Origin of the sequence: Rhodoplanes azumiensis (assembly GCF_042682915.1) — a bacterium.
GTDB lineage: Bacteria > Pseudomonadota > Alphaproteobacteria > Rhizobiales > Xanthobacteraceae > Rhodoplanes > Rhodoplanes azumiensis.
Map to the genome: position 1 here is coordinate 1 of NZ_JBHUIW010000007.1, position 55687 is coordinate 55687.

The window sequence follows — 55687 nt, forward strand, 5'->3', positions numbered from 1 at the left end:
CGCCACCAACCGAGGCTCGCCGCATAAAGCACAATCCGTGCCGGACAGCCGTGGCGCGGACCCGGAAGTCCGGGGGGAGGCCCCGCGCCGGCTCTGGAGCAGCGCCTCTGGCGGGCGCGTGGGACGGCTCAGTGCCCGGCCGGCTTCAGTACCGTGAAGCCGCCCGCCTCGAACACGGCGCGGGCCTTGGGCTGCGACAGATAGGCGAAGAACTTCGCCGGGGCGTCGCCCTTGGCGGTCGCGGTCAGGGCGAACGGAAAGACGATCGGGGCATGCGAGTCGGCGGGAAACACGGCGACCACCTTCACGCGTGGCTCGACCTTGGCGTCGGTCTCGTAGACGATGCCGAGCGCCGCCTCGCCGCGCGCCACCAGCACCAGCGCGGCCCGCACGCTCTCCGCCTGCGCGAGCTTCGGCGCGACCTCGCCCCACAGGCCGAGCTTCGCCAGCGCCGCCTTGGCATACTTTCCGACCGGCACCGAGGCAACCGCGCCGGTGGCGAGCCGGCCGTCGCCGAGCGCCGCCTTCAGGCCGTCCCTGGTGAGATCGACGGTGGCGAGCTTGCCGTCGGTCGGCGCCACCACGACGAGGCGGTTGCCGAGCAGGCTGACGCGCGACTTCGGATCGATCAGCTTCTTCTGCTCGGCCCAATCCATCCAGTCGAGATCGGCGGAGGCGAACAGGTCGGCCGGCGCGCCCTGCTCCATCTGGCGGGCGAGCGTCGAGGAGGCCGCATAGGAGAACCGCACCGGCTGCCGGGTCTCCGCGGTGAAGTGCTTGGCGATGTCGTCGAGCGCATTCTGCAGCGAGGCGGCGGCGAACACCGTGACGGGCGCACCCGCCCCGGACGCGCTGTCCTGAGCCGCCGCGGGCAAGCCGGTCGGCACGGCGAGCAGCGCCGCGACGAGAGCGTGGACGAGCGGACGGATCATGGCAGGCTCTCCCGATGGGCGACCGCCGGACCGGCCGGTCGGCGCGAGCGATCCGCTCGCGAGGCCGAACGCGGCGGCAGGCACGATGCTGTATTTGACTTGATATAGCTAGCCCGACCAGGACGGGTCAAGCCGGCGACGTTCGCGGCGCGGCGCCGTCGAGGCGCGGGAGTCTCAGCGTCAGCCCGGGTCGAGCTGCAGCCACCAGTGCGGATCGATGCGCCGCTCGAGGATCATGCCGCGGCGACGCCGCTCGACCGCGCGCGCCGCCGCATCGAGATCGCCTGCCGTCTGCTCGGCCCAGGACACGGCCGGACCTCGCACATGACTCTTGCCCGAACCGCCGATGCCGAGACCCGCGGCGTAACGAACGAGCGTGATCCGGTCGCCGAGATTCACGACCGACACGATGCCGAGCTGCGTGGACAGGCGCCGATAGCGCGCGAGGCGATCCGCCGTGATGCCGGCGGCCTCGGGCGTCGGCGACTCGCTCCAGTCGGCACCGAAGCGCCGCAGCCCGCGATCCTCGGCCGGCATGTCGGCGAGCTCCTCGAAGCCGGCCCGATGCGTCTCGAAATGCGCCAGCATGGCCGCGTCGCTCGGCGGCCCCTCGTCCCCGTGCCCGCGCAGGAGCGCGCTCGCGGCGGCGACAGCGGCGAGGAGCACGCGTGCGAACCGACGACGTGACAGGCGGCGCATGGCGAGGATGATCACGGTTCCTCGCTTGGTCGCCGCCGACACCGTGCCGGTTCACGCTGCCGCGGGAACCATCCGGCACACCAGCGTACAGCGAGGCGCGACAGGTCACGAGCAGATCGTCTGTTCAATATCGCACGGATCAGCTCGACACGGGCGCATCGAGCCGGCGGCAGCGCATTTTTTGAGCGGAACAGCGTTTCTTTGCTCAGGACGAGCGTCCGGAGCCGCGTTATCATCGCGAGTGATCGCTCATAAGAAACGTCGCTCACGCGAAATGTCGAGGAACGCTCGGAGCAACGCCGTCGCGCAGGTCACCGCCCCCGAGGAGCCGAGCAGACATGAGTGGAACCGCTCATCTTCCCCAAATCGCCAAGGTCGCGTCGTCGTCGAAGGCCACGCTCTACAGCGCCATCACGGCCGTGCCCGTCAGCCCGCACATCGGCGCGGAGATTTCCGGCGTCGATCTCACCCGGCCGCTCGGTAACGAGCAGGTGAGCGCGCTGCACGACGCCTTCGCGCGTTATCAGGTTCTGTTCTTCCGCAATCAGAAGATCTCCTTCGAGGATCAGATTCGCCTGGCGAGCTATTTCGGATCCCTCGGTCGCCATGTCGGCGCCTCGACGATCAGCAAGAGCACCGAGAACGAGCTGGTGCGGAAATTCCATTACGACGAGACGTCCAAGCAGATCTCCGGCGAGAACTTCCACTCCGACCAGTCCTGCGCCGCGATGCCGCCGCTCGGCAGCATTCTCTACAATCACACGGTGCCGCCCGACGGTGGCGGCGACACGATGTTCGCGAGCATGTACGCCGCCTACGAGGCGTTGTCGCCGAACATGAAAGTCTATCTGAAGGGGCTGACGGCGACGCACGACGGTCGCCGCGTCTTCGGGCCGGGAACGCCCGTCTCGGTCCATCCGGTGATCACGCGCCACCCGGTCACGGGCCGGGAGGTGATCTTCGTCAACACCGACTTCACCTCGCATATCAACGAGCTGCCCCGCCTCGAGGGCGACCGGATCCTGCAGTTCCTGTTCGACCACTGCAACAAGCCGGAATGGACCTGCCGCTTCCGCTGGCAGCCGCACTCGATCGCGTTCTGGGACAATCGGTGCACGCATCACAAGGCGATCTGGGACTACTGGCCGAACGTCCGCTCCGGCTTCCGGGTCCAGATCGAAGGCACCGAAGCGCCGATGGCGGCCTGAGACGGCGGACACGCACCATGATCGTGAAGCTTCTCGCCGCGATGCTGGTCGCGACCGCACCGACGCTCGCCATCGCCCAGCCCCCGTCCGAGACGTCCGCCCTGGCAACGGAGGCTTATCCGTCGCGACCGTTGCGGTTCGTCGTTCCGTTCCCGCCGGGCGGCACGCTCGACGTGCTCGCCCGCACGATCAGCCACGAGCTGTCGGCCTCGCTCGGGCAGACGGTCGTCGTCGAGAACCGTCCCGGCGCCTCCGGGATGCTGGGCGCCGAGCTCGTCGCCCGTGCGGCGCCGGACGGGCACACGCTGATGATCGGATCGAACACGTTGGCGACCCTGCCGGCGCTGCGTGCCAATATGCCGATCGACATCTGGCGCGATCTCGCGCCCGTCGTCGCGCTGGGCAGCACGCCGACCCTGATCACGGTCCATCCGTCGTTTCCGGCACGCGACTTCGCCCAGTTCGTCGACGCCGTGAAGAAGAGCAGCGGCGGCGCGAGCTACAATTCGCCCGGCATCGCCTCGCCGCCGCATCTCGCCGGCGAGCTTCTGGCTCGGGCGGTCGACATCCCGCTGGTGCATGTTCCCTATCGCGGCACGCAGCCCGCCGTCACGGATCTGGCCGCCGGCCATATCCCGATCATGATGGCGCCGCTCAACGCCGTGATCGGCTTCGTGAACGACAAGAAGCTCGTGCCGATCGCCGTCACCGATGCGCGGCGGACCCGCTACCTGCCGGAGGTGCCCACCTTGCGCGAGCTCGGCGTCGCCGCGATGCCGCCCGTCACGTCCTGGTTCGGCATCTACACCACAGGCGGAACGCCACCGGCTGTGATCGCCCGGCTGAACGCCGAGATCGCGCGGATCATGCGGCTCGATCACGTCGCCGGGGCGCTCGAGGCGCAGACCTTCGAGATCGCCACCGGGACGCCCGACGAGATGGCCGCGGCGCTGCGGACGGAGGCGCTCCACAACGCCAGGATCGTCGCCGAGGCGAACATCCGCGTTTCTAACTGACGTCGACACGATCGCGCGCGCTCCGGGCCTCGGGCGCGCGCCCTCCGGCAACGTCCCTGATGCGGCGTTCGTCTGCTTCAAGGCGGGAGCGAGCTCGCGCAGGCCGACGCCGACCACGTGCTCGTTGAGCCGTTCGCCGGCGCCGAGCCCGAGCGTGAAGCGGCCGTCGCTCAGCAGCGCCACGGTGGCGGCGCCCTGCGCCACGATGGCCGGGTGATACCGGAAGGTCGGGCAGGTCACGGCCGTCATCGGCCCGGGCCTCTCCGTCGCCTGCGCGACGGCGCCGAGCACCGACCAGGCGCGCGGCGCGTGCCCGTGCTCGTCGCGCCACGGGAAGAAATGGTCGAAGATCGCCGCGAAGTCGAAACCGGCCGCCTCGGCGGCCCGGGCGTCACGGGCCCGGGCCTTGGGTCCGTGCTCCTCGGACATCCGCTCGTCGCCGAGCGTGATCATGTCGGTCGCGCCGGTCGTGTGAGCTGCATGCGGCGCGGTCGGCCGCACCGCTCCGGCAACGGTCTCGACAGGCCCGGGTTCGCGTAGCGCGTCGGCGGCGGCGATCGCTCCACCGGAAGACCGACGCGAGGGCCTCGAAGGAGACCTCGTGTCGCGGCGGGCGCGGCGCGACGCGCCGCGAACCGGAAACCAGCGCGGTCGAACAAGGTCGTCACCGTTCGGCCCCTGGTCCGAGGCTCTGTGGCGTGTCAGGCCCGCGGGTCGACGCGCTTCGTCCGCGGCACGCGACCCGAAACCACGCCCAAAAACAGAAATCCCCGGCCGGGCCGGGGATTTCGCCGTTTCTGCAGACGCCTCGAACGAAACGCGTCAGGCGGCCTTCTTCTTGGCGCCCGGGGTCGCCGCGTTGGTGATGGCCGTGAGGTAGAGGTCGAGCAGCGTCTCGCGCTCGTCCCGCTCCTTCTGGTCCTGCTTGCGGATGCGGATGACCTCGCGAAGGATCTTCACGTCGAAGCCGTTGCCCTTGGCCTCCAGGAAGATCTCCTTCTTGGCCTCGTTCAGCGCCTTGATCTCCTCGTCGATGGTCTCGATGCGCTCGATGATGGTGCGCAGCTGATCGCCGGCGATACCCGTGACGTCCGAACCGCTCATGGTTTACTCCTGGTCAACGCGACCTCTAAAACCTGCGCGATCCGGGGCCGTCCGGCAAGCCGCGCGCCGCTCTGTGGTTGACGTTTTACTAACGCTCGACGACCCTGATCTCCGGCGACGCCGCACCGGCATCGCCGGCGACGCACCGTGCATGGCGTCGCCGCGGCGCCCTCCCCGTCGGACCTTCGGCGAGCCCCCATGACCGAGCCCATGACCGATCTGATCACGAGAGACGAGTTCGACCAGCTCACGGCCCGCATCGGCATCCTCGAGCGCGAGGTCGACGGCGAGAAGCTGGTGACGCGGCACGTGCTCGCCGAGGCGCGCCGCACCAGCGACCGGGTCGCGGCGCTCGAGGCGCGGCTCGAGCGGATGGAGCGCAAGGTCGACGACATCGGCCGCCGCCTCGCCGAGCTCGACGGCAAGGTGACGGTGCTCACCACCACGCTGCCCGGCATCGTCGCCGACGCGCTGCGCGCCGCGCTGCGCGATCGCGACGGACGATGAGGCGCGTCGTCACTCGCCGAAAGGACCGGACCGACCGCCTACGGCACGGCCCGGCCCGTCGTGGCGGCGGGCCGTGGCGCCGTGCGGGTGGTGCTGCTCGGGACCGGTGTCGCGGCGGCTGCGGCCGCCGCGGCCGGGGTCTTCGGCTCGGCCGGCGTGCCGGAGACGACGGCCGGCGCCTCCGGCATCTCCGGCTCGTAGGTGAGCGCCTTCACCGGATCGACGAGGCCGGCGCCGGTCTCGGTCTCGCTCGTGCCGGTGATCGGCGCGGCGCTGCCGACCAGGATCGCACGCACCTCGTCCGGCGTCAGGTCCGGCCGCTTCTCGAGCACCAACGCGACGACGCCGCTGACATGGGCCGCGGCGATCGAGGTGCCGGTGGTGAGCTGGTAGGCGCCGCCGGGCGCCGGCGCGAGGATGTCGACGCCCGGCGCCGCCAGGGCGAGGTGCTTGCCGCGGTTCGCCTGGGGCAGCGGGGCGTCGGACCGGTCGGTGGCCGTCACGGCGATCACGTTCGGGTCGGCGGCCGGATAGAGCGGCGGCGAGGTCGGCCCGGCATTGCCGGCGGCGGCGACCAGCACGATGCCCTTGTCGTAGGCCTCCTGCAGCTTGCGCTCGATCATCACGTCGTGCGGACCGGCGAAGCTCATGTTGATGACGCGCACGCCGCGCCGCATGGCGTGGTCGATCCCTTTGAGGATCTGGAACGTGGTCGCCTCCGGGGCGGTGCTGCGCTCGTCGAACGCCTTCACGGCGACGATCGAGGCGTCGGGCGCGATGCCGCGCAGCCGGTACTTCGCCACGATGGCGCCCGCCATGCCGGTGCCGTGCAGATGCGGCTTCGCCGGCGTGCCGCTCGGATCGAAGCGCTCGGTGACGGCGCCGTGCATGTCGGGATGGCGGGCGTCGACGTCGGAGTCGATCACGGCGATGGCGACGTTGCGGCCGCGCGCCTGCGCGTGCGCCTCGGCGAGCTTCAGCTTCTCGATCACGTATTGGCCGGGATCGCCTGCCGGCAGCGGCTGCTCAAGCGCCGCCGCCGCGGCCGGCTGCGGCCCGGCGGATGCGGCAGCCGGCGGGGTCGTGACGGCCGGCGCGATCGGCACGGCGGGCTGAACAGCCGGCACGGCCGGTGACACAACCGGCACGGCCGGTGAAGCAACCGGCACGGCGTCCGCCTGATCGAGCCGGTACACATAGTTCGGCTGCGCGGCGGCGACGACCTGCTCGCGCTCGAGATTGCGGATCACGTCGCGGATGTCGCGGCCGTCGGCGGTGCGGAAGTGGTAGAGCGTGCGGCCCGCCCCGTCGAAGCCGTGCGACGCCACCATGGTGATGCCGTGCTTGCGGGCGGCCGCCTCGATCTGGGCGCGCGGCACCGTATCGGCGACCTGGACGACGATCTCGCGCGGGACGAAGCGGGTCTCGTCGCGCGGCGGCAGGCCCGAATAGAGGCGCTCGTGCGCGGTGCGGCCGATGCCGAGCCCCGGCGGCGGCCCGACCGGGCGCGGCGGCGGCACGTAGAAGCGATGCCGCATGGTCGCCCAGGCGGCGGCCGCCGGCGAGCGGAAGCCGCCATAGGGACCGGCACCCGGACCGCCGGGGCGGCCCGGTCCGGCGACACCCGGTCCGCCGAAGCCCGGTCCGCCGAAGCCGGGGCGGCCTGCCACGCCGAGTCCCGGGCGGCCGGGTGCGACCGGACGAATCGTCGCGAGCCCCGAGCCGCCGGGCGGCCGGATGTCCGGCCGACCGGGGCCGGGCGGGGCGAAGCCCGGGCGGCCTCCGGGTCCGGTCCGCGGGCCGAGAGCGGCGCGGCCGGGGGCACCCGGAGCACCGGCACCCGGAGCGGCGGCCCCCGGACCCGTGCCACCCGGCCCGGCGGCATTGCGCGGCAGCGGAGCGCCTGTCGCGGGGGCGAGCGCGGGCCGGTCGGCGCCGGGGGGCGCGACGGCCGGGCGACCGGCGAAGGGTCGCGCGACGACGGGGCGTCCGCCGAAAGCCCGTCCGCCGAAGCGGCCCGGCGCGTAGCCGGCCGGCGGCCCGTAGGGACGGCCGATCACGGCCGGCGCGCCGGGCGGCCGCTGGACGGCCGGCGACCCCTGCACGGGCGGGGCGGGAAGGACACGCTGCGGCTGCCCCGGATAGACGCGCGGCGGCGTCGGCACGGCCCGGAGCGGCCGGGTCGCGCCGGGGCGATCGCGTGGATCGGAACGTGACTCGAATCGCGGGTCGGCCGGCTGTGCCGCCGCGCCGAGCCCGCCGATCCCGGCCAGCACCGCCGCAAACGCCAAAAGCCGGAGCGCCTTGCCGCCCCCGGCCCCGAAAATTCCTCGCACCGGACCCGTCGTCACGACCCCTGCCCCGCCGTCTCGCCCGCGGCCGTGCGGCCGCCCTGGCGTCGATCGGCCGACCATGCGCCGAGATTGTGACGCCGGCGGGCCGCCATCGTGTCGGCCGGCAGGCGGGCGGTCGGCACAGCAGGACGCGGACGTCGGGGTGCGGCGATCCGGGCGCAGAGACCCGGGTGCAGAGATCAGGGCGTGGACGTCACGGCTCCGGCCGCAGCACGTCGCGGCCGGCGAGCAGCGCCTGGACGAGGCCGCCCTCGCCATGCGTGCAGGCGACCGTGCCGTCGCCCCGAAAGAACGCGGCGCGCAGCTCGGGCTTCACCTCGTCGACCCACCGGCTCTTGCGCAACGCCACCCGAGCCTGCGCCGATCCGTTCCAGCCGCGCCGCGCCAGAACCTCGCCCACGACCGTCGCGACGGCGCCGTCGTCGACGATCATGCGACCGGCATGCACGTCGCCGCCGACATGCAGGAAGCCCTCCTCGCCGGTCGCCACGACGAGGTCGGCCGTGACGTGGCGGTCCACCACGAGATCCATGGCGCCGACCGCGACGGCGCGACAATGCAGGCTGCCGCGCACCCACAGGAAGCCGGGCGTCGCGCCGGCACGCCGGCTGACGATGGTGCCGAACAGCTCGAGATCGCCGTCGACCACGATGCCGGCGACGCTGGCGGCGACCATCCCGTCCATGTCGAGATCACCGGCCGAGACGGCGTGATTGCCGGCATACCGCACCACCAGGAGCGACGGTCGCGGCGACGCGATGACGATGTCGTCGAGCGTCGTGCGGTCGCCGAAATGGGCGTCGAGATCGAGCCCTTCGCGCGCCTCGTCGAGCGGAACCGAGATGAAGCCGAAGGCCATGCCGTCCCCATGGCGGTGAGCACCGGGGAATTGGTCGCCGCGCAGTCGTTCGAGGTTCAGGCCGCGGCCGGCCCGCCCGTGCCGACCCCCGGCCGAGGCCGGCGACTTCGCCCCGGCCCGGCCGCCTGCTACCATGACGCCAGGAGCGCGCCCTTGACCCCCGACACCTCCATCCCCGCCTCGTCTCGCCCGAAGAGCCGTCGCCTCGCCGGCCCGCGCCGGCTGATCGCCCGGCTGCGCGATCTCTACGAGGCCGACACGCCGGAGGCGCACCGCTTCCGCTACGTGCTGCTCGGCTTCGATCTGTTCACGGTGCTGTTCATCGTCGTCACGTCGTTCCTGCCGCGCACCGACCTGGTCGAGCGGCTCGACGTGCTGTTCGGCCTCGTGATCCTCACCGACTTCCTGGTGCGGCTCGCGATCTCGCGGCGCCCGCTGCGCGACCTCCTGCATCCGGCGACCTGGGCCGACATCGCCGCGATCGTCTCGTTCCTGGCGCCGCTGGTCGGCGAGGGCGCCGGCTTCCTGCGGGTGCTGCGCACCGTGCGGCTCCTGCACACCTATCAGCTGCTCGCGCGCCTGCGCGTCGACAGCCCGTGGTTCCGCCGCAACGAGGATGTGATCCTCGCCACCGTGCATCTCAGCGTCTTCATCTTCGTGATGACGGGAATCGTCTACGAGACCCAGCACGCGACCAATCCGGCGATCGCCAACTACGCCGACGCGCTCTACTTCACCGTGACGGCGCTCACCACCACGGGCTTCGGCGACATCACGCTTCCCGGCACGTCGGGACGGCTGATCTCGGTCGTGATCATGATCCTCGGCGTGACGCTGTTCTTCAACCTGGCCCGCGCCCTGCTGCAACCCACCAAGGTGCGCTTCACCTGCCCGAATTGCGGCCTGATGCGCCACGACCCCGACGCCGTCCACTGCAAGGCCTGTGGCGTCGTGCTGAACATCCCGGACGAGGGCCAGCGGTTCTGAGACGGGTGCGCGCCGCCCGACCGCGGCGCGGAAAACTTGACGCCCCGCCGAAAGCGGGAAACAAGAGCCGGCGCCTCGCGGCATCGGACGGGTGGCCGAGTGGTTGAAGGCAGCGGTCTTGAAAACCGCCAGAGGCGCAAGTCTCTCGTGGGTTCGAATCCCACCCCGTCCGCCACCCCGAACGCCACACCGAACGCCCCGCCGCCCGCCGCGTAACCACGCCGCGAAAATCGCCGGGCGCGACGTGTCGCCGACCCGGTTCGACTCGACTTCCGCGGGCTGTTGGGGAAGACTGCGCGCCGACGGTCGGCGCGTGCCCGTGCGCCTCTCGCGCGCATCCCTCGGCGCAAAAAAAAGAGGCCGCGCGGCGTGAACGTCGGCGGCCCGAAGTCTAGGGAGGAAACGCCCAAGGAGGGCACCGTCGGCCGTCGGCCAGCGGCGTGTCTGCATACGTTGCCGCGACGCGCTGCACATCCGGCAAGTCCCGTAGTTCAAAGGGCTAATCGGCCCGATCGTCACTCCGAAGCCACACCTTTCCGCAGCTTCCGGGCGATAGGATAAAGCGACTCTTACGGGCCATAAGCGCATTCGGTCGAACGTGATAACGACCGGGCAGGATCTCATAACGTCGCGTGCAGAATCATTTTCGTCCGACACCGCGTCGGGCCGTGTCGGCGATGCCGGCGGGCGAATCAGGCCACGCGACTCATGTCGCGTGCGTCGCCGCGTCGCGGCCGTCCGCGATCCGAAGCCATCGAAGGAAGACGATCATGGACGGCCGGGACGAGCCCGGCCGAGACGGAGGAGCGTGCCCCCTGACGGATCGTGACGGCGACCGCGGGTGCCACGCGACGGAGGTCGAGCCGGGTCCGAGGCCAATCATGCGCGGCATACAAGAAAAGGGGTGGTCCGCGAGGACCACCCCTTTCGTGTCGCACCACTCACCCCCGTGAAGCGGCGCAACGAGGCCTTTCTAGAAGCTCGAGACGTGTCGGACTTTGACACAGATCAGAGAGACGCATTTTTCCGATCGCCTCCCGACCCGCCGCGACAACGTCGCCGTGCGGCAGGCGGAGCGGCTCGCGGTCCGCGCGCCGTCACCCACCGCACCGCGGCACGACCTCGGCCCGTCGGTTTTCACATGGCACGCCCCCGCCGGTGCGCGTTCCCGCGGGCCGCGAGATCGGTGACACTCCGGCTCCGTCGGCCCGCACATCCGCACAACAACCCGCCGCGGCGCCGGATCCCTGGAACGGTCGGAGGAACCATGAGCAGCAAGGCACGGGTGGTGAGATACGCGCAGCCGGGCGGCCCCGAGGTTCTGGCGATGGAGACGATCGACCTCGCCGACCCGGGCCCGGGCGAGGTGCAGATCCGCCAGTCCGTCGTCGGGCTCAACTACCAGGACTGCTACTTCCGCTCCGGCTTCTATCCGGCCCCGCTGCCCGGCGCGGTCGGCACCGAGGCGGCCGGCACGGTCGAGAAGGTCGGCGCCGGCGTCACCGCGTTCGCGGTCGGCGACCGCGTCGTCTATGCGGGCGGCGCGTCGGGCTCCTACGCGGACCTGCGCAACATGCCGATCGAGCGGGTGCTGAAAATCCCGGCCGGCGTGTCGGAGGCGGATGCCGCCGCGCTCCTGATGAAGGGCATGACGGTCGAGTATCTGATCACGCGCTGCTATCCGATCAAGCAGGGCGAGTGGGTGCTGTTCTGGGCCGCCTCGGGCGGCGTCGGCCTGATCGCCGGCCAGTGGGGTCGGCATCTCGGCGCCCGCATGATCGGGGTCGCGGCCGGCGAGGAGAAGTGCCGGCTCGCCCGCGAAAACGGCTACGAGGTGGTGATCGACCGCACCCGCGAGGACGTCGCAGCGCGCGTCAAGGAGATCACCGGCGGGGCGGGCGTGCCGGTCGTCTACGATTCGGTCGGCAAGGCGAGCTTCGACGCCTCGATCGCGTCGCTGGCGCCGCGCGGCTATTTCGTTTCGTTCGGCACGACGACGGGCGCGCCGCCGCCGGTCGAGGCCGGCCTCCTGCAGAAGAAGGGCTCGCTCTACTTCACCCGGCCGACCCTCGCGACCTACTGCGCGACCCGCGACGAGATCGCGATGTCGGCCGGCAAGCTGTTCGATCTGGTCGCCGCCGGCGCGATCAAGGCGCATGTCGGCCGGCGCTACCGGCTCGACGAAGCGGTCGAGGCGCATCGCGACCTCGAGGCGGGCAAGACCATCGGCTCGTCGCTGCTGATCCCCTGAGCGGCCCGGCCGGCCTGTCGGCCTCTCGACAGGTCGGGCAAACCGCACGATACCTTCGGGCGGTGGATCGGCTCCCGGTCCGCACGTCCGGAGGACACCGATGGACCATGGACAGTTCCAGAAGGTCGCCGGCGTGGCGGCCGGTGCCGCCGTGGTGGCCGGCATCGCGGCGGTCGCCACCGGACGGCTGCCGCGCTGGCTGCGCATCACCGTCGTGCTGGGGGTGACCATGCTCGCCGTCGCGGGCGGCCTGTGGGGGTGGCGCTACGTCACCGCGCCGAAGACCCTGACGGTCGCCACCGGATCGCTGGGCGGTGAGACCCCCAAGGTGGTGACGGCGCTCGCGGCGCGGCTCGCCGCCGCCAAGGCGCCGGTGCGGCTCCAGGTGATCGACAAGGGCAGCGTGCTCGACGCCACCGAGGCCTTCTCGTCCGGCGAGGTCGACCTCGTGGTCGGCCGCTCCGACGTCGGCGACCTCGGCGACGCGCGCGCCGTCGTCGTCGTGTCCAACATCGTCGTGCTGCTGGTGACGCCGCCGGGCAGCAAGATCACCGAGATCGCCGAGCTGAAGGGCAAGACCGTCGGGGTGATCAGCGGCCCGGTCAACCGCGCGGTCGTCGCCGCACTCGAGCGCGAATACGACCTCGACCACCTCAAGGTGACGTTCCGCGACCTCGTCGTCACCGACGCGCCGGCGGCGGTCGCCTCCAAGCAGGTCGCCGCCATCCTGGTGGTGATGCCGCTGACCGAGAAGTACCTGACCCTGCTGCGCAGCCTGTTTCCGACCAGCCGCCAGTCGCCCGGCCTGATCCCGATCGAAGCTGCCGGCGCCATCGCGGCGGTGTCGCGCGCCTTCGAGAGCTACGACGTGCCCAAGGGCACGCTGCGCGGCTCCCCCCCGGTCCCGGACGACGACCTGACGACGCTGCGCGTGCCGGTGCATCTGCTGATCCGCAAGACGGTCGACGAGGATACGGTCGCGGCGCTCGCCAAGGCCATCATGGACGTCCGCCGCGATCTCGTCGGCGAGTACCCGCTGCTCGCCCAGATCGCCGCGCCGAGCACCGACAGCGACGCCTTCGTGCCGATCCACCCGGGCGCCGCCGCGTATTTCGACGGCGACGTGAAGACCTTCTTCGACAAGTGGGGCGACCAGATCTTCTACGGCTCGATGCTGCTCGGCGGCCTCACCTCGGTGGCGGCGGCGGCCTGGCGCTTCATGGCGCGCGACCTCGGCCGCGAGATCAACGCGCTCGCCGGCCTGCGCGGCTTCTCCGAGCGGATCGAGGCGGCCGCGGACGAGCCCGCGCTCACCGGCATCGAGCGGCAGATCGATGCGATCCTGCACGCCGAGCTCGACCGCATCGCGACGCGCGACCCTGACGCCGCCGACCCGGCGGCGCTGTCGCTCGCCATCCACCGGCTGGAGCGGCTGATCGCGCGGCGCCGAGCGGCCCTCGCCGGGACGCCGCCGGCGGCGCCGTCGGGACCGCCCCCGGGATCGACCACGGCCGATACGGCCGGCCCCGCCGTCGCCGAGCCGCAGCATGCATGAGCCGGCGAGCGCCCGCGCGATGCGCGGCTTCCGGGCGCGGCTGCAGCGCGCCCAGGCGCGCTGGAGCGATCAGCTCCTCACCGTGCTGATGGTGCTGATGCTGCTCCTGTTCTTCGTCGCCGTGCCGCTGCAGGCGACGGGCTCGGAGCCGGGGCAGATGCTGGGCGCCGTCGTGCTGCTCGGCATCATGGCGTGTGCCCTGGTGATGTCGGGCAATCCGTGGGTGTTCGCGCTGCTCCTGGTCGGCCTGGTGATGAACGGCACCGCCGTGGTGCTGCGCCTGCACACGCCGTCCCGGATGGACATCATGCTCGCCGCCGGCGGCTGGCTCGTCCTGTCCGTGGTGCTCGGTTCGGTGGTCGCGCGGCTGGTGTTCGGCCCCGGCCGGGTGAACACCCACCGGGTCATCGGCGCCGTGCTGCTCTATCTGCTGGTCGCGGCCGCCTTCGTGGCCGTCTTCGCCTTCGTCGGCCTGTTCATCCCGACCGCCTTCGCCGGGCTCGAGATCGTCGACAGCCCGAGCAACGCCAGCAACCTGATCTATTTCAGCTTCGTCACCCTGACCTCGACCGGCTACGGCGACATCGCCCCGGTGCATCCGATCGCCCGGGCGTGCTGCAACATCGAGACGATCATCGGCCAGCTCTATCCGGCGACCCTGCTGGCCCGGCTGGTGACCCTGGAGCTGGAGCACCGGCGCGAGCGCGTCGCCGGCCGCGACGCCTCGCGCGGCGAGCATCCGGGACGGCCGCGCAGGGACTGACTGCGGGTCCGCGGCGGCGCCGATCCGGATCCCGTCCTAATCGCCCGCGGCCAGCATGCGGTGGCCGTGCTCGGTCAGCCGGTCGTGGTGGTCGATCAGCCCGTGGTCGCGCAACCCGTCGACCACCCAGGCGTGGAGCGTGGCGGCGTGCCCGTGGGCGACGCGCGCGAGGTAGTGGCACATGTCGGACGTCGGCATGAACGCGACCAGATCGCTGCGCTGAAGCACGGGGAAGCTCCTGCTCGGGTGGCACACGCACAAGATGGTACCGATTTCACGCCGCAGCGCAACACTTTTGTTCGTAAGAGGCTTACGATCTGTAATATTCTTGCCCGCACTGCACCATAAGCGCCGCCCCTACCACCCGCCTCCACGGTGTCGATCGGCTACTCGGCCGGCGCCTCGTGCCCGACCGCCGCGTCGCGCCCCGCCCGCCGCCGCGCGACGGCGACGATCTCGCCGACGATGCCGCGGCGAAACAGCAGCACGGTGAGCACGAAGATGCAGCCCTGCGCCACCAGCACCCACTCGCCGAAGCCCGTGAAGGTGTTCTGCATGACGACGATCACGGCGGCGCCGACGATCGGCCCGAACACCGTGCCCATGCCGCCGACCAGCGTCATCAGCACCACCTCGCCCGACATGTGCCAGCCGACGTCGGTGAGCGAGGCGAGCTGGAACACCAGCGCCTTGGTGGCGCCGGCGAGGCCGGAGAGCGCCGCCGACAGCACGAAGGCGATCAGCTTGAAGCGGTCGACCGCATAGCCGAGCGAGACGGTGCGGGGCTCGTTCTCGCGGATCGCCTTGAGCACCTGCCCGAACGGCGAATGAATCGTGCGCCAGATGATCAGGAAGCCGATCGCGAAGATCGCCAGCACGAGGTAGTACAGCGAGACGTCGCCGGAGATGTCGATCAGGCCGAACAGCGGGCGCCGCGGGATGGCCTGGATGCCGTCCTCGCCGCCCGTGAACGGCGCCTGCAGGCAGAAGAAGAACACCATCTGGGCGAGCGCCAGCGTCACCATGGCGAAATAGATGCCCTGGCGGCGGATCGCGATGGCGCCGGCGACGAGCCCGAGCCCGGCCGCGACCGCGGTGCCGGCGAGGATCCCGAGCTCGGTCGAGAGCCCCCAGGACTTCACCGTATAGCCCGACACGTAAGCCGCGAATCCGAAGAACATCGCGTGGCCGAACGACAGGAGCCCGCCGTAGCCGATCAGAAGGTTGAAGGCGCAGGCGAACAGCGCGAAGCACAGCACCTTCATCAGGAGGACCGGGTAGACGACGAAGGGCGCGACGAGAAGCGCCGCGATCAGCACCGCGAAGACGATGATCTCGACGTTGCGGCCGTTGCCGTTCGCGGCCCTGCGGCTCGTGCTGGTCATCGCGGCGTTCCGAACAGGCCCTGCGGGCGCACCATGAGGACGATCGCCATGATGACGAAGATGACGGTGGCCGAGGCCTCCGGCCAGAACACCTTGGTGAGGCCTTCGACGACACCGAGCCCGAATCCGGTGACGATCGAGCCGGCGATCGAGCCCATGCCGCCGATGACGACGACGGCGAACACCACGATGATCAGGTTCGAGCCCATGGTCGGGTTGACCGTGTAGATCGGCGCGGCGAGCACCCCGGCCAACGCCGCGAGCCCGACGCCGACGCCGTAGGTCAGCGTGATCATGCGCGGCACGTTGATGCCGAAGGCCTGGACGAGCTCGGGACGCTCGGTGGCGGCCCGCAGATAGGCGCCGAGCTTGGTGCGCTCGATCGTGAACCAGGTGACCAGGCACACGGCGAGCGAGAAGACGACCACCCAGCCGCGGTACCAGGGCAGGAACATGAAGCCGAGATTCTGCCCGCCGGGAATCGGGTTGGCGTAGGGCAGCCCGGACGATCCGTATTGCTGGCGGAACAGCCCCTCGATGATCAGGGCGAGCCCGAAGGTGAGCAGGAGCCCGTAGAGATGATCGAGATGATAGAGCCGCGAGATCAGGAGGCGCTCGATGACGATGCCGGTCGCCCCGACGATCACGGGCGACAGCGCCAGCGCGCCCCAATACGGGATGCCGGCGTATTGGAGCAGCATCCAGGCCACGAAGGCGCCCATCATGTACTGGGCGCCGTGGGTGAAATTGATCACGTTCATCAGGCCGAAGATGATCGCGAGCCCGAGCGACAGGAGCGCATAGAACGCCCCGTTGATCAGCCCCAGCAGGAGCTGACCCATCAGGGCCTGGGGCGGCACGCCCAACAGCTCGAACATGTCTGCGTCACCTCGACTCTCGTTCTCTTACCTCTCCCCGCGTGCGGGGAGAGGGAACGCAGGCTTCGCTGACGCCAGTCTCACTTCACCAGCGGGCAGCCGCCTTCGGCGAGCGGCCGGAAGGCTTCCGCGGCCGGGATCACGGCGCGCACCTTGTGGTAGTCCCACGGACCCTTGCTCTCCTCCGGCTTCTTCACCTCGACCAGCAGCATGTCGTGGATCTTGCGGCCGTCGGCCCGGATCGTGCCTTTGCCGAACAGCTTGTCGTCGGTCGGCATCTCCTTCATCTTGGCCACCACCTTGGCGCCGTCGGCGTCGGAGCCGAGCGCATGCACGGCCTTGAGGTAATGCATCACGGCCGAGTAGACGCCGGCCTGCACCATGCTCGGATGGTTGCCTTTGTTGGCCGCCGCGAACTCCTTGGCGAAGGCGCGGTTCGCGTCGCTCGTGTCCCAGTACCAGGCCTCGGTGAAGATCAGGCCCTGCGCGGTCTTCAGGCCGAGCGCATGCACGTCGGTGATGAAGACCAGCAGGCCGGCGAGGTTCTGGCCACCCTGGACGATACCGAACTCGGACGCCTGCTTGATCGAGTTGATGGTGTCGGCGCCGGCATTGGCGAGCCCGATCACCTGCGCCTTGGAGGCTTGCGCCTGCAGCAGGAAGGACGAGAAGTCCTGGGCCGGGAACGGGTGGCGCACCTTGCCCAGCACCTTGCCGCCCATCTGCTCGACGACCGCGGCGGTGTCGCGCTCGAGCGCATGGCCGAAGGCGTAGTCGGCGGTGAGGAAGTACCAGGTCTTGCCGCCCTGCTTGACGATGGCGCCCCCGGTGCCGTGCGCCAGCGCCCAGGTGTCGTAGGTCCAGTGGACGAAGTTCGGCGAGCAGGCGCTGCCGGTGAGCTCGGACGCGGCGGCGCCGGAGTTGAGGAACACCTTGTTCTTCTCGCGGGTGATCTGATTGACGGCGAGCGCCACCGAGGAGGTCGGCGTGTCGACGATCACGTCGACCTGCTCGACGTCGTACCAGCGCCGCGCCACGCCCGAGCCGATGTCGGCCTTGTTCTGGTGGTCGGCGAAGATCACCTCGATCTTCTCGAAGCACTTCTGCTCCTTGCAGAAGTCCTCGACGGCCTTCTTGGCGGCGAACACCGAGCCCTGGCCCGACAGATCCGCATAGGTGCCGGACTGGTCGTTGAGGACGCCGATCTTGATGACGCCGTCGCTCATCTGGGCGCTCGCCGGGCCGCCGAAGGCGACCGCGAGCGCCGCGGCGGCGAGGCTTCCGAGCAGCATGGACTTGATCTTCATCTGATTTCCTCCGGATCTTTTCTGGTCGCTTGGTCGCTTGGTCGCTTGGTCGATTGTCGGCCGGGCGGGACGGAACCACCGCGAGTCCGCTCAGACGCCCAGATAGGTCTTCAGCTTCTCCCGGTTCTGCTCGAGCGAGGCGTTGGGAATCATGTCGATCACCTGACCGTGCTCGACGACGTAGTGACGATCCGCCACCGTCGCGGCGAAGTGAAAGTTCTGCTCCACCAGCAGCACCGTGAAGCCGTGCTCGCGCAGCATCCGGATGGTCGCCCCGATCTGCTGGACGATCACGGGCGCGAGCCCCTCGGTCGGCTCGTCGAGCAGAAGGAGGTCGGCGCCGGTGCGCAGGATTCGGGCGATCGCCAGCATCTGCTGCTCGCCGCCGGAGAGCTTCGTCCCCTGGCTCGCCGAACGCTCGCGCAGGTTCGGGAACAGGCGGTAGATCGCCTCGAGGTCGAGCCCCCCGGCTTTCACGCGTGGTGGCAGGAGCAGATTCTCCTTCACCGAGAGGCTGGCGAAGATGCCGCGCTCCTCCGGACAGATGGCGATGCCGGCGCGGGCGATGGCGTTGGACTTGAGGTTGATCAGCTCGCGGCCGTCGTACCTCACCGAGCCGGTGCGCTTCGCCAGCATGCCCATCACGGCCCGCATGGTCGTCGTCTTGCCGGCCCCGTTGCGGCCGAGCAGCGTCACCACCTCGCCGCGGGCGACATCGAAGCTCATGCCGTGCAGGATGTGGCTCTCGCCGTACCAGCCTTCGAGGTCGCGGACCTGGAGCAGCGGGTCAGCCATGGCCGGTCCCCATATAGGCCTCGACCACGGCCGGATCCGACGACACCTCCGCGTAGGAGCCTTCGGCGAGGATCTCGCCGCGGGCCAGCACGGTGATGCGGTCCGACAGATCCGCGACGACCGAAAGATTGTGCTCGACCATCAGCACGGTGCGGTTCTCGGCGACACGCAGGATCAGGTCGGAGATGCGCTTGATGTCCTCGCGGCCCATGCCGGCCATCGGCTCGTCGAGCAGCAGCATCTCGGGATCGAGCGCCAGCGTCGTCGCGATCTCCAGCGCCCGCTTGCGGCCGTAGGGCAGCTCGCCGGCGGTGAGCCGCGCATAGGAGGCGACGCCGACCTGCTCCAGCAGGTCCATTGCCTGGTCGTCGAGCACCTCGACCGACGTCTCCGGCTTCCAGAAGTGATACGACGTGCCGAGCCGGCGCTGCAGCGCCACGCGCACGTTCTCCAGCACGGTGAGATGCGGGAACACGGCGGAGATCTGGAACGAGCGCACGAGCCCCATCCGCGCGACGTCGTGCGGCTTCGCCGCCGTGATGTCGCGGCCGTTGTAGAGAATCTTTCCGGTGGTCGGTTGGAGGAACTTGGTGATCAGGTTGAAGCAGGTCGTCTTGCCGGCCCCGTTGGGGCCGATGAGGGCGTGGATGGTGCCGCGGGCGACCTTCAAGCCGACCCCGTTGACGGCCCGGAATCCCTTGAACTCCTTCGTCAGGTTCTCGGTCTCGATGACCCAGTCCGACATGGGCCGATCCACTCGGCTGTCGTCAGCGGGCCGGCCGGCCGCGGCACGCCGCGAACGGGTGCGTCGCGAACGGGTGAACGACGTCCGGCTGCGGCGACGAGAGCCGCGCGAGCCCACACCGAGGATGCAATTCGAGTGTCCGGCGACACGTCACGCCGCGTCTCCTCCCTGGAAGGGGCGGTCCGGTTCGGCCGCCCTCGTGTTCTCGTTGTCGGTGATCCGACCAGATCGGTGATCCGACCAGATCGGTGATCCGACGAGAATCTTTTTGATGCCGCGCCGGCGCCCCCGGTGGGTGCCCATCGCGGCTCGATCAGTCTAGCAGAGGCGATCGCCTTGGCGAGGCGTATTTTGGTCGTAGAGCCCGCGAGACGCGAGACCGCACCGGGACATCGAGCCGCAGGGCTCCGGCGCCGCCGATCGCGGCGCGGGGGGCTTGCATCGGAGCGCCCGCTCGGCCCAGATGACGGCCCGTCCGCCGGCACCCCCACCTACCCCGAGCCGGCCTCCCCCCGCCCGACCCGCCGCGTGCGGCTGCCAGACGCGGACGCTTCGAAGTGGGCCGTTCGGCCCGAGGATGGATCATGACCGAAAGCCACACCGGAAGCCTCGATATCTGCGTCGTCGGCGGCACCGGAGCCGAAGGATCGGGCCTCGCGATGCGCTGGGCTCGGGCCGGCCACCGCGTCACCATCGGGTCGCGTGACGCCGCCAAGGCGGCCGCGGCCGCGACCGAGCTCAACCAGAAGCTCGGCGAGCCGCTGATCTGCGGCACCGCGTCCGAGGCGGCCGTGGCGGGCGCCGACGTGGTGGTGCTGACGGTCCCCTACGCGGCCCAGATGGCGACCGCGACCGGGCTCAAGGACGCGCTCGCGGGAAAAATCCTGATCGACGTGACGGTGCCGCTGGTGCCGCCCAAGGTGTCGCGCGTGCAGCTGCCGGAGACCGACTCCTGCTGTGTCGCCCTGCAGGCGGCGCTGGGCGAGACCGTCAAGGTCGTCTCCGCGTTCCAGAACGTCTCGGCCCACAAGCTCAAGGATCCGGACAAGACGATCGACTGCGACGTGCTGGTGACGGGCGACGACAAGGAGGCGCGCGCGCTCGCGATCCGGCTCGCCGGCGACGCCGGCCTGCGCGGCATCGACGCCGGCCCGCTCGCCAACGCGGTGGTCGCCGAGGCGCTGACCTCGGTGCTGATCTTCATCAACCGCACCTACAAGGTTCCGGACGCCGGCATCCGTATCACCGGCATCGACCCGCCGAAGGCGGAGTGAAGCGAAGGCGGACCGAGCCGCCGGAGTCGTCACCGATGATGCGCGGATGACCCTCGGCCACAAGCGTCGCCGCCGGCTCGGAACGAGCCTCGTGTCCCGGACGCGGCGCAAAGCGCCGCGAACCGGGATTCGGAGCAATCGGGCGAGGTGCCTGCCGGTCCGTCCGTCGTGCATCCCCTGGAGCCCGGCTCTGCGGTGCGTCGGGGCCGCGGCCCGATGCACCTTGTCCGGGGCACGCGGCCGTGACCGGGGGCCTGCATCTTTCATCATGACACGCGGGTGGTACCGCCCGTCACCCCAGCCCGGCGAGCCAGTCCTCGTGGAGACGATCGCCGACGCGCGGGTCGAGCGACGGGCGGTCGCGGCGGGCGAGCGGGGTGGCGGCGCGGCGGACCTCCGAGGGCGTGCGACCGAAGCGTTGCTTGAAGGCGCGGGCGAAATGGGTCGGGTCGGAGAACCCCCACGCATAGGCGATCTCGGCCACTTGGCGGTGCGCCTGCTTGGCCGAGACGAGGTCGGTCAGGCAGCGCCGCAGCCGTTGCTCGCGGATGTACTCGGCGATGCCGCCGATCGGGGCGAACAGGCGATAGAGCCGCGCGCGTGAAACGCCGAGCGCGGCCGCGATCATATCGGGCCCGAGATCGGGCGCGACGAGATGCGCCTTGATGAAGCCCTGCACCCGCAGCAGCTCGGCCTTGGCCAGCGCCTCCGGCAGGTCGCCGCCCGTCGCGTCGCCGCCCGGCCGGCCGACCCCGTTGAAGGCGAGCGCGATCAGCTCGACCAGCGCCGTGGCCGCGGCGCTCGCCTCGGCGGCCGAGAGCTGCGGTGCCGACTGGTAGAGCGAGAGCAGATAGGTGGCGACCAGCCGGCCGGTCGCGCTCTCCGGATCGACGGCGGCGCCGTTGAGCGAATCCGGCCGCGCCAACAACGGCGCCAGCCGCCGCCGCGGCACGATCACGGACACCAGGTCGAAGCTCGAGTTCACCGTGTCCATCACGTCGGCGAGATCGAACAGGATCACCTGCCCGGTCGGGAAGGAGAGCGCGTGGCGGCCGAGCGCCATGTCGATGGTGCCGTCGACCAGCACCTGGATCATGTAGTGGTCGATCGAATCGTGGGCGACGCGTAGCGGCCGGCGATCGAACTTCGTGGCACTGGCGGCACAGCGCGAGAGCATCAGGTCGTCGATCAGATAGCTCTCCGCCCAGGCGTCGTAACGCTCCTCGTCGCCGGGGCGCACGAGCCCCACCTCGAGGAACACGCCGATGCTCTCCCGCCAGGCGACGAACCGCTCGGGGGACGGGAGATCGGAGGTGTCGAACAATGAGACCGGGAGTTTCGCGGCGGCGCGGCGCGCCTTGGCTTCGGAACGCTGATGCAATCGATTGAGACGGATGTCCAAGCCTCGCCCCGTGACGGTTTGTTTCTGTGTTGATAGCCCATAAGCAGTAAGCGCCCCGCTTTTTCAAGCGACGGCGCTCGCGTCGCCGCCTCTGCTCCATGCCCCCTATCCCGGAGCCGGGGCGGCGACGCCGCTCAACGCTTTGGTGGGGATGACATGATGCGTGGTTCAAGCCGAACGGCCGCTCGCCGGCGTCTTCTGATGTCCGCGGTCGCGGCACTCGCCCTGACGGAAGGTCACGGCGCCCTCGCGCAGGGCGTGCCGGACGATCCGGCGAGCTTCGCGGCGACGCAGCAATATCAGAACCAGTGGGGCCTCGGCCTCATCCACGCCGCCGATGCGTTCGCACGCGGCTACTCGGGCGCCGGCGTGACGGTCGCGGTGGCCGACACCGGCTTCACCAGCGTGGTCCCCGGCTTCGGCGCCAAGATCGATCCGCGCAGCATGAACTTCGTGCTGCCGGCGGCCGGCGCACCCTACAACTCGGCCGATACGAGCGACCTCGGCTCGCACGGCACCCACGTCGCCGGCATCATCGCGGCCCCTTACGACCCGGCCAATTCCGGCAGCATGTACGGCGTCGCCTACAGCGCCAACCTGGTCGTCCTGCGCATGCTCGGCACCGCGAGCGAGGACGTCGGCCATCCGTCGGTCCTGGCGCTCGACTACTTCACGTCGCTGTCGAACGTGACGATCTACAATGCGAGCTACGGCCCCAATCTCGATACGATGACGAACCTGAGGACGTGGCCGTCGGTGGCGATCGACGAGGTCGAGGCGGCGGCGGTCGGGCGCGCGCTCGCGGCCGGCAAGATCGTCGTCGCGGCGACCGGCAACGACCGCGGCAGCAACCCGATCGCCGGCCGCAACCCGAGCGGCATCGCGCTGATGCCGTTCATCCAGCCGAACCATGCGAACGCCGGCGTCTACGACGACGACGGCAACCGTTACGACTTCTCCGAGCTGCTCTCCCAGCCCGGTCGGATCGTCGCCGTGACGGCGGTCGACCATAACAAGTTCATCGCCTCCTACGCGAACCTTTGCGGCGTCACGGCGAGCTGGTGCGTCGCGGCGCCCGGCGGCGACCAGCCGGCCGGCGACCCCGGCATCCTGTCGACCGTGCCGACCTCGGTGGACGCCAGCGGCTACGCGCAGAAGAGCGGCACCTCGATGGCGACCCCGACCGTGTCGGGTGCGCTGGCGCTGCTGCAAGGCGCGTTCCCGGGCTACTCGTCCGCCGATCTCGTCAACCTCTTGTTCGCGACCACCGAGGATCTCGGCGCCGCCGGGCTCGATCGCGTCTACGGCTACGGCATGATCCGCCTCGACCGGGCGACCGACGGTCCGACCTCGCTCGCCGCCGGCAGCAGCGTGGACGTCGCGGCGCAGACCTCGACCTACTGGAGCCAGCCGCTCGTCACCGCCGGCGGGTTCACCAAGACCGGTGACGGCACCCTGGTGGTGGCCGGCAAGACCACGGCGACGGGCGACGTCGTCGTCGCCGGCGGCACGCTGGCGGTCGATGGCACGCTGTCGCTCGGCACCGCGATGACGGTCCAGCAGGGCGCGACGCTCGCCGGCTTCGGCACGATCGCCGGCACCGTCAACCTCGCCGGCACGCTCGCGGCCGGCGCGGTGCCGAACTACGCGGATCTCGCGGCCAACAACGGCGGCACGCTGCCGGCCGGCACGCCGCTGAACGGCTCCTCGCCCGGCCTCCTCACCTTCAACGGAAATGTCGTGCAGACCGCGACGTCCACCACCCGTATCGACATCGACGGCACCTACAACGTCCCGGGCGGCCCCGGCACCTGGGATCGGATCGTCGTGTCGGGCAGCGGCTACACGTTCTCGGTCGGCGGCACGCTGGTGCCGGTCATGCGCGGCATCGCGGGCGGCAACAACGACTACACGGCGAGCCTCGGCACCCGCTTCGCCTATCTGACCGCCGAGGACGGCGCCCGGATCGGCGGCTCGTATGCGGGCCTCCTGCAGCCGACCGCGGGGCTGGCCGGCGGCACCCGCTTCGACGTCCTCTACTCGCCGACGTCGCTGTCGCTGGTGGTGACGCCGCATTCGTTCCGCGCGCTCGCCGGGACCGCCAACCAGCAGGCCCTCGCCGCGGCCCTCGACGCCAAGCGCCCGGAGGCCGGCGTGCGCCCGTCCGACCGCGCGAAGGGCATTTTCGACGCCCTCTACGGGCAGACCACCACGGCCGGCTACACCGGGATGATCGACCAGATGTCGGGCCAGGGCCAGCCGGTGGCGGTCGGCGCCGCCATGGGCGCATACACGGCCTTCGGCACCGCCATCGCCGAGCGGCAGATGATGTGGCAGTCGGGCGGCGCCGCCGTGCAATCGTCCTTCGCGCCGAGCCTGGCGCTCTCCTATGCGGGGCGCGAGTCGACCGTCGAGACCCGGTTCGCCGGCACGCCGCTAGCCGCCTATGCCTCCGCCGACCCGGCCGACGGCACGGCGGCCGTCCCATCCGGCTGGTCGGTTTGGGGCCAGGGCTTCGGCCGCGCCGCCCGGGTCGGCGACTCCGGCGGCCTGCCGGGCGGCAAGAGTCGCAGCGGCGGCGGCATCGCCGGCGCGGACCGCCAAGTCGCGCCCGACACCCTCGTCGGCGGCGCCTTCGGCGTCACCCGCACGACCAGCGACAGCGCCGGCACCAGCGGCACCGCGGACACCTATTCGGGCGCCGTGTATGCGAGCTACCGGCCGGGTCGGCTGGTGCTCGACGGGCGGCTCGCCGCCGGCGTCACCTCGCAGTCGACCTCGCGCAGCGTCGCCGGAACCGGGACGGCCGGCGCGACCGACGGCGTCGGCCTCCTCGCCGCCGGCGAGGCGGGGTACCGCCTGCCGACCGGACGCTTCACGCTGATGCCCTATGTCGGCCTGACCGCCCAGACGTTCCGGCGCGACGGCTTCACCGAGACCGGCACGTTCGGCCTCACCTATCCGCGCCAGACCTTCGACAAGCTGACCTCGACGGCCGGCGTCGCCGCCAGCACCGTGTTCACGGCGCTCGACGGCGCCAACTTCCAGCCGGAGGTGCGGCTCGCCTGGGGCCACGACTGGCGCGACGACGCGCTCACCGCGCAGGCGTCGCTGCTCGACCAGCCGTTCGTGGTGTCGGCCGCCGATCCGGGCCGCGACGCCCTGGTGACGCGCTTCGCGGTGACCGGCTGGCGCACCGAGGCGCTGCGCCTCTATGCCGCCTACGACGGCGAATTCCGCCGCAACGCCAGCGCCCACCAGCTCACCGGCGGCCTGCGCGTGTCGTGGTGAGGAAGGGCGCCGCTGTTTGATAAAGCTTCGGGTGGTCGCGCGCTTGGCTGAAACAAGCGCGCGACCGCTGCATAGCTAAAAGCAGATTTCTTCAAATATATTTCTTGAATATGTCCTTGACGATCTTCTCGGCCACAGGCTTCGGCGACGCAAACATAAGGTAGTACACAATAGCGTTATTCTGATTCCGCATCGGAAGCGGGTCTGCGACATACGCAAAGCCGGCCATCGATCTGAGCCGAGATCGAAATGCATCGACCACTGTTTTGTTGGCCTGCTTTACTAAGTCCGGCCGCGAGAACAGGTTCTGTTGCGGGCTCTCTGCATAGACGACAGATTTCCAGGTCTCGTCGCCCCAGAAGCGCGTCATTCGCTGCACACCATCAGCCGGAACCTTCGTCGGATCGCGCCAGATTGCGTTCCGATTCATATCCATCACCGGAAAATTCAGAAACAGGTCGACCGCCCTCGACTGCCCAGCCTTCAGCATTACGCCCCAATCGAGGTGCAGTCCGTACGGATCTAGAAGGCACAAAGCTCTGTTGTAATTTTCATACTTTATGGTTGGAAAAAGCTGCTTGACAAGATATTCATTCGTATCGCCGGTATGTATCGTGATGTTCGATCGACCCTCGCATAGACTCTCCAGGTACCGGGTCTTTTCAGGATTGATATCGATGAAATAGAATCCGTCGAACGGCGGAACGATCTTCAGCGCGCGAGCAGGGCTGCCTTCAACTTGACGCTGACTTCGCTTCGCCACATGCGTGCCGGCACCGCTAAATCCGTCAATATAGTATTTCTTTAACCTAGAGCCTTTTTTCGAAAATGCGCTAGTGTACGCCGACCCGTATTTCTCAACAATCTCAAGCTTGAGCTCGGACCAAGCTCCGATTTCATCAAATTTCAATGGAGCCGCAGGAGTTTTCATGACCGCAGACGATGATCAAAAGATTTCCTAGTCTCGAAAAATAGCGACGGCAATTGGTTCCACTCCCGACCGTCAAGGAGTCGGCCGCCGGCCTTTGGCGATCGCCCTCCCCATTGCTTGAAAAAGAACGGCACACCGGCCGCAAGACACCGATTGCGAATTTGTATAGCCCACTGCGGATCCATGAACCGCGCGCGAGGCCCACTTTCACCTCCGACAATAACCCAATCGATCCTGTCCAAACTCAACTGTTCGATCGGACCAATGAGAGGTTCGATCGACAGAAATCGGATCGCAGCATTTGCGCGCTGTAAGTGCAAGATACGTGAAGTTGCCCGCTGGTGCTCGACCGAGACTCCGAACCACATATGCAAGGGCGCTGACGTGGTTTTATAACGCAAATTGATAAACTTTTGAAGGACGGAACTTCGCTTAGTCAGCACCTGATATACGTGCCAATCGGCACGCTCCATAGTGTCGAACACAGCCGAAATATAAGATTCAGGTATATCTTTATGAAAAAGGTCACTCATCGAATTAACAAAAATCATCCGCGGCCGCTTCCAGTTTAGCGGCTGCACTAGCCGCTCCGGCCGAAGTGTAAGATCAAATCCTGTTTCGAAAGGATGATTTGGAACACCACGAAATCTTTCAGAAAACCGTTCGGCATAACAGTTTTGACAACCTGCACTAATTTTTGTGCAGCCAGTTACAGGATTCCACGTCGCGTCTGTCCATTCGATTGAGCTGTTATCTGCCATGCATCGGCCCCCGATTAACGCCAGCATCTCCGTTCGTGGTCGCTACAATTCTCTGCAAGGCAGCGTCGAACTCGCGCATCGTCGCCTTGTCGACGAGCCCGGTCCGATGGAGACCGGCGGCGGTCTCGTGAACCGCGGCCGAGATGCGGCTGCGATGCTTGACTGGCAAGCTCTCGATTCCGGTACTCACTGCAGCTTATCCTTTCAGCACGCCGTGCTGTATCCGTTGGCCCAACCCCTCACAGCGCCTTGAGGTACCGGATCGGCCGCCCCGGGGCGATCGCCTGGGCGGCGGCCACGATGGCGTTGGCGTCGATGCCATAGTGGCGATAGAGGTCGGGCAGCGCGCCAGTCTGGCCGAAATGCTCGACCCCGAGCGGCCGCGTGCGATGGCCGGCGACGGCACCGAGCCAGGCGAGCGTCGCCGGGTGGCCGTCCAGCACCGTGACGATGCCACAGTGGGGCGGCACCTCGGCCAGCAGCCGCTCGATATGCGAGCGAGCATGCGGCAGACCACGCTCGCGCGCCCGGCTCGCCGCCGTCCAGCCGGCGTTGAGCCGATCGGCCGAGGTGACGGCGAGCAGGCCGACATCGCGGCGATCCTCGGCCATCAGGCCGACCGCCTGGATCGCCTCCGGCGCGATCGCGCCCGTGTAGGCGACCACGACCTGGCAGTTCGGCCCGGGCTTTCGCATCCAATAGGCGCCGTCGATGATGCCCTGGCGCAGCTCCGGCGTCATGATCCGCTGCGGCTGCTCCACGGGCCGGGTCGAGAGCCGCAGATAGACCGAGCCGCCGGTCTCGTCGCGCAACCAGGTCCGCTCGGACGGCTCGCCGTCCCCGTCCCGCTGGATGTAGTCGAAGGCGAAGCCGAGGATGACGGCGAGCTCGTCGACGAACGACGGCTCGAACGCGGCGAGCCCGTCCTGCGCCATGCCGATCAGCGGCGTGCCGATCGACTGGTGGGCGCCGCCCTCCGGCGCCAACGTGATGCCCGACGGCGTGCCGACCAGGATGAAGCGGGCGTCCTGGTAGCAGGCGTAGTTGAGGGCATCGAGGCCACGGCAGACGAACGGGTCGTAGAGCGTGCCGATCGGGAACAGCCGCGCCCCGAACAGCGCGTGCGACAGGCCGAGCGCCGAGAGCAGGATGAACAGGTTCATCTCGGCGATGCCGAGCTCCATGTGCTGGCCCTTGGGCGAGAACTCCCAGGTGAGCGTCGAGGGGATGCGCTCGCTCTTGAAGGTGTCGACCATCGGCTGACGGGCGAACAGGCCACGTCGGTTCACGAAGGCCCCGAGATTGGTCGACATGGTCACGTCCGGCGAGGTCGTGACGATGCGGTCGGCGAAGTCGGACCTCTGCTTGCCGACCGCGTTCAGCAGCACGCCGAAGCCCTGCTGGGTCGACATGGTGGGCGCGATCTCGACCTCGAGCTCGGCCGGGACGTCGATCCGCGCGGCGTGGAAGCGGCGCGGACCGCCCTGCGCGAAGGGCACGCTCGCCAGGAAGGCGCGCAGATCGGACTCCGGCAGCGACAGGCCTTCGAAGAAATCCCACTCGTGGCCCGGGCGAACCTTCATGGCGTTGCGAAGGATCTCCATCTGGGCCGAGGTCATCAGGCCGGCGTGGTTGTCCTTGTGGCCGGCGAGCGGCAGGCCGTGGCCCTTCACCGTGTAGGCGATGATGCAGGTCGGCCGGTCGTGGTCGATCTTGCCGAACGCCTCCAGCAAGGTCGGGAGATCATGACCGGCCAGATTGGTCATCAGCCGGGCGAGGTCGTCGTCGGAGAGCGCGTCCAACATGGCGCCGAGCGGCCCCTGGTCGCCGAGATCGTCGGCGAGCCGCCGCCGCCACGCCGCGCCGCCCTGGAAGGTCAGGGCCGAGTAGAGCTGGTTCGGGCAATGATCGATCCAGGCGCGCAGCGTGTCGCCGCCCGGCTTCCTGAACGCCTCCTCGAGCAGCACGCCGTATTTGAGGATCACGACGTCCCAGCCGAAGGCGCGGAACAGCTTTTCGTACTGCTCCCACAGTCCCTCGCGGACGACCGCGTCCAGGCTCTGGCGGTTGTAGTCGATGATCCACCAGCAGTTCCGCACCCCCTGCTTCCAGCCCTCGAGCAGCGCCTCGAAGATGTTGCCCTCGTCCATCTCGGCGTCGCCGACCAGCGCGATCATCCGGCCCGGCGGACGGTCACCGGCGAAGCCGTGGTCGTGGACGTAGTCCTGCACCAGCGAGGCGAACAGCGTCTGGGCGACGCCGAGGCCGACCGAGCCGGTGGAGAAGTCGACGTCGTCGGTGTCCTTGGTGCGCGACGGGTAGCTCTGCGCCCCCTTGTAGCCGCGGAACGCCGCCAGCTTCTCGCGCGTCTGGCGGCCGAGCAGATACTGGATGGCGTGGAAGATCGGGCTCGCATGCGGCTTGACGGCGACCCGATCCTGCGGCCGCAGCACATGGAAGTACAGCGCCGTCATGATGGTCGACAGCGAGGCGGACGACGCCTGATGGCCGCCGACCTTCAGGCCGTCGACGTTCTCGCGCACGTGGTTGGCCTCGTGGATCATCCAGGCGGCCAGCCACAGCACCTTGCGCTCGAGCGCCGAAAGCACGTCCAGCAAGTCTTTGGTCATCGCCCAATCCATCCGGGATGCCGGCCGGTCGGCGGCGCGGGGCGACGGACGGCCCGGCGGCGACACGGCGTGCACGGGTCAGGATAGTGCGATCGGGGGACGGCTCAAGCCACAATCCGGACATGGCCGACGGGCACCGGCACCCGCCCGGGTGGCGGTCCGCGAGGCTTCAGGCCGGCTGCTCTCGCGCCGCCATCACGGCGAAGAACAGATAGGCGACGATCATGACGACGAGGCCGACCACGACGATCCAGTGGAAGCCGTAGATCAGCGGGAAGAAGATCTGCACGACGATCATGGTCACCGAGCCGGTGAGCCACACCACGGCGCCCCACGGCGCGGCGAGCCAGAGCCCGACCGCGGCGACGAGATCGATCACGGCGAAGAACACGGTCGCGGTCTGCCAGGACAGCGACTGGGCATCGAACGCCTCGCCCGGCCGCGCCCCGAAGCCGCAGACGGCGGACCAGTGATAGAGGCCCTTGATCATCGCGAGGCCGGCGGCGACGCGCAGGAACACGACCAGCCACCAGGCCCAGCCCTCGCGGTCCGGCCGATAGTCCTCGGCATGGACGGGGGCGAGCTGCTCGATCGGGCCGCTGCCCGACGGGTCGCTCACCGCACCGCCCCCCGAACCGCGCATCGCATCGCCCATCGCCTGACGCCCCATGGCGTGCGGCGCGGTCCGGTGCGACTGTCGGGCGTAAGCAGTGTCAAGGACATGGAACACCGATCCGGAACGCGCTAGAACGCCGGCCAATCATTGCGCGCCGAGAACACTTACGGAGAACAGCCATGGCCATCAAGTACGGGCGCCCGCTCGAATCGCAGGTCCGGGTGGTGCCGGCCGAGTCGAAGGGCGCCCCCCGCGCCGACGCCCTCGACCTGATCCACCGGCCCCGCCGCAACCGCCGCACCGACTGGGCGCGCCGCATGGTGCGGGAGAACACCCTGTCGGCCAACGACCTGATCTGGCCGCTGTTTCTGGTCGACGGCGACAATGTCCGCATCCCCGTGCCGTCGATGCCCGGCGTCGAGCGCATCTCGGTCGATCAGGCGGTGCGCGACGCCGAGCGGGCGGCCGCCCTCGACATCCCCTGCCTCGCCCTCTTTCCCTACACGGATCCGGCGCTGCGCGACGAGACCGGCTCCGAGGCGCTCAATCCGGAGAATCTGGTCTGCCGCACCGTTCAGGCGATCAAGAAGGCGGTGCCGGACATCGGCCTCCTCTGCGACGTGGCGCTCGATCCCTACACGAGCCACGGCCATGACGGGCTCCTCGCCGACGGCGTGATCCTCAACGACGAGACCGTCGACGTGCTGGTCCGCCAGAGCGTCCTGCAGGCCGACGCCGGCTGCGACATCATCGCCCCGTCCGACATGATGGACGGCCGCATCGGCGCGATCCGCCAGGGCCTCGACGACGCCGGTCACGACGCCATCCAGATCATGGCCTACGCGGCCAAATACGCCTCGTGCTTCTACGGCCCGTTCCGCGACGCGGTCGGCTCGTCGACCACGCTCACCGGCGACAAGCGTACCTACCAGATGGACTTCTGTAATTCCGACGAGGCGCTGCGCGAGGTCGAGCTGGATCTCGAAGAAGGCGCCGACATGGTGATGGTGAAGCCCGGGCTACCCTATTTGGATATAGTCCGTCGCATCAAGGATACTTTCTCGCACCCGACGTTCGTCTACCAAGTCTCTGGCGAATATGCGATGATCATGGCGGCCGCCAGCAATGGCTGGCTCGACGGCGAGAAGGCCATGGTCGAAAGCCTGATGGCCTTCAAGCGAGCGGGGGCAGACGGAATTCTCACTTACTTCGCGCCGCGCGTGGCGGAAAAGCTGAAGAAGGGCAGACTGTTCTGACCGTTCGCCGAGGTTCGGGATCCGCCCGCCGGGGCGTCCCTCGCCGTCGTGTCGCGACGCTCCCGTCTGCGCCCGCAGGCACCGGCGCGCGACTCGCTTGCGGAGGGGAACATGCCGTACCGCAGTGCCGATCAGCCATACACCGGCCGCCGCAGGCCGGGCCGGCGAAACACGGGCCGAGAGCACGCCGGGCGCGGCTCGCGGGTTCTGATCGCGAGTCTCGTGGTCGCCGTCGGCGGCCTGGGTGCCTGGGTGGTGGCCGCCAACACGGTCATGAAGGCGCAACCGACGCCGCTGCGCGACGTCGCCGCCGCGCTGGTCGCGGCCCGCGACGGTGCGCCCCCGACCCTGTCGTCTCTGAAGATCGTCTCCGTCGCGGCGATGCCGGACATGCCGGCGCCGCCCGTCGTGGCGCCGTCGCCTGCCCCGCGGCTGACGGCTGAGGAGCCCCCCGCGGCCGCGATCCCGCCGCCCGCCGAGGCGGCCCGGGCCACCGAAGCGCCGGGGCCGAGCACCGCCGTGGTCGTCGCCGGGGAGGCCGACCAGGCCGAGACCGAGCCGGCCGTGACCGTGCTGGCCGCGGCATCGACCACCGACGTCACCGGAGCGCTGGCCGCCGCGCCGCTCGCGGCCGGCCTGACCGACACGGCGGACGACGCCACGGCGGTCCCGCTCGACGGCGCCGTGCCGCTGCCGCGCACCCGCCCCTCCGTCGTCGGCGTTCCGCTGCCGCGCCCGCGCCCGGAGATCGCCACCGAAGCCCCGTCGGCCCCGGTGATGACGCTGCAGCCCTGGGAGATCGACCGCAACCAGCCACTCTGAGGGGCGGCTCGGATCGCAGGCGGGCTTCGGGACAAGGATCGAGAGATCCCTGTGGGGGGCGCAGCGCGGGACGGATCCGCGACGGCAGCCGACGGACGGGCCGGGGCGAACGCGGCGTCGACGATCCCTGCCGCCCGGCGTCGGAGCACGGATCGAGGCGCCATCCGGCGATCCGCCGGTCGTGCGTGCGCAGCACCGACCCGACAGCATCGGCCCGACAGCATCGGCCCGACGGACGGACAGCTTCCTGACGACCTGTCCAAGGTGCCTGAGGCGTCCGAGGTGTCCGTGGCGTCCGAGGTGTCCGAGGCCGAGGCCCCGGACGCGGCACGCCAGGGCCCCGACCCGGTTCTCGACGCGGCGGATCGACCGCGGCCCGATGCGCCGCCGCGACGCGGCGCCGTCCGTGACGCCGAAGCCCGCGGGCTCGCGGACGCCGCCGCTCAGGCGGCCCGCACGGCGGCGAGGAACTTGCCGACCTGCTGGCGCAGCGCGGTGCCGTCCCGAGAGAGCTCTCGGGCGGCGCCGAGAACTTGCGCGGAGGCCGTGCCGGTCTCGCTCGCCCCGCGGTTCACCTCGGTGATGTGGCGGGCGACCGCGTCGGTGCCCTTGGCGGCCTGCTGGACATTGCGGGCGATCTCCGAGGTCGCGGCCCCCTGCTCCTCGACGGCCGCGGCGATCGCTGCGGCGATCTCGGCGATGTGGGCGATGGTGGCGCCGATCTCCTTGATGGCGGTAACCGAGTCGTGGGTCGCCGCCTGCATGCCGGCGATCTGGGTGGAGATGTCGCCGGTCGCCTTGCCGGTCTGGGCGGCGAGCGCCTTGACCTCCTGGGCCACGACCGCGAACCCCTTGCCGGCCTCGCCGGCCCGGGCCGCCTCGATGGTGGCGTTGAGCGCCAGAAGGTTGGTCTGCTCGGCGATCGCCGTGATCAGCTTGACGACGTCGCCGATGCGGTCGGCCGACTGCGACAGCGCCGTGATCCGCTCGTCGGTGGTGCGCGCCTGGGCGACGGCATGCGCCGCGATGCGGCTCGACTCCTGCACCTGGCGGCCGATCTCGCCGACCGAGGAGGTCATCTCCTGGGTCGCCGAGGCGACCGCGGCGACGTTGGCCGAGGCCTCCTCCGAGGCGGCCGCGACCGTGCCGGCGAGCGTCTCGGTCTGCTCGGCCGTCGACGTCATGGCGCCGGCCGCCGCCTCCAGGGCGCCGGCGGCGTGCGAGACGCGCTCGACGATCTCGCCGACCGCCGCCTCGAACTCGGCGGCGAGCCGGTGCATGGCGGCGCGGCGCTCGTCCGCGGTCAGCGCCTCGGCAGCCTTGCGCTCCGCCTCGAGCTGATCGACCCGGGCGAGGTTGTCGCGGAAGGCGAGCGCGGCGCGGGCCGCCTCGCCGATCTCGTCGCCGCGGCCCGTGTAGGGAACCTCGACCGCCCGGTCGCCCTCGGCGAGGCCGTGCAGCACGGCGCCGATGCGGCGCAGCGGCTTGCCGATCGCGACGCTGCCGAACACCGCCGAGCCGATCATCACGCCGACGACCAGAAGCCCGAGCACCACCGACATCTGCGTTGCGCGACCGACGCCGCCGATCAGCTCGGACGCCTCGGCGCGGACCACCTGGGTCGCGGAGGCGACCGTCTCGTCGATGAGCTTGTCGATCTCGCCGACGATCGGGCGCAGGCGTTTCTCGAAGACCTCGCTCTGGGCGGCGCGCGCCGCGACCGTGTCGTCGATCACCCGGGAGAAGCGGGCGAGGTTCTTGTCGAGCTCGTCGACCTCGGCGATCAGAGACGGATCGCCGAGCTTGCCGCGGCCCTGGCGGAGAATGTCGCGGGCCTTCTTCTGCAGCGGCGGAATGCGGGCCGCCTGGGCCGCCGCCTCGGTGGCGTCGTAGCGCCAGGAGACGATGCGGGCCGTCTTCGAGACCGAGTCGGCCTCGCGCACCAGCGCCTCGACCTCGGCGCCGTTCGGCTGCGCGGCCAGATCCTTGGAAGCGACGAAGGCGTCGAACGCCTTGTTCCACACGCCGAGCACCTCGTCGCGGGCGACCCACAGCTCGAAGATCCGGTTCTGCAGCGCGCCGATCTCCTCGACCGCCTTGTCGTAGGCGCCGACCAGCGCGGTGGCGCGGTCGATGCGCTCGGCATTGTCCTTCAGGCGCACCGCGCCGCGCATCTCGCCGAGGTAGCGGCCGGCGTCCGCGGCCGTCTTGCGGAAGCTCGCCAGCGCGGCGCCGACCTCCTCCTTGGACCGCGCCATCTTGATCTCGCGATAGGCGACCCGCATCTGCTCGAACGCGACCTGGGCCCGACCGGCGTCCTGGATCAGCTTCTGCCGCATCAGCGCCGTCTCGGTCGCCCCGATGGTGTCGCGCCCGCTGAGATACACGTTGCCGACCAGCATCGAGACCAGGGCGATGCCGATGAGGGCCGACAGCGTCAGCTTGGCGCCGACGCGCAAACGAAAACCCCGCATGTCCTTCCTCCGGGGCGAGGTCCGATCTTGTGATGTGGATGAGGGCACCCGCCGCCGCGCACTAGTAAGGAGGTCAGAGGTTGCGGAGCAGTAAAGGAGCCACGCGCCTGGCGCATGGAAGCGGCAAAATCTCCCATGGCGCGATCATGGCTCCGTCGGCGCCGATGCCGCACACCAGGGTCGGTCGCGCGGTTCGGCGACGTGCATTACGACTGTCGACCGTTGTCGATGCTTGTGCCTGGGTGATGGTCCGGCCCCGGCGCTTCGGTCGCAGGTCTCCTACGACCAAAGAATCGACCCCGACGGCCTCCGCACCTTGCGGCAGCGGCCGCAATCGCCCAAACTCGCCCGACTGTCATAAACGCAATTACATTTCTGGTGCACGCCGTGGCGATCTCTCGACGGCGTCGCACCCAAACGTCCGGATCGTCGGCGCGGCTCATGCGCCACGGAGCGGATCAAACGCCGAGGACACGTCCCGAGCGGCCGGCGCGGCCGACGGACCAACCGAGGCCAATATCGATCCCGGTCGCCGACATCCGGGTCGCGGGCGGGGGGACGAGGTCACGCCGCATTCAACGGAGGAATTGAGATCATGCGCGTTGCAGTCATCACCGGCGGTATGGGGGGCCTGGGCGAATCGATCAGCGTGAAGATGCACGCTGCCGGTTACCGGGTCGCGGTCACCTGCTCGCCGGGCAACAAGCACGTCGACGAGTGGCTGGAGAACCAGAAGAAGGAAGGCCGCGAGTTCAAGGCCTATCAGGTCGACGTCGCCGACTACGAGTCGTGCAAGGAGTGCGTCGCCAAGATCGCGGCCGAGGTCGGACCGGTCGACGTGCTGGTCAACAATGCCGGCATCACCCGCGACTCGATGTTCCGCAAGATGACGTTCGAGCAGTGGGACGCGGTGCTGCGCACCAACCTCTACTCGGTCTTCAACATGTCGAAGCAGGTGATCGACGGCATGCTGGAGCGCGGCTGGGGCCGCATCATCAACATCTCCTCGATGAACGGCGCCAAGGGCCAGTTCGGCCAGTCGAACTACGCGGCCACCAAGGCCGGCATGTACGGCTTCACCAAGTCGCTCGCCCTCGAGGTCGGCCGCAAGGGCATCACGGTCAACACCATCTCGCCCGGTTATCTCGGGACCAAGATGGTGCTGTCGGTGCCCAAGGAGGTGATGGACACCAAGATCCTGCCGCTGATCCCGGTCGGCCGGCTGGGCTCGCCGGACGAGATCGCCGACATCGTGGTGTTCCTGTCGTCCGACAGCGCCGGCTACATCACCGGCACCGACATCGCCGCCAACGGCGGCCAGTACATGTGAGGCCGTCGCCGTGACACGATCGCTCCGGGGCTTCGGCACCGGAGCGGCCCGCCGCCCCGCCGACCGGGGGACGCTGCGAGACACCTGCCGCGAGACACCTGCCGCGAGACGCCGTGACGGGCGCCGGTGACCCGTTCGCTCAGCCGCCGCGGACCATGCCGGTCATCAGGTCGACGATCGTCGCGTTGGAGATGCCGTTGCGGCGCGACGCCCGCCACGCGAAATAGTCGACCGCATGAGCGACCGCCGCGTCCGCTCGCGCGCGCTGTTCCGGCGAGGACGCGAACGGTTCCACCAAAACCTCCCGCATCCGCGTCCAGCCGCCGGCATGGCCGGCACAGCACTGCTTCAGGTCGGGCGTGTCCTCGACGTCGCGCAGAATGTTCCACAACGCCGGCGAAAGCCGCTCGAAGAAGCCGTAGAGCTCGTCGAGCCCGCGACGCAGCCGGGCCTCCGGATCGGCGATCCCGGTCCAGGCCTCGGCGTCCGGCAACGGATTGTCGGTCCAGAACCGGTCCGCGCAGGCCACGTACAGCGCATCGAGAGTGGGGAAGTGCCGATACACGGTCGGGCGTTCGACCCCGGCCCGCTCCGCGATCGCCAGGATGCTGGTGCGCGTCGGACCGACGCTGCAGTGCAGGTCGACAGCGGCCGCGATGATCCTCTGGCGCGTGGCGTCCTGGCGGACGGCGCGACGTTTGAGCTCGTACTTGCGAGCCATCTGTGCATTCCGAAACTGACTGTCGAATGGTTGCCGGTATCGACGGCTTTCGAATGGAGCTAGTACATTAATGTCTTCTGCTGGGAATGGAACACACTTTACCGGTCCGTACTATCCCGTTCTTCGGAATTTTCCCGCCCTCCGCGGACGGCGGACCCGAGCCGCCGCCCCGACGAGAGTCACCCCGGGCTAGCCCGACCCGAGGGCGAGGCGGAGCGACACGGCGTTATCCGGTCCTTCAGGCTTCCGTGCGAGAACGAGGGGACGGGCCCGGCCGGTCGGCGCGGGTGGCCGTGTTGCGTTCGAAGGCCAGCTTCCGATCGAAAGGACCACAAATGACGCGGACCGGGATCATGCTCGCGGCGGCGTGCGCCGCGACCGTCGTCGCCACGACCGTATCCTTCGCGCCTGCCGCCTCGGCACAGGCGCCCTCCCCGCACCGCCACGCCCATGCCCGGGTGGCGCCGCCGGCCTACGGCTACTCCTGGCGACCGGGCTACGGCTGGTACGTGTCGTATCGGACGCGGCTGCCGGGCGCCCGCGCCGGCTTCGTGCCGGTCGCCGGCCCGGTGCCTTACGGCGCCTACGGCCCGGTCGGCTGGGCGACGCCCTATCAGGACGGCACCATCTACGCGACCGATGCGCGGCGGGTCTACGCCTATCCGACCTATGTGGTGCCGACCGCGACGGCCGTGACCTACGGCACCGGCTGCGTCGCCATGTCGGCATGCGCCTGGACGCTCGGCGGCTGGCGCTGAGGCTGGCCTCACCCCTGCGGAGCGGGATCGAACTCGCCGGCGCGCAGCCGTCGGGCGACCTCGTCGAGCACCGCGTTGACCATGCCGGTCTCGTCGCGGTCGACGAAGGCGTTGGCGACGTCGACATACTCGGAGACGACGACGCGGGCCGGGATGTCGCGGCGCTTGTCGAGCTCCCAGGCGCCGGCCCGCAGCACCGAGCGCAGGATCGCCTCGACGCGCTTGAGCGGCCAGCTCGATTCGAGCGCCTGGTCGACCAGCGGGTCGAGCTTGCGCTGGCCCTCGACGACGCCGTTGACGATGTCGCGGAAGAAGCTCTCCTCGGCCGGCAGGTACTGCTCGCCCTCGACCTCGCGGCCGATCCAGTGGCTCTCGAACTGGGCAAGAATCTCGTGCAGCGGCGTCGCCGCGATGTCCATCTGGTAGAGCGCCTGCACGGCGGCGAGCCGCGCGGCGCCGCGGCGGTTCGCCTTGCGCACCGGCTTGGGCTCGCGGTTCACCGCTCGCTCCGCGGGCTCTGCAGGTGGCGCTTCACCCGGATCAGCGACGTCACGGCGGCGGCCGCGACACCGCCCTTGTCGCCCCGCTCCGGATCGGCGCGGACGACCGCCTGCTCGTGCGTGTCGGTCGTCACGATGCCGTTGCCGATCGGCACCCGATGGCGCACCGCGAGATCCATGAGCGCGCGGGCGGACTCGCCGGCGACGATGTCGTAGTGGCTGGTCTCGCCGCGGATCACGCAGCCGAGCGCCACGATCCCGTCGAACGGCAGCCGCCGCGTGTGGACGGGTGCCTCGAGCGCGATCGCCACGGCCTGCGGCACCTCGAGCGAGCCGGTCACGCTGACGATGTCCCACTCGACCCGCGCGGCGTCGAGCACCCGCCGGGCGCCCTCCAGCAGCGCGTCGGCGATGGCGCCGTAGTAGCGCGCCTCGACGATGAGGATGCGCGCGCCCGGCAAGGGCTCTTCGGTGGTGCGGGTCGCTGTGCTCGGTCCGGCCATGGGGTTCCTCGGTCGCGCCGTCAGTAGCAAGCCGGCGGGACCGACCGCAACCCCGACCGCGGCAGACCGCCCCTGCGCGGCCGCGGTCTCGGGCAGCCGAGTGCCCATAGGTGAGCCGTTTCCGCGAATTTACCTCGAAAAGCCGCGTATTGTCTCGAACGCAGGCGTCCAGGAGCCCGACGCCGGGCCCCGCCCTCGCCGGCGACGGCCTCGCGGCACTGGTGCGCCGGGGCGGCGCCGGCCGCGCTGGTCATGTCCGGTCGGAGGCCGACGACACCACCGCGTGCCCGTCCGCGCGCGAGAGCCGGTGGCGCATGAACCGGCTCCGCGAGGTGCGCAGGTGCAGTTGCATCACCTCACGGGCGAGATCTCCGTCACGGGCCTCCACCGCGCGGGTCAGATCCTCGTGGTGGCGAAGGCTCTGCTCCAATTCTTCCGCCGTGAACAGAAAAAACGCTCGGGTGACGACCGGCATCTCGATCAACGTGTCCAGAATTCCGCGAAGCCGCGGCGAGCAAGCATGATCGAGAAGCAGGTGATGGAAGGTTCGATTGATCTCCTGGATCGTCACGATGGCGTCGCGTCCGGACTCCGACAAGGCCGCAGCCATCTGCCGATTGCAGGCCCGCAGACCTTCCGTGAGCGCCGCACCGCCCCGCTCGGCCGCGAGCTTCGCGCCGTAGGGCTCGAGCAAGATGCGAATCTGGAACGTCTCTTCGATGTCGCTTTCGCTCCATTGCGCCGTGCGAATGCCCTGCCCCAGATCCGCCGTGGCGAGGCCGTCTTCGACGAGGCGCCTCAGGGCAGCGCGGATCGGCGTGCGACTGAGCCCGAACTCGCGCGCCAGCGGCTCTTCCCGCAGCTGCGTTCCCGGTGGGTAGTGTCCGCTGATCAGCCGCTGCCGGAGGCTTTCGTACGCTAGATCCTGTCCACGTCCCATCTCGCCGGCCCTGTTCCACGCGTCCACTCTAACCGGCCCCTCCCTGGGTATCAAAACGCAACGACCTGCCCCCACAGGTTGTTGTGTATATTTTTTGTATTCTTTTTTGCCGTATATCCGTAATAACACGGCTCCGAACTGCTAAATTGTATATTTATTGTACTTTTGTACCAAACAGGGAGACCAGCCATGCACGTCGCCATCATCGGATTGGGCGAAGTCGGGCGTTGCTACGCGGCCCCGCTACACGCGGCAGGCCATGAACTGAGCTTGGTGGAAACACGGCCCTCGGCGGCCGCTCGGGATCTAGCCGCGCGTTGGGGGCGGCCGATCCACGACCGGCCGAGCGAGCAATTGGCGACCGCCGAATGGGTTCTGTCGTGCGTCACCGGCGCCCAGGCCCTGGCCGTGGTGGAGAGCGTCCTTCCGTACCTGGCCGAAGGCTCCTCGATCGCCGACCTGACGACGGCTCCCCCCGACATCAAGCGGCGGGCTGCCCAGAAGGCCCACGGCCGCGCCGTCCGATACGTCGATACGGCGATCATGGGCGCGATCTCGCTCGGCCATGAACACACCCCCTTGCTCGCGTCCGGCGACGGTTCCGATCAGCTCAAATCACTGCTCGAGCCGGTCGGCGGCCGCGTGCGGGTCATCGCAGGCGGCGCCCCCGGCGACGCGATCTCGCTCAAGATCCTGCGGAGCGTCTTCACGAAGGGCATGGAAGCGCTCGCGGTCGAGCTCCTGACGAGCGCGGAGAAGCAGAACATCCGCGCGCAGCTCTACGAACAATTGCGAGACATCGACGAGACGCCCCTGCGCTCGTTCCTGGACATGCTGGTCCGAACTCACGTCGTTCACGCGAAACGCCGCCTTCACGAAGTGCACGACGCGGAACGAGAACTCGCTGCTCAGGGCCTGCCTTCACTGGTCCTGACCGGAGTGGCCGAGCGGTTTCTCAAAACCGCCGACGCGCTCGAACGGCGGCCGCTGACGACGGCGGAACCGAGTGTCGAGAGCGCGCTCGAATGGCTTCTCGCGTCGCCCGCCTCCACCCGTATGTCGTGATCCCGAAACCAGGAAACCGACCATGTCACACGTCGAACAGATCAAGCTGCTGCGCGAACTCGGTGCTGCCACGGTGCACGAAGCCCAGGGTGCCAAAGGTGCCCTCGACAGCGGCATGAAGCCGATCGATCCGAGCTCGCGGCTCGCCGGTCCGGCCCTCACGGTCGAGATGCGTCCTGGCGACAACCTGATGCTTCACTACGCCCTACTCAAGGCGAAGCCGGGCGATGTCCTGGTCGTGGACGCCAAGGGTTTCGTCGAGGCCGGCCCGTGGGGGGACGTGATGACTCACGCCGCTCAGAAGCTCGGGATCGCCGGACTCGTGATCCACGGCGCGGTTCGCGACGCCAATCAGATCATCGACATGGGATTTCCGGTGTTCTGCCGCGGTCTGTGTATCAAAGGGACCGCCAAGAATCAGCCCGGCAAGGTCAACGTGCCCATCTGCATCGGCGACGTCGTCATCCACCCGGGCGATGTCGTCGTCGGCGATCGCGACGGCCTGGTCGTCGTCCCGAAGGCCGAGGTCGAGCAGACGCTCCGCAACGCCGCTCTGCGCGAGGAGAAGGAGACCGCCTTCCGCAAGGAACTCGACGCCGGCCGGACGACAGTCGAACTCCTGGGACTCGGCGAAACGCTTCGCCGTTTCGGGCTCGAATAGCTCCGATCCAACAGACGATATTGCTGCCGTCTTTTCAAGAGGGATACGCAGATGTCGACGCTGGACGTCACCAGCCCTGCCACGCAAGCATATTCGAGCATGGAGACCGACTACCGCACCTCGACGATGAGAAAGGTCAAGTGGCGAATTCTACCGTTTCTCGTGCTGCTCTACATCATCGCATTCATCGATCGTTCCAACATCGGCTTCGCCTCCCTTAAGATGAATGCCGATATCGGGATCACGGCGACCCAGTTCGGCACCGCGGCCGGCCTCTTCACGGTCGGTTACTTCCTGTTCGAGGTGCCGAGTAACATCCTGATGCGGCGCTTCGGTGCGCGCCTGTGGATCGCGCGAATCCTCGTCGGCTGGGGGGCCGTGGCGACCCTCACGGGGCTCGTCCAGACGTTCTCCCAACTGGCCCTGGCCCGGACCATTCTAGGCATCGCGGAAGCGGGTTTCTTTCCCTGCGTCCTGTTGTATCTGACCTACTGGTTTCCCGAACGGGAGCGGGCCAAGGTGGTGGCGCTGTTCATGGTCGCGCTTCCCATCGCGACCCTGACCGCGGGACCGATCTCCGGGCTCATTCTCGACCACGTCCATTGGATGGGACTGGCGAGCTGGCGATGGGTCTTCATCCTGGAGGGGTTGCCGGCGGTGCTGTTGGGAATCCTTTCGCTGTTCGTCCTCATCGACGGACCGAAGCAAGCGAAATGGCTCTCCCCCGAGGAGAAGGACTGGCTCGTGGGCGTCCTCGCGCTCGAGGAAAAGACGAAAGTGGAGCGACACGGAAAGGTCTCGTTCTGGAAGAGCCTCAGCGGCGTTCGAATTTGGCTCCTCGCATTCGTCTACTATTCCAAGTCGGTCGCCGTGTACGTCCTGGCCTTCTACTCGCCCCAGATCCTCAAGGGTCTGGCCCAACACCTCAGCAACACGTCGGTCGGCGTCCTGAATGCACTGCCCTATGCCGTCGCCGCCGTGGTGATGGTCTGGTGGGCCTGGCATTCCGACCGCACCGGAGAACGCCGTTGGCATGTCGGGATTCCGTTGCTGATGGCGGGCGTCGCCCTGGTCATCATGCCGTTCACCAGCGGCAACCTGTGGATCTCGCTGGGGCTCCTGACCATCATCACGACCGCGATCTACATGCCCTATGGGCCGTTCTGGTCGCTTCCGTCGCTGTTCCTGACCGGCTCGTCGGCTGCCGTCGGCCTCGCCTCGATCAACTCGATCGCCAATCTCGGCGGGTTCATCGGACCAGTCGCTTTCGGCGGGTTGAAGGACATGACCGGCACCATCTATGCCGGGCTCGCCTTCGTGAGCTTCACCCTGATCTTCGCCGGCATCCTGATCGTCAAGCTCCGGTTCGTGAAGGAAGCGGAAGCGAGCATCCGGGCGGCCGCTGTCGCCGAGGCGGGACGCGCCGCGTAGACCGCGTGGGTGTCTCCCGGATCGCGGGAGCTCTGATCACGGTGTGCCCGCCCCGGCTGACCGGCCGAGGCGGGCATACACATGCTCGGCCATGCGGGCACGGGGGCGCTTTTTTTTGCGATCGGTGAGCCCGCGTCAGGGCCGAACGCGCCGGCGAGGCCGACGCCGGGCGCCACCGTCGATCCGACGCTCAGGCCGGCCCGGCCTCCGCGAGGCGTGCGGCGTAGCGCGCCATCAGGTCGACCTCGAGATTGACCGGATCGCCCGGCGCGAGATCGCCCAGCGTCGTCACCTGCAGGGTGTGCGGGATGAGCAGCACGGAAAAGGCGTCACCATCGACGTCGTTGACCGTGAGCGACACGCCGGCGAGCGTCACCGAGCCCTTGGTGGCGACGAAGCGGGCGAGCGACGCCGGCGCCCGGAACGTCATCTTGGCCATCTCGCCGAGATTCTCGCGCGCCACGAGCGTGGCCAGGCCGTCGACATGGCCGGTGACGAGGTGGCCGCCGAGCTCGTCGCCGATCTTCAGCGCCCGCTCCAGGTTGATCCGCGATCCGACCGTCCAGCGGCCGACCGTGGTGAGCCGCAGCGTCTCGGCGGCAGCGTCCACGGCGAACCAGGTCCGCCCTGCGTCCACCCCGGCGCCGACCACGGTGAGGCAGGTGCCGCTGCAGGCGATCGAGGCGCCGTCGACGATGGTCGCGCGGTCGTACCCGCAGGCGATGGTGAGGCGGCGCAGGTCGTCGGCGCGCGGCGCGACGGCGACGACGGTGCCGATATCGGTGACGATGCCCGTGAACATGGCTTTGGATTAGTGCGGTGCGACGGGGAATGCAATGTGGGGGAATGCAATGTCCTGTCATTCCGGGGCGCATCCCGGGCACGTCGAAGACGCGAATCCGGAATTCCGCGGCGAACTCGCCGTTCCGGGCTGGAGTCCGGGCTCGGCGCGGAGCCTGTGCTCGGGCGGCGCGAAGCGCCGACCCGAGTGCGACGCCCCGGCACGACCGAGGCATGTAAGGCCTCGGCACCACGGACGAACGTCGCGTCCGCGAGCGACTCAGTACGCCGGGCCGGCCGGCACCGGGCCGCCGAGCGGATCGGGGCCGAAGCGGTTCGGCCCGGGCGTGCCACGCATGACGAAGAAGACCAGCAGCACGAGCCCGCCGATCACGGTGATGACCAGCAGCATCCACCAGCCGGTGCGATCGATGTCGTGCAGGCGGCGGATGCCGACCGCGAGCCCCGGCAGGAACAGTGCCAGCGAGGCGAGTGCGTTGATCGGCGAGAGGCCGCCGGGACCGAAGATGACGTAATCGAGGATGCCGGTCGCGAGGCTGACCAGGACGACGAAGAGCACCCAGAACCAGTACTCGGACCGCGACGCGCGGCCCTCGAATCCCACATAGTTCCGGAACCCGGACGCGATCGCTTCGCCGAACGTCATGGAGCCCTCCGCTCGTTTCGGATCGTGAACAGGAAACACGCCGTTCGTGTCGCCCGCAACACGTTTCGTTCACGTCCGGTCACGTCGTCTCACGTCAGCCCGCGCGCCAGCAGCCAGGCCCCGAGCAGGGTCAGCCCGGCCATGAACATGGTGCGGAACACCGGCTCGCTCACCCACCCTCGCACCCGTTGGCCGACGATCATGCCGAGCGCCGCCGGCGCGAGCGCGGCGAGCGAGAGAAGCGCGAGGTCCGGATCGTACAGGCGCTCCATCAGGAGCCCGAGGCCGAGCGCCACGGTCGACACCGTGAAGGACAGGCCGAGCGCCTGGACGAGGTCGTCCTTGGCGAGCCCCAGCGCCTGCAGCCACGGCACGGCGGGCAGCACGAACACGCCGGTCGCCGCGGTGACGAGCCCGGTCGCGAGGCCGACCAGCGGGGCGAGCCAGGCCTCCTGCGCCGGCGAGGGGTGGGGCAGCCGCAGCCTGGCGAGCCCGACGATCCCGTAGGCGGCGAGCGCCGCACCGAGCCCCGCCGCCGCCCACGGGCCGGCGAGGCCGACCAGCCGGGAGCCGACGAGCGTGCCGGCGACGACGCCGGCCAGCATCGGCCACAGCCGCGCGAGCAGCGGCCGGAGCCGCGGGCCGGCGAGCATCTGCCAGACATTGGTGACGAGCGACGGCACGATCAGCACGGCGGCGGCCGCCGCCGGCGTCACGACGAGGCCCAGAAGCCCCATCGCGACGGTCGGCAGGCCGAGCCCGATCGTGCCCTTGACGAGACCGGCGAGCAGGAAGGTCGCGGCGCCGACCGCGAGAACCGTGATGTCCATGCGGCGAGCTTGATCGAGCGGCCACGCCGCCACAATCTGCATTCTCCGTCGTCAGCCTTCGGCCTGTCCGAAGGCTAAGGCCCAAGGCTCCGGCTCCGACCCACGGCGCGACACGGTCCCCATGCCCCTCGATCTCACCGACCTCCGCCTGTTCGTCGCGATCGTCGACCGCGGCAGCATCACGGCCGGCGCCGCCGACGCCCATCTGGCGCTCGCCTCGGCGAGCGCCCGGGTGCGGGCGCTCGAGGAGACGCTCGGCACCACGTTGCTCGAGCGCGGCCGGCGCGGCGTGCGCCCGACCGCGGCCGGCGAGGCGCTGCGCGACCATGCGCACCTCGTGCTCGCCCAGATGGCGGCTCTGAAGGGCGACCTCGCCGCGCATGCGCGCGGGGTCGTCGGACGCGTGCGGCTGGTCGGCAACACGGTCGCGCTGGCCGAGTTCCTGCCGCCCGTGCTGGCCCCGTGGCTCGCCGCCAACCCGACCATCGGGCTCGCCGCCGACAGTGTCGATCTGGGCGGGCTCGCGTGCTTTCCGTTCGCCGTCGACCGGCTGGTGCTGGTGGTCCCGCGCGGCCATCGGCTCGCCCGCCGGCGCCACGTTCCCTTCGCGGCGGCGGCGGCCGAGCCCTTCGTGGCGCTGGCCGGCGACAGCGCCCTACAGCGCCACGTCGCCGGTCACGCCGCACGGGCGGGCCGGCGTCTCGCGGTGCGGATCGCCGTGCAGGGCTTCGACACGGTGTGCCGGATGGTCGAGGCGGGCATCGGCGTCGCCGTGGTGCCGGACATCGCGGCGGCGCGCTGCCGCCGCAGCATGGCGATCGCCGCGATCCGCCTCGCCGATCCGTGGAGCGAACGGCGCCTCGTCGTCGGCGTCCGCGGGCTGGCGGCGCTCGGGCCGCCCGCGCGTTCTCTCGTCGAGCACCTGCGCGCCGCGGCGCGCGCGGCCTGACCGGCGTCACCGCCGTGCCGCCGGCGTCCCGCCGGGGCGGGACACCGGGCGGCGCGGCGGTCACTGGGCGCGGGCGCGGCCTTCGATCTTGGGCAGCTCGTTCGGCGACGGCGGGCGCACCGACGACGACGCCCGGTGGGCGAGCTCGACGGTCAGCTTCTCGGCCGCCTCCGGCGTCATCAGCGCCATGATGTCGGACATGCGGCGCGGATTGATCTGGGTCGCGACGTCGAGCAACACCTTCATCTCGAGCCGGTCGAAGATCTTGGCGGCGTCCTTGGCGCGCATGTTCTCGTACATGGTGACGAGGCTCTTGAAGCGCTGCGCCTCCGCCTCGTCCTTCTGCTGGGCCTGGACCTTGAGCCGCTCCTCCATGTCCTTGAGCTCGTTCATGCGCAGCTCGAGCTGCTTCTCGGCCGAGCGCAGCAGGCTCTCGCGCACCTCGAGCTCGCGGGAGCGCGCCTCGAGCTCCTGGCGGCGCTCCTGCAGCCGCTCGAGCAACGCCCGCTCGCCGGGCGGGATCGGCGGCTGGGTGATCGGCACGACGAGACCGCCCGGGCTGGGCGCCGGATCGGCGGGCTTCGGCTTCTCGTCCTTCTTCTCCTCCTTCGGCTTGGACGGGGCCGAGCCGGTCGGCTTGTCCGGCACCGAGCCGGTGATGTCGGGGAAGTTGAACATCTGCTTCGCCCACGACACCGGGGCGGAGGTCGGGTCGGCGCTGGCGACCTCGCGGCCGACCGGCCCGCGCGGCGAGACCGGCGGCTCGAAGCCGCCGGTCGGCATCGCGCCGTCCATCACGAAGCCGAGAATCTTCAAGGCGAGCAGGCAGACGGTCGCGAACAGCACGACCGGAATGAGCCGCAATTCGCGGATCAGACTCATGCCGCGAGCCCCCGGGCGCGGGCGCGGGTGCGCTGGGCGAAGGCCTGGGCGGCGGCGGCCACCGCCTTGCTGTCGGTCGGGCCGAGAGCGGCGGCGGCCGGCTCGGCCGCCTCGGCCGCACCCTCCGGATCGGTGAGCGGACGGCCGGCCAGCACCACCTTGGTGAGCCGGTCGAGCACCACGTTGCCGGCCTCGATCTGGCGGCTGATGTCGGCGGCGAAGCGCTCGGCGGTGCGCAGGCGGTCGCCGATGTTCTGGTCGACGTCGCGCACCGTCACCTTGAGCCCGGCGATCGCCCGCTCGGCGATCTCGGTCGCGGTGATCAGCTCGGCGATGGTCGCCTTGAGCGCATGCTCGTCGGCCTTCAGCCGGCGCAGCTGCTTGTTCAGCATGGTGCAGTAGATGACGGTCAGCAGGAGCAGGACCGAGACCAGACCCTCGACCGCGAATCCGATCCAATGTGTCACGACGACGCCTCCAAGCGCTTCGACGATTCTCCGGCCGACTCGAACATCGCGTAGGTCGTCTTCGGCCGTCTCAGGGGTTTGGCGACCCGCACCGCGACCCGGTCGCCGACCCGGCCCATGCGTGCCTCGGTGAGAATGACGTTGCCGCAGCGGACCGAGACCAGCGTCTCGGGGCGCAGATCGAGCGGCAGCGTGTCGCCGACGTCGAGCTCCATCAGGCGGCGCAGCGGCAGGTAGGCCTCGTACAGCACCGCGTCGACGGCGACCTCGGCCTGGCCGATCTCGGTGGCGAGATGGCCTTCCCAGATCGGGTCGCGGCCGAGCTTGTCGCCGACGAACATCTGCAGCAGCACGTCGCGGATCGGCTCGATCGTCGCGTAGGGCAGCAGGAGCTCGACCGTGCCGCCGCGGTCCTCCATGTCGATGCGCAGGCGCACCAGGATGGCGGCGTTGGCGGGCCGCGAGATCGCCGCGAAGCGCGGATTGGTCTCGAAGCGGTCGATGTTGAACTTCACCGGCGACAGCGGCTTGAAGGCGAGCTCGGCGTCGGCGAGCACCACCTCGATCATGCGCTTGACGAGATCGGTCTCGATCGTCGTGTAGGGGCGCCCCTCGACCCGCATGGTGGTCTGGCCGCGCCGGCCGCCGAGCAGCACGTCGATCATCGAGTAGATCAGGCTCGACGACACGGTGAACAGGCCGAAGTTCTCCCACTCCTCCGCCTTGAACACGGCGAGGATCGCCGGCAGCGGGATCGAGTTGAGGTAGTCGCCGAAGCGCACCGAGGTGATCTGGTCGAGCGACACCTCGACGTTGTCGGACGTGAAGTTGCGCAACGACGTCGTCATCAACCGGACCAGCCGGTCGAAGACGATCTCGAGCATCGGCAGACGCTCGTAGGAGACCATCGCCGAATCGATGATCGCCCGCACGCCGGAGGAGTCGTTGAGCGTCAGATCCGCGAAGCTGTAGCCGAGGAGCGCGTCGATCTCCTCCTGGCCGAGGGTGCGCTCGGCGCTCGCCTTGCCGGAGCCGCCTTCGTTGGTCTCGTCGATGATGGCGGCCCATTGGGCCGCCATCTGTTCGTCGACCTGGCCCTCCTGACTCTGGCTCGCCTCGCCGGGCGTCTCGTTCTCGAGCGCGAGGCCCCACTGTGCTGCTAGGGCGTCCTGGTCGACTGTCTGATCAGGCGGCATGGCACGGATCCCGGCGCGTCACTGGACGACGATTTCCTTGAACAGCACCGCGTTGACCCGGTTCGGCGCGATCGAGGCGTTGACCCGGCGGGTCAGCTCCTCCTTGAGCCGATAGAGTCCGGCGGAGCCGTCGAGATCGGTCGGGCGAAGCTCGCGCAGATAGGTCTGGAACATGTCCAGGAGGCGCGGCATCAGCGGTGCGAGCTGCTCCTTGAGCTTGTCGTCGGGCAGCTCGAGCACGACCTTGACCTTGAGATATTGGGTGCGCTCGTTGTTGGCGCTCGACAGGTTGACGAGCACGTCGGGCACGTCGAAGAAGACGGCCGGCTTCGCCACCGCCGCCGCGGGCTTCGCCGCCTGTTCGCCGTGGCCGCCGCCGAGAAACATCTTGTAGGCCGCGAAGCCGCCGCCGCCGAGCAGCAGCACGGCGCCGCCGGCGATCGCGATCAGCTTGATCGGCAATCCCTTCTTGGCCGGCTTCTCGCCGTCTTCCGGCGCCGCATCGGCGTCCTGAGTCTTGCCTGCCATGGCCGTGTTCCCGATCGCCTCTCGCTCGCCCGCGGCGTCCCGGATCCCCGGCCCGTTTCGGTCGGGTTCTCGCGGTTCCGGCCGCCCGATCACAGTAGGGGCCAAATGGTTAACGGAAACTTTCCGAGCCCCCTCCGGCACGGCACATTTTGCCGGGTCGGGCCGGCATCTCGGCGCATGTTGCCGGGCCGCAACGCTCGCTTAACCAACGATTTCGTTGTTTCGACTTCGTTTTTCGCTCTGGCACGGGCGCTGCTTCGAAGCCGGCGTGGCGACGGTTTGGGAGAGCCGTCGGCACAGGAGGCCGGAGCGACGCTGGGAGAGCGGCGCCCCGGACATAGGGGAGAAAGACGATGCCGAACGCAGCTCTGATCGGGCTGTCGTCGCAGATGGCGTTGCGTCGCGAGCTCGATTCGATCGCGAACAACATCGCCAATGTGAACACGACAGGCTTCAAGGCCGACCGGGTGGTGTTCCAGGAGCACCTCGCCCCGATCGCGCGGGAGAACCGCTTCTCCGGGCAGTCCCGGGGCGTCAGCTTCGTCGAGGACGCCGGCAGCTGGCGCAATTACGGCCAGGGCCCGATCGTGCAGACCGGCAACCCGCTCGACGTCGCCATCGACGGCGACGCCTTCCTGGTCGTGCAGACCGCGAACGGCGAGCGCTACACCCGCGCCGGATCGCTGCAGATCAACGCCCAAGGCCAGCTCGTCACCATGGACGGCGCCGTCGTCGTCGGCGACCGCGGCCCGGTGACGTTCCAGTCTCTCGACCGCGACATCTCGATCACGCCGGACGGCCGCATCACCGTGATGCAGGGCGCCGAGAAGCTCAACGATTCGCAGCGCGGCCGGCTCCGCCTCGTCACCTTCGCGAACCCGCAGCTCCTCCTCAAGGAGGGCACCAACACCTATTCGGCGCCGGACGGCGCCGGCCTGCAGGCGGCCCCCGCGAGCGTCAAGGTGCTCCAGGGCTCGCTCGAGAAGTCGAACGTGAGCACCGTGGTCGAGATGACCCGGATGATCGACGTGACGCGCACCTACACGGCGGTCGCGAACCTCCTGTCGCAACACAACGACCTGCGCAAGTCGGCGATCGAGCGTCTCGCCGAAGTGCCGAGCTGAGCCCCTGAGGAGATCTGATCATGCGCGCCCTCCACACCGCCGCGACCGGCATGGCCGCCCAGGAGCTCAACGTCCAGGTCATCTCGAACAACATCGCGAACATGCGCACGACCGGCTACAAGCGCCAGCGTGCGGAGTTCCAGGATCTGCTCTACGAGCACGTGCGCCGGATCGGCACCCAGACCTCGGACCAGGGCAACATCCTGCCGGTCGGCGTCGATCTCGGCTCCGGCGTGCGCACCGTCGGCACGCCCCGCATCATGACCCAGGGCACGCTGTCGAACACCGACGGCGACCTCGACGTCGCGGTCCGGGGCGAGGGCTTCTTCAAGATCCAGCTCCCCGACGGCAGCTACGCCTACACGCGCGACGGCTCCTTCGAGAAGGACTCGCAGGGCCGCCTGGTGACGGCGCAGGGCTATCTGGTGCAGCCGGGCATCACCATACCGAACAACGCGACCTCGGTGACGATCAACACCCAGGGCCAGGTCTCCGTCTACCTGCCGGGCAACACCACGGCCCAGGTGGTCGGCACCATGACGCTGACCCGGTTCATCAACAAGGCCGGCCTGCAGCCGATCGGCGACAACCTGTTCACCGAGACGACCGCCTCGGGCGCGCCGCTCGACGGCACGGCGGGCGTCGACGGCTACGGCGACATCATGCAGAAGTATCTCGAGCAGGCGAACGTCGAGGTGGTGAGCGAGATCTCCGACCTGATCGCGGCGCAGCGCGCCTACGAGATGAACGCCAAGGTCGTCAGCGCCACCGACTCGATGCTGCAGACCGGCACCAACATGATGCGCTCGTGAGGAGACGGACCATGACCCGCTCCTTCCTGTCCCGCGCCCTGCAGATCGCGCTGGCCGCCGCGCTCGCGGCGCCGCTCGGCCCCGTGCCGGCCGCCGCCGACCCGACCGCCCAGGCGTTCGCCGAGCTGGCGCTGGCGCAGATCCGCCCGGTGCCGACGCTCAAGCGCAGCGTCACCGTCAAGGATCCCCTGGTGCGGATCGGCGACCTCGTCGACCATGCCGGCGAGCTCGCCGGCGTCCCGGTGTTCCGGGCGCCCGACATCGGCACCACCGGCACGATCTCGTCGTCGCAGGTGATGGAGGCGTTGCGGCCCTACCGGATGTTCCGGGTCGATCTCGCCGACATCGCCGAGGTCGAGGTGTCGCGCGCCGGCCGCGTCTTCACCCCGGCGGAGATCCAGGGCCGTATCCTGCAGGCCTTCGCCGGCCAGTACGGGCTCGGCGAGGCGGCCAGCCTGTCGCTGACCGTGGAGCGCGACATCCGCCCCTTCGCGGTGGAGGCGACCTCGTCGGGCGAGCTCGTGGTGGCGCGGTCGAGCTACGATCCGCGCACCAATCGGTTCGACATCACCTTCGAGATTCCCGGCAGCCAGGCGGCGCGGCGCATCCCGCTGCGCTTCACCGGCACCGTGGTCGAGCTGGTCGAGACCGTGGTCGCGGCGCGTGGCATGCAGCGCGGCGACGTGATCAAGAGCACCGACGTGATCGTCGAGAAGCGACCGCGCGCCGAGGTTCCGGCCGACGCCGCCGCCCCGGGCGAGACGGTGGTCGGCCTCGCGATGCGCCAGGGCATCCGGGCCGGCCAGCCGGTCCGCCGCCACGACCTGATGAAGCCCGACCTCGTCAGGCGGGACGAGACCGTGACGCTGGTCTTCCAAGCGCCCGGCATCCTGCTCACCACCCGCGGCAAGGCGCTGGAGGGCGGGGCCGAGGGCGACACCGTCACGGCCGTCAACCTGCAGTCCAAGCGCACCGTCCAGGGCGTCGTCTCCGGGCCCGGCCAGATCCGGCTGGTCTCGTCGACGCCCCGGGTGGTCACCGCCGCCGCGCTCGATCCGTCCGCCGCGATGCGGCCCGCGCCGACGTCCGGCAAGTGAGGAGTCATGATCAGGATCATCGATAAGGGCCTGCCGCGCCGCGCCGCGACGCTCGCTGTGCTGCTCGGAGCGACCCTGACGGGCGGCTGCTCGGCGATCGACCGGCTCGCCAACATCGGCGAAGCCCCGAAGCTCAGCGCCATCGAGAACCCGACCGCGGCCCCCGGCTACAAGCCCGTGCAGATGCCGATGCCGACGCCGCAGCCGGCCGTCTACAATCCGAACTCGCTCTGGCGGAACGGCTCGCGCGCCTTCTTCAAGGACCAGCGCGCCCACCAGATCGGCGACCTGCTGACCGTCACGGTGAAGATCACCGACAAGGCGAAGTACGAGAACGAGACCAGCCGCAGCCGCTCCGCCGACGAGGATTCGGGCGTCACCGACTTCATCGGCACCAAGACCTTCAACACCGCCAAGGCCCCCCTGCCGGGCCGCATCCTGACCGCCGATTCGACCGCCTCCAGCGACGGCAAGGGCACGATCGACCGCAAGGAGGAATTGTCCACCACGGTCGCCGCGGTGGTCACCCAGGTGCTGCCCAACGGCAACCTGGTGGTCGAGGGCCGCCAGGAGATCAGGGTCAACTTCGAGATTCGCGAGCTGATCGTCGCCGGCATCGTCCGGCCCGAGGACATCCAGAGCGACAACACCATCGATTCGACCAAGATCGCCGAGGCCCGCATCGCCTATGGCGGCCGCGGCCAGATCACCGACGTGCAGCAGCCGCGCTACGGCCAGCAGCTGTTCGACATCATCCTGCCGTTCTGACGGCCCGCCACGCTCGCGGCCTGCCGGTCCGGCGGCCCCGAGACGGCGCCCCGGCGGCACGGACCGCCGGTCTTCCGAGACGAGCTCCCCGCCGGTCCGACGGGACCGGCGATCGACGCGGCTCCCGGCCTCTCCCCGCCGGGGGCCGCGTTCTCACCATCGTGCTCCGGTCGAGAGCCGCTACCGGCGCCCGACGGGTTGTGATTAACTGATGGTGACCGGCGGACCGACGAATCGCTCGATCCCCCGATCCGGGGTCGATCCCGAGCGTTCCGCCCGAGCGCCGCCGGTGGTGCTCCCGTCGCGTCAGCGGGTCCGCATGCGTACAGTCGTCCAAAGCGGGAGCTTCCTCGTGCGACCGGGCGCCCAAGCCCGGCCGGTCGTGTTCGTTCGACCGCCGCCGTGGCGCCGCGCGCCCGGCCGCGCGCCGCGCCTCGCCTCTCGGACCCCGCCGTGGTGACGCGCCGCGTCCTGGTCACGGGCGCGTCCGGCTTCATCGGCCGCGCCCTCGTTCCCCGGCTCGCCGCCGCCGGGCGGTTGGTGCGTGCCGCCGCCCGCATCCCGGCCGACGTGCCGGCCGGCGAGCGCATCGAGGCGGTGGCGATGCCCGACCTCGAGCTTCCGTGCGACTGGTCGGAGCTGCTCGCCGGGGTCGACGAGATCGTCCACCTCGCCGGCGCCGCCTATCGCAGCGGCGTCGAGGACACGGTCTACGACCGCATCATCCGGGCCGCCACGGCCGAGCTCGCCCGCACCTGCTCGCGGCTGCCGATCCAGCGCCTCGTCTACGTCTCCTCGGTCGGCGCCCAGGCGGGCGGTGCGGTCGAGCACCCGGTGCACGAGACCGATACACCGCACCCGGTGACGGCGCACGACCGGGCGAAGCTCGCCGCCGAGACGGAGGTGCGGCGCGCCCGCGTCCCCTACACGATCCTGCGCCCGGCGCTGGTCTACGGCCCGCACGTCAAGGGCAACATGGCGCTGTTGATGCGCATCTCCGCCTCGCCCTGGCCGCTGCCGGCGGCCGCCTTCTCCAACCGGCGCTCCTTCCTGGCGATCGAGAACCTGGTCGACGCCGTCCTGTTCTGCCTCGATACGCCGGCCACGCTCGGCGAGACCTATCTGGTCGCCGATCCCGACCCGATCACGCTCGCCGAGATGATCACGATCCTGCGCGAGGCGGCGCCGCGCCCGGTGCCGGCCGGCACGCCGGCGCCGTTCGAGATCCTCCTGCGGTCGAGCGAGCGCAACGTGTTGTGGGAGCGCATCGGCGGCGAGCTCGTCGTCGATCCCGGCAAGCTGCTGGCCACCGGCTGGCGGCCGCCGGTGGAGACCCGCGGCGGCCTACGCGCCACCGTCCGGGCCGGGCTCGACTAGGGCCGGCGCGGGGGCCAGCCGTAACGCGGAACCTCGGCCAGGAAGCACCGATAGGGCGCGCCGAATTTTCGCGCCAGGTAGCGCTCCTCGCGCAGCACCACGCCATGATGAAGAATGATCGCCGCAGGTCCGATCAGCACCAGGAGCCAGACCGAGTCGAAGCCGACCGCGAGGCCGAGCAGCAGCAGCCCGAGCCCGACATACATCGGATTGCGCATGTGGCGGTAGATGCCCTCCGTCACCAGCGCGGTGGCGGGCCGCCAGGGCAGCGCGTCGGTGCCGGCCTGGGCGAAGCGCCGCTCGCCGGCGACCGCGAGAGCCCCGCCCGCGAGCGCGAGGACGGCGGCCACGGCCAGCCTCCCCCCGAGCCCGACCAGACCGGTGCCGCTCGGCCAGACCTGCTCCAGGCCCGCGGCGAGCGCCAGCGTGACGGCAGCGATCACGGGCGGCGGAGCGATCACGCCCGCCTTGTCCGGCAGCCCGGCGGCGGGCGGCTCCCGGCCGCCCTCCAGGGTCGCGTCAGGCCCCTCCGCCATCGGCCCTCTCCTCGCACCGGCCGGCGGCTCCCCGGCCGTCCGGACTTGCTCTACACTGACCCCCGACCCTCGCGCGGGCCGGGATCGATCCGGCACCCAGAATAGACCCGATGCCGCCAGCGCAAAGCCCCTCCGCCGCCGCACCCACGCTCCCGGACTCGCCACCGGACGGTGCCGCGCCGGCCGATGCCACGCCGGCCGATGCCACGCCGGACGATGCCGCGCCGTCGCGGGCGGGCGAGCTGTTCGGCCACCCGCGCGGGCTGGCCGTGCTTTTCGGCACCGAGATGTGGGAGCGATTCTCCTATTACGGGATGCGCGCCCTGCTGGTGCTCTACATGGTGAAGCACCTGTCCGAGCCCGGACGCGCCGAGCAGGTGCTCGGCTGGGCGGAGCTGCGCGGCGCCCTGGAGATCGTCGTCGGGCCACTCGGCGTCCAGGCCTTCGCGTCCTGGGTCTACGGCTTCTACACGGGCCTCGTCTATCTGACGCCGCTGCTCGGCGGCCTCCTGGCCGACCGCCTGCTCGGCCAGCGCCGCACCGTCGTTCTCGGCGCCGCCCTGATGGCGGCCGGCCACTTCATGATGGCGTTCGAGACGCTGCTGTTCCCGGCGTTGCTGACGCTGATCCTCGGCAACGGCGCCTTCAAGCCCAATATCGTCACCCAGGTCGGCGGCCTCTACGGGCCCGACGATGCGCGGCGCGACCGCGCCTATTCGATCTTCTATGTCGGCATCAATATCGGCGCCTTCCTGGCGCCGCTGGTGTGCGGCTCGCTCGGCGAGACGGCCGGCTGGCACTGGGGATTCGGCGCCGCCGGGGTGGGCATGCTGGCGGGCCTCGTCCTCTACCTGGCCGGCGGGGCGACCCTGCCGCCCGACGCCGCGACGCGCGCCGCGGCGGCCGCGAAAGCCGCCCCCGAGACGAGCGGCCGCGGCCTCGCCCGCCACGAGCGTCGCGCCA

General features: G+C 69.7%; 52 protein-coding genes, 1 tRNA gene and 1 pseudogene (1 of these 54 cut by a window edge). 24 read left to right on the top strand and 30 right to left on the bottom strand.

Going from position 1 to position 55687, the window contains the following annotated elements; all coding sequences use genetic code 11:
• Positions 1-128: 128 nt before the first annotated feature.
• Together modA and ACFSOX_RS08100 are read right to left on the bottom strand one after the other, a co-directional pair.
• Positions 129-932, bottom strand: a complete 804-nt coding sequence (gene modA, locus ACFSOX_RS08095) for a molybdate ABC transporter substrate-binding protein (RefSeq protein WP_378477295.1) — start codon at positions 930-932, stop codon at positions 129-131.
• 180 nt (positions 933-1112) lie between these two features.
• A complete protein-coding gene (locus ACFSOX_RS08100) occupies positions 1113-1598 on the bottom strand; it encodes a hypothetical protein (RefSeq protein ID WP_378477296.1) in 486 nt (161 codons plus the stop codon).
• A 371-nt stretch (positions 1599-1969) separates the two neighbouring features.
• Between ACFSOX_RS08100 and ACFSOX_RS08105 the strand changes: the two genes are divergently transcribed.
• Both ACFSOX_RS08105 and ACFSOX_RS08110 read left to right on the top strand, forming a co-directional pair.
• On the top strand, positions 1970-2839 hold the full coding sequence (locus tag ACFSOX_RS08105; RefSeq protein WP_378477297.1) for a TauD/TfdA dioxygenase family protein: 870 nt from the start codon (positions 1970-1972) through the stop codon (positions 2837-2839).
• 17 nt (positions 2840-2856) lie between these two features.
• A complete protein-coding gene (locus ACFSOX_RS08110) occupies positions 2857-3855 on the top strand; it encodes a Bug family tripartite tricarboxylate transporter substrate binding protein (RefSeq protein WP_378477298.1) in 999 nt (332 codons plus the stop codon).
• A gap of 114 nt (positions 3856-3969) precedes the next feature.
• Here ACFSOX_RS08110 and ACFSOX_RS08115 read toward each other — a convergent pair.
• A pseudogene (locus ACFSOX_RS08115) lies at positions 3970-4308 on the bottom strand (LLM class flavin-dependent oxidoreductase); the annotation flags it as partial.
• 369 nt (positions 4309-4677) lie between these two features.
• Positions 4678-4959: a DUF2312 domain-containing protein gene (locus ACFSOX_RS08120; RefSeq protein ID WP_378477299.1), complete on the bottom strand. Its 282-nt coding sequence runs from the start codon at positions 4957-4959 to the stop codon at positions 4678-4680.
• A gap of 198 nt (positions 4960-5157) precedes the next feature.
• On the opposite strand from ACFSOX_RS08120, the gene ACFSOX_RS08125 reads away from it, so the two are divergent.
• Entirely contained in the window at positions 5158-5466 is a 309-nt protein-coding gene (locus tag ACFSOX_RS08125; protein WP_378477300.1) for a hypothetical protein, read from the top strand.
• 38 nt (positions 5467-5504) lie between these two features.
• Here the strand turns inward: ACFSOX_RS08125 and ACFSOX_RS08130 are convergent, their stop codons facing one another.
• Entirely contained in the window at positions 5505-7136 is a 1632-nt protein-coding gene (locus tag ACFSOX_RS08130) for a S8 family peptidase (RefSeq protein WP_378477301.1), read from the bottom strand.
• A gap of 877 nt (positions 7137-8013) precedes the next feature.
• Positions 8014-8679 (bottom strand): hypothetical protein, encoded by a 666-nt coding sequence (locus tag ACFSOX_RS08135; protein ID WP_378477302.1) that lies wholly within the window; start codon positions 8677-8679, stop codon positions 8014-8016.
• A gap of 222 nt (positions 8680-8901) precedes the next feature.
• Here ACFSOX_RS08135 and ACFSOX_RS08140 point away from each other — a divergent pair, with 222 nt between their 5' ends.
• From ACFSOX_RS08140 to ACFSOX_RS08160, 5 genes are all read left to right on the top strand, one after another.
• Positions 8902-9666 carry a potassium channel family protein gene (locus ACFSOX_RS08140; RefSeq protein ID WP_378477444.1) on the top strand — a complete coding sequence of 255 codons (765 nt, stop codon included), beginning with the start codon at positions 8902-8904 and terminating at the stop codon, positions 9664-9666.
• Between the two features lie 85 nt (positions 9667-9751).
• Positions 9752-9841: transfer RNA gene (locus ACFSOX_RS08145), tRNA-Ser, on the top strand.
• Between the two features lie 1092 nt (positions 9842-10933).
• Positions 10934-11917: a quinone oxidoreductase family protein gene (locus ACFSOX_RS08150; RefSeq protein WP_378477303.1), complete on the top strand. Its 984-nt coding sequence runs from the start codon at positions 10934-10936 to the stop codon at positions 11915-11917.
• A gap of 100 nt (positions 11918-12017) precedes the next feature.
• Complete coding sequence (locus ACFSOX_RS08155) at positions 12018-13472, top strand: TAXI family TRAP transporter solute-binding subunit (RefSeq protein ID WP_378477304.1); 1455 nt, start codon at positions 12018-12020, stop codon at positions 13470-13472.
• Positions 13465-14235, top strand: a complete 771-nt coding sequence (locus ACFSOX_RS08160; RefSeq protein WP_378477305.1) for a potassium channel family protein — start codon at positions 13465-13467, stop codon at positions 14233-14235. The genes ACFSOX_RS08155 and ACFSOX_RS08160 overlap by 8 nt, the downstream gene beginning before the upstream one ends.
• Before the next feature lie 36 nt (positions 14236-14271).
• On the opposite strand, the gene ACFSOX_RS08165 is transcribed toward ACFSOX_RS08160, so the two are convergent.
• The 6 genes from ACFSOX_RS08165 to ACFSOX_RS08190 form a co-directional block, all read right to left on the bottom strand.
• Positions 14272-14463: a hypothetical protein gene (locus ACFSOX_RS08165; RefSeq protein WP_378477306.1), complete on the bottom strand. Its 192-nt coding sequence runs from the start codon at positions 14461-14463 to the stop codon at positions 14272-14274.
• A gap of 158 nt (positions 14464-14621) precedes the next feature.
• A complete protein-coding gene (locus tag ACFSOX_RS08170) occupies positions 14622-15620 on the bottom strand; it encodes a branched-chain amino acid ABC transporter permease (RefSeq protein ID WP_378477307.1) in 999 nt (332 codons plus the stop codon).
• The gene (locus tag ACFSOX_RS08175; protein WP_378477308.1) at positions 15617-16498 is read right to left on the bottom strand and encodes a branched-chain amino acid ABC transporter permease; all 882 of its coding nucleotides are present in this window, start codon (positions 16496-16498) and stop codon (positions 15617-15619) included. The genes ACFSOX_RS08170 and ACFSOX_RS08175 overlap by 4 nt, the downstream gene beginning before the upstream one ends.
• Positions 16499-16578: 80 nt before the next feature.
• Positions 16579-17805 carry an ABC transporter substrate-binding protein gene (locus ACFSOX_RS08180; RefSeq protein ID WP_378477309.1) on the bottom strand — a complete coding sequence of 409 codons (1227 nt, stop codon included), beginning with the start codon at positions 17803-17805 and terminating at the stop codon, positions 16579-16581.
• Between the two features lie 90 nt (positions 17806-17895).
• Positions 17896-18600: an ABC transporter ATP-binding protein gene (locus tag ACFSOX_RS08185; RefSeq protein ID WP_378477310.1), complete on the bottom strand. Its 705-nt coding sequence runs from the start codon at positions 18598-18600 to the stop codon at positions 17896-17898.
• Positions 18593-19345: an ABC transporter ATP-binding protein gene (locus tag ACFSOX_RS08190; RefSeq protein WP_378477311.1), complete on the bottom strand. Its 753-nt coding sequence runs from the start codon at positions 19343-19345 to the stop codon at positions 18593-18595. Before ACFSOX_RS08190 ends, ACFSOX_RS08185 begins: the two co-directional genes overlap by 8 nt.
• Positions 19346-19929: 584 nt before the next feature.
• On the opposite strand from ACFSOX_RS08190, the gene npdG reads away from it, so the two are divergent.
• On the top strand, positions 19930-20619 hold the full coding sequence (gene npdG, locus ACFSOX_RS08195) for an NADPH-dependent F420 reductase (protein WP_378477312.1): 690 nt from the start codon (positions 19930-19932) through the stop codon (positions 20617-20619).
• 292 nt (positions 20620-20911) lie between these two features.
• Here npdG and ACFSOX_RS08200 read toward each other — a convergent pair whose 3' ends face one another.
• Positions 20912-22000 carry a helix-turn-helix domain-containing protein gene (locus tag ACFSOX_RS08200; protein ID WP_378477313.1) on the bottom strand — a complete coding sequence of 363 codons (1089 nt, stop codon included), beginning with the start codon at positions 21998-22000 and terminating at the stop codon, positions 20912-20914.
• A 222-nt stretch (positions 22001-22222) separates the two neighbouring features.
• Between ACFSOX_RS08200 and ACFSOX_RS08205 the strand changes: the two genes are divergently transcribed.
• Complete coding sequence (locus ACFSOX_RS08205) at positions 22223-25312, top strand: autotransporter domain-containing protein (protein WP_378477314.1); 3090 nt, start codon at positions 22223-22225, stop codon at positions 25310-25312.
• A 91-nt stretch (positions 25313-25403) separates the two neighbouring features.
• On the opposite strand, the gene ACFSOX_RS08210 is transcribed toward ACFSOX_RS08205, so the two are convergent.
• The 4 genes from ACFSOX_RS08210 to ACFSOX_RS08225 form a co-directional block, all read right to left on the bottom strand.
• The gene (locus ACFSOX_RS08210; RefSeq protein WP_378477315.1) at positions 25404-26243 is read right to left on the bottom strand and encodes a three-Cys-motif partner protein TcmP; all 840 of its coding nucleotides are present in this window, start codon (positions 26241-26243) and stop codon (positions 25404-25406) included.
• Positions 26240-27004 (bottom strand): DUF5131 family protein, encoded by a 765-nt coding sequence (locus tag ACFSOX_RS08215; protein WP_378477316.1) that lies wholly within the window; start codon positions 27002-27004, stop codon positions 26240-26242. Before ACFSOX_RS08215 ends, ACFSOX_RS08210 begins: the two co-directional genes overlap by 4 nt.
• Before the next feature lie 239 nt (positions 27005-27243).
• On the bottom strand, positions 27244-29634 hold the full coding sequence (locus ACFSOX_RS08220) for a transketolase (RefSeq protein WP_378477317.1): 2391 nt from the start codon (positions 29632-29634) through the stop codon (positions 27244-27246).
• Positions 29635-29803: 169 nt separating this feature from the next.
• Positions 29804-30277: a DUF6163 family protein gene (locus ACFSOX_RS08225; protein ID WP_378477318.1), complete on the bottom strand. Its 474-nt coding sequence runs from the start codon at positions 30275-30277 to the stop codon at positions 29804-29806.
• A 152-nt stretch (positions 30278-30429) separates the two neighbouring features.
• Between ACFSOX_RS08225 and hemB the strand changes: the two genes are divergently transcribed.
• Positions 30430-31506 (top strand): porphobilinogen synthase, encoded by a 1077-nt coding sequence (gene hemB / locus ACFSOX_RS08230; RefSeq protein ID WP_378477319.1) that lies wholly within the window; start codon positions 30430-30432, stop codon positions 31504-31506.
• 111 nt (positions 31507-31617) lie between these two features.
• Positions 31618-32328: a hypothetical protein gene (locus tag ACFSOX_RS08235; protein WP_378477320.1), complete on the top strand. Its 711-nt coding sequence runs from the start codon at positions 31618-31620 to the stop codon at positions 32326-32328.
• A gap of 443 nt (positions 32329-32771) precedes the next feature.
• Here the strand turns inward: ACFSOX_RS08235 and ACFSOX_RS08240 are convergent, their stop codons facing one another.
• Complete coding sequence (locus ACFSOX_RS08240; protein WP_378477321.1) at positions 32772-34802, bottom strand: methyl-accepting chemotaxis protein; 2031 nt, start codon at positions 34800-34802, stop codon at positions 32772-32774.
• Positions 34803-35394: 592 nt separating this feature from the next.
• On the opposite strand from ACFSOX_RS08240, the gene phbB reads away from it, so the two are divergent.
• Positions 35395-36132: an acetoacetyl-CoA reductase gene (gene phbB / locus ACFSOX_RS08245; RefSeq protein WP_378477445.1), complete on the top strand. Its 738-nt coding sequence runs from the start codon at positions 35395-35397 to the stop codon at positions 36130-36132.
• A gap of 139 nt (positions 36133-36271) precedes the next feature.
• On the opposite strand, the gene ACFSOX_RS08250 is transcribed toward phbB, so the two are convergent.
• Positions 36272-36853, bottom strand: coding sequence for a TetR/AcrR family transcriptional regulator (locus tag ACFSOX_RS08250; protein WP_378477322.1), 582 nt, complete (start codon positions 36851-36853; stop codon positions 36272-36274).
• Between the two features lie 335 nt (positions 36854-37188).
• On the opposite strand from ACFSOX_RS08250, the gene ACFSOX_RS08255 reads away from it, so the two are divergent.
• On the top strand, positions 37189-37611 hold the full coding sequence (locus tag ACFSOX_RS08255; RefSeq protein ID WP_378477323.1) for a hypothetical protein: 423 nt from the start codon (positions 37189-37191) through the stop codon (positions 37609-37611).
• 8 nt (positions 37612-37619) lie between these two features.
• Here ACFSOX_RS08255 and nusB read toward each other — a convergent pair whose 3' ends face one another.
• The 3 genes from nusB to ACFSOX_RS08270 form a co-directional block, all read right to left on the bottom strand.
• Entirely contained in the window at positions 37620-38111 is a 492-nt protein-coding gene (nusB, locus tag ACFSOX_RS08260; RefSeq protein ID WP_378477324.1) for a transcription antitermination factor NusB, read from the bottom strand.
• On the bottom strand, positions 38108-38614 hold the full coding sequence (ribH, locus tag ACFSOX_RS08265) for a 6,7-dimethyl-8-ribityllumazine synthase (RefSeq protein WP_378477325.1): 507 nt from the start codon (positions 38612-38614) through the stop codon (positions 38108-38110). Before ribH ends, nusB begins: the two co-directional genes overlap by 4 nt.
• Positions 38615-38864: 250 nt before the next feature.
• Positions 38865-39581 carry a GntR family transcriptional regulator gene (locus ACFSOX_RS08270; protein WP_378477326.1) on the bottom strand — a complete coding sequence of 239 codons (717 nt, stop codon included), beginning with the start codon at positions 39579-39581 and terminating at the stop codon, positions 38865-38867.
• A gap of 162 nt (positions 39582-39743) precedes the next feature.
• Between ACFSOX_RS08270 and ACFSOX_RS08275 the strand changes: the two genes are divergently transcribed.
• From ACFSOX_RS08275 to ACFSOX_RS08285, 3 genes are read left to right on the top strand one after another with little or no spacing between them, the layout of a single operon-like run.
• Positions 39744-40619, top strand: coding sequence for an NAD(P)-binding domain-containing protein (locus ACFSOX_RS08275; protein ID WP_378477327.1), 876 nt, complete (start codon positions 39744-39746; stop codon positions 40617-40619).
• Between the two features lie 22 nt (positions 40620-40641).
• On the top strand, positions 40642-41280 hold the full coding sequence (locus ACFSOX_RS08280) for a 4-carboxy-4-hydroxy-2-oxoadipate aldolase/oxaloacetate decarboxylase (RefSeq protein ID WP_378477328.1): 639 nt from the start codon (positions 40642-40644) through the stop codon (positions 41278-41280).
• Between the two features lie 51 nt (positions 41281-41331).
• The gene (locus tag ACFSOX_RS08285; protein WP_378477329.1) at positions 41332-42711 is read left to right on the top strand and encodes an MFS transporter; all 1380 of its coding nucleotides are present in this window, start codon (positions 41332-41334) and stop codon (positions 42709-42711) included.
• 190 nt (positions 42712-42901) lie between these two features.
• Here ACFSOX_RS08285 and ACFSOX_RS08290 read toward each other — a convergent pair whose 3' ends face one another.
• From ACFSOX_RS08290 to ACFSOX_RS08300, 3 genes are all read right to left on the bottom strand, one after another.
• On the bottom strand, positions 42902-43513 hold the full coding sequence (locus ACFSOX_RS08290) for a riboflavin synthase (protein WP_378477330.1): 612 nt from the start codon (positions 43511-43513) through the stop codon (positions 42902-42904).
• Between the two features lie 258 nt (positions 43514-43771).
• Positions 43772-44158, bottom strand: coding sequence for a DUF805 domain-containing protein (locus tag ACFSOX_RS08295; protein ID WP_378477331.1), 387 nt, complete (start codon positions 44156-44158; stop codon positions 43772-43774).
• Between the two features lie 89 nt (positions 44159-44247).
• Positions 44248-44988 (bottom strand): sulfite exporter TauE/SafE family protein, encoded by a 741-nt coding sequence (locus ACFSOX_RS08300; protein ID WP_378477332.1) that lies wholly within the window; start codon positions 44986-44988, stop codon positions 44248-44250.
• Between the two features lie 121 nt (positions 44989-45109).
• Between ACFSOX_RS08300 and ACFSOX_RS08305 the strand changes: the two genes are divergently transcribed.
• Positions 45110-45937 (top strand): LysR family transcriptional regulator, encoded by an 828-nt coding sequence (locus tag ACFSOX_RS08305; RefSeq protein ID WP_378477333.1) that lies wholly within the window; start codon positions 45110-45112, stop codon positions 45935-45937.
• A 60-nt stretch (positions 45938-45997) separates the two neighbouring features.
• Here ACFSOX_RS08305 and ACFSOX_RS08310 read toward each other — a convergent pair whose 3' ends face one another.
• From ACFSOX_RS08310 to fliL, 4 genes are read right to left on the bottom strand one after another with little or no spacing between them, the layout of a single operon-like run.
• Positions 45998-46819 carry a MotE family protein gene (locus ACFSOX_RS08310; protein ID WP_378477334.1) on the bottom strand — a complete coding sequence of 274 codons (822 nt, stop codon included), beginning with the start codon at positions 46817-46819 and terminating at the stop codon, positions 45998-46000.
• Positions 46816-47286: a DUF6468 domain-containing protein gene (locus tag ACFSOX_RS08315; protein ID WP_378477335.1), complete on the bottom strand. Its 471-nt coding sequence runs from the start codon at positions 47284-47286 to the stop codon at positions 46816-46818. The genes ACFSOX_RS08310 and ACFSOX_RS08315 overlap by 4 nt, the downstream gene beginning before the upstream one ends.
• Entirely contained in the window at positions 47283-48482 is a 1200-nt protein-coding gene (gene fliM / locus ACFSOX_RS08320) for a flagellar motor switch protein FliM (protein ID WP_378477336.1), read from the bottom strand. The genes ACFSOX_RS08315 and fliM overlap by 4 nt, the downstream gene beginning before the upstream one ends.
• An 18-nt stretch (positions 48483-48500) precedes the next feature.
• Positions 48501-49010 (bottom strand): flagellar basal body-associated protein FliL, encoded by a 510-nt coding sequence (gene fliL / locus ACFSOX_RS08325; protein WP_378477337.1) that lies wholly within the window; start codon positions 49008-49010, stop codon positions 48501-48503.
• 353 nt (positions 49011-49363) lie between these two features.
• Between fliL and flgF the strand changes: the two genes are divergently transcribed.
• The 5 genes from flgF to ACFSOX_RS08350 all read left to right on the top strand — a co-directional run bounded on the left by flgF (position 49364) and on the right by ACFSOX_RS08350 (position 54188).
• Positions 49364-50134: a flagellar basal-body rod protein FlgF gene (gene flgF, locus ACFSOX_RS08330; protein WP_378477338.1), complete on the top strand. Its 771-nt coding sequence runs from the start codon at positions 49364-49366 to the stop codon at positions 50132-50134.
• Between the two features lie 20 nt (positions 50135-50154).
• Complete coding sequence (gene flgG / locus ACFSOX_RS08335; protein WP_378477339.1) at positions 50155-50946, top strand: flagellar basal-body rod protein FlgG; 792 nt, start codon at positions 50155-50157, stop codon at positions 50944-50946.
• 11 nt (positions 50947-50957) lie between these two features.
• Positions 50958-52043: a flagellar basal body P-ring formation chaperone FlgA gene (gene flgA, locus ACFSOX_RS08340; RefSeq protein ID WP_378477340.1), complete on the top strand. Its 1086-nt coding sequence runs from the start codon at positions 50958-50960 to the stop codon at positions 52041-52043.
• A gap of 6 nt (positions 52044-52049) precedes the next feature.
• Entirely contained in the window at positions 52050-52811 is a 762-nt protein-coding gene (flgH, locus tag ACFSOX_RS08345; protein ID WP_378477341.1) for a flagellar basal body L-ring protein FlgH, read from the top strand.
• A gap of 453 nt (positions 52812-53264) precedes the next feature.
• The gene (locus ACFSOX_RS08350) at positions 53265-54188 is read left to right on the top strand and encodes an NAD-dependent epimerase/dehydratase family protein (RefSeq protein WP_378477342.1); all 924 of its coding nucleotides are present in this window, start codon (positions 53265-53267) and stop codon (positions 54186-54188) included.
• Here the strand turns inward: ACFSOX_RS08350 and ACFSOX_RS08355 are convergent.
• Positions 54185-54724 (bottom strand): methyltransferase family protein, encoded by a 540-nt coding sequence (locus ACFSOX_RS08355; protein ID WP_378477343.1) that lies wholly within the window; start codon positions 54722-54724, stop codon positions 54185-54187. The two genes, ACFSOX_RS08350 and ACFSOX_RS08355, sit on opposite strands and share 4 nt — an antisense overlap.
• 110 nt (positions 54725-54834) lie before the next feature.
• Between ACFSOX_RS08355 and ACFSOX_RS08360 the strand changes: the two genes are divergently transcribed.
• On the top strand, positions 54835-55687 hold the 5' portion of the coding sequence (locus ACFSOX_RS08360) for a peptide MFS transporter (RefSeq protein WP_378477344.1). The gene runs 719 nt beyond the window's last position; 853 of the gene's 1572 nt are visible here — the first part of the coding sequence; its start codon is at positions 54835-54837; its stop codon lies off the right edge, out of view.

Excerpts from the sequence above, each read along its gene's own strand:
- modA (WP_378477295.1), bottom strand. The coding sequence starts at position 932 with ATGATCCGTCCGCTCGTCCACGCTCTCGTCGCGGCGCTGCTCGCCGTG.
- ACFSOX_RS08105 (WP_378477297.1), top strand. The coding sequence starts at position 1,970 with ATGAGTGGAACCGCTCATCTTCCCCAAATCGCCAAGGTCGCGTCGTCG.
- ACFSOX_RS08110 (WP_378477298.1), top strand. The coding sequence starts at position 2,857 with ATGATCGTGAAGCTTCTCGCCGCGATGCTGGTCGCGACCGCACCGACG.
- ACFSOX_RS08120 (WP_378477299.1), bottom strand. The coding sequence starts at position 4,959 with ATGAGCGGTTCGGACGTCACGGGTATCGCCGGCGATCAGCTGCGCACC.
- ACFSOX_RS08125 (WP_378477300.1), top strand. The coding sequence starts at position 5,158 with ATGACCGAGCCCATGACCGATCTGATCACGAGAGACGAGTTCGACCAG.
- ACFSOX_RS08135 (WP_378477302.1), bottom strand. The coding sequence starts at position 8,679 with ATGGCCTTCGGCTTCATCTCGGTTCCGCTCGACGAGGCGCGCGAAGGG.
- ACFSOX_RS08150 (WP_378477303.1), top strand. The coding sequence starts at position 10,934 with ATGAGCAGCAAGGCACGGGTGGTGAGATACGCGCAGCCGGGCGGCCCC.
- ACFSOX_RS08155 (WP_378477304.1), top strand. The coding sequence starts at position 12,018 with ATGGACCATGGACAGTTCCAGAAGGTCGCCGGCGTGGCGGCCGGTGCC.
- ACFSOX_RS08160 (WP_378477305.1), top strand. The coding sequence starts at position 13,465 with ATGCATGAGCCGGCGAGCGCCCGCGCGATGCGCGGCTTCCGGGCGCGG.
- ACFSOX_RS08170 (WP_378477307.1), bottom strand. The coding sequence starts at position 15,620 with ATGACCAGCACGAGCCGCAGGGCCGCGAACGGCAACGGCCGCAACGTC.
- ACFSOX_RS08175 (WP_378477308.1), bottom strand. The coding sequence starts at position 16,498 with ATGTTCGAGCTGTTGGGCGTGCCGCCCCAGGCCCTGATGGGTCAGCTC.
- ACFSOX_RS08180 (WP_378477309.1), bottom strand. The coding sequence starts at position 17,805 with ATGAAGATCAAGTCCATGCTGCTCGGAAGCCTCGCCGCCGCGGCGCTC.
- ACFSOX_RS08185 (WP_378477310.1), bottom strand. The coding sequence starts at position 18,600 with ATGGCTGACCCGCTGCTCCAGGTCCGCGACCTCGAAGGCTGGTACGGC.
- ACFSOX_RS08190 (WP_378477311.1), bottom strand. The coding sequence starts at position 19,345 with ATGTCGGACTGGGTCATCGAGACCGAGAACCTGACGAAGGAGTTCAAG.
- npdG (WP_378477312.1), top strand. The coding sequence starts at position 19,930 with ATGACCGAAAGCCACACCGGAAGCCTCGATATCTGCGTCGTCGGCGGC.
- ACFSOX_RS08205 (WP_378477314.1), top strand. The coding sequence starts at position 22,223 with ATGTCCGCGGTCGCGGCACTCGCCCTGACGGAAGGTCACGGCGCCCTC.
- ACFSOX_RS08210 (WP_378477315.1), bottom strand. The coding sequence starts at position 26,243 with ATGAAAACTCCTGCGGCTCCATTGAAATTTGATGAAATCGGAGCTTGG.
- ACFSOX_RS08215 (WP_378477316.1), bottom strand. The coding sequence starts at position 27,004 with ATGGCAGATAACAGCTCAATCGAATGGACAGACGCGACGTGGAATCCT.
- ACFSOX_RS08220 (WP_378477317.1), bottom strand. The coding sequence starts at position 29,634 with ATGACCAAAGACTTGCTGGACGTGCTTTCGGCGCTCGAGCGCAAGGTG.
- ACFSOX_RS08225 (WP_378477318.1), bottom strand. The coding sequence starts at position 30,277 with ATGCGCGGTTCGGGGGGCGGTGCGGTGAGCGACCCGTCGGGCAGCGGC.
- hemB (WP_378477319.1), top strand. The coding sequence starts at position 30,430 with ATGGCCATCAAGTACGGGCGCCCGCTCGAATCGCAGGTCCGGGTGGTG.
- ACFSOX_RS08235 (WP_378477320.1), top strand. The coding sequence starts at position 31,618 with ATGCCGTACCGCAGTGCCGATCAGCCATACACCGGCCGCCGCAGGCCG.
- ACFSOX_RS08240 (WP_378477321.1), bottom strand. The coding sequence starts at position 34,802 with ATGCGGGGTTTTCGTTTGCGCGTCGGCGCCAAGCTGACGCTGTCGGCC.
- ACFSOX_RS08250 (WP_378477322.1), bottom strand. The coding sequence starts at position 36,853 with ATGGCTCGCAAGTACGAGCTCAAACGTCGCGCCGTCCGCCAGGACGCC.
- ACFSOX_RS08255 (WP_378477323.1), top strand. The coding sequence starts at position 37,189 with ATGACGCGGACCGGGATCATGCTCGCGGCGGCGTGCGCCGCGACCGTC.
- ribH (WP_378477325.1), bottom strand. The coding sequence starts at position 38,614 with ATGGCCGGACCGAGCACAGCGACCCGCACCACCGAAGAGCCCTTGCCG.
- ACFSOX_RS08275 (WP_378477327.1), top strand. The coding sequence starts at position 39,744 with ATGCACGTCGCCATCATCGGATTGGGCGAAGTCGGGCGTTGCTACGCG.
- ACFSOX_RS08280 (WP_378477328.1), top strand. The coding sequence starts at position 40,642 with ATGTCACACGTCGAACAGATCAAGCTGCTGCGCGAACTCGGTGCTGCC.
- ACFSOX_RS08285 (WP_378477329.1), top strand. The coding sequence starts at position 41,332 with ATGTCGACGCTGGACGTCACCAGCCCTGCCACGCAAGCATATTCGAGC.
- ACFSOX_RS08290 (WP_378477330.1), bottom strand. The coding sequence starts at position 43,513 with ATGTTCACGGGCATCGTCACCGATATCGGCACCGTCGTCGCCGTCGCG.
- ACFSOX_RS08295 (WP_378477331.1), bottom strand. The coding sequence starts at position 44,158 with ATGACGTTCGGCGAAGCGATCGCGTCCGGGTTCCGGAACTATGTGGGA.
- ACFSOX_RS08300 (WP_378477332.1), bottom strand. The coding sequence starts at position 44,988 with ATGGACATCACGGTTCTCGCGGTCGGCGCCGCGACCTTCCTGCTCGCC.
- ACFSOX_RS08305 (WP_378477333.1), top strand. The coding sequence starts at position 45,110 with ATGCCCCTCGATCTCACCGACCTCCGCCTGTTCGTCGCGATCGTCGAC.
- ACFSOX_RS08310 (WP_378477334.1), bottom strand. The coding sequence starts at position 46,819 with ATGAGTCTGATCCGCGAATTGCGGCTCATTCCGGTCGTGCTGTTCGCG.
- fliM (WP_378477336.1), bottom strand. The coding sequence starts at position 48,482 with ATGCCGCCTGATCAGACAGTCGACCAGGACGCCCTAGCAGCACAGTGG.
- fliL (WP_378477337.1), bottom strand. The coding sequence starts at position 49,010 with ATGGCAGGCAAGACTCAGGACGCCGATGCGGCGCCGGAAGACGGCGAG.
- flgF (WP_378477338.1), top strand. The coding sequence starts at position 49,364 with ATGCCGAACGCAGCTCTGATCGGGCTGTCGTCGCAGATGGCGTTGCGT.
- flgG (WP_378477339.1), top strand. The coding sequence starts at position 50,155 with ATGCGCGCCCTCCACACCGCCGCGACCGGCATGGCCGCCCAGGAGCTC.
- flgA (WP_378477340.1), top strand. The coding sequence starts at position 50,958 with ATGACCCGCTCCTTCCTGTCCCGCGCCCTGCAGATCGCGCTGGCCGCC.
- flgH (WP_378477341.1), top strand. The coding sequence starts at position 52,050 with ATGATCAGGATCATCGATAAGGGCCTGCCGCGCCGCGCCGCGACGCTC.
- ACFSOX_RS08355 (WP_378477343.1), bottom strand. The coding sequence starts at position 54,724 with ATGGCGGAGGGGCCTGACGCGACCCTGGAGGGCGGCCGGGAGCCGCCC.